The sequence below is a fragment of the Streptomyces sp. NPDC002884 genome (assembly GCF_040295245.1).
GTDB lineage: Bacteria > Actinomycetota > Actinomycetes > Streptomycetales > Streptomycetaceae > Streptomyces.
Window position 1 is genome coordinate 1 of the sequence record NZ_JBEOVB010000020.1, and the last position, 56,913, is coordinate 56,913.

Here is a 56,913-nt window from a genome sequence, read left to right on the forward strand (position 1 = left end):
GCCGCGGCGGCCTTGCCGGCCGCCAGCACGTCCTCTTCGAGCCGGACCTGTGTCTGCTTCTTCGTGGAAGTCACACTCCGCACGATAGCAGGGTGGTAGCAGGCCGTGGGGTGGACATCGGGACGGTGCGCGATCGGCGCGGCGTGGGCACGCGCCGACGGCGCACCGGCGCCGCCGCTCCGACGTCGCCCGGTCTCAGTGGTGTCGAGCAGGCCGGCGACTGCGCCCAAGGCGGTGGCGAGGCCCTGTGGGGCTCGCCGCCTTCTCGTGTGCGGTCAGCCGGTCAGAGGCTGCCACCGGTCTTCCTGGGCGGGGTCGATACCGCTCAGCCACACCAGCGCCCCACCGATCAGGCCGGGCCTGTCCCGGGTGGCCAGGGTCGGGGCTTCGAGCATGTCGGCGGCCTCTTCCAGGTAGGTGACCAGCGTGTCGAGCTCTTCGTCGGGGTGCTCGTGGTAGCGGGACCAGCGGCCCAGATACCCGGTCGCGGCGTCCAGGTAGAGGCCCGAGGTGGTGTCGGACGGACCCGAGGCGACAACGGGGATCCGGGTCGGCGTCCACACGGTGATCCGCTCGTCTTCGGGGCGGTCGGCGTCGAGGACGGCCTGGTGGCTCTGGGCGTCCGTCTTCAGCCGGTGGACGGCGGCCACGGCGTCCAGGGGCATGAGCGCCCCGTTGCCCGGGAGGCATCCCCAGCCGTTTCCCCCGTCGTCGCCCGCGGTCAGCAGCCACAGGACGCGCAGCTCGACGGGTATCCGGACACCGAGGTCCTCTTCCAGGGCGGCGAGGGCGGCGGGGCCGGCACCGGCGCGGAGCGCGGCGTAGGAGTCGGGGGCGTTGGCCTGGAGCCAGCGGGTGATGCGATGCCAGGCATCGGCGACCTCCCGTACGGTGACCGCGGCGGCGGCAGGATCAGCAGACCGCTCCTGGTCTCGGCCCTGCGTCTGGTCCTCCTCCTGATCCTCTTCCTGGTCTTCGGCTTCGTCGGGGGTCTCGGTGGAGGGAGCCGGTCGCAGGAAGCGGATCCCTATCCGGTCCGGCTCGCGGATGTAGCCGACGAGCAGATCGGGGCAGTCCTCGAACATGTCGCCGTCGACCTTCACGGTGAGGACACCAGGGAGCCCCGAAGGCCGGCCCATGTCAGGGTCGTCGGCCAGCTGACCGGCCAGGGCCTTCAGCGCGTAGGGGACGCCGCCCCCCGACCGGGCGGCGATGTCGCGTACAAGCGGGTCGATCTCGACCTTCACAGCCTTGGTGCTCCTCGCTCGTCTGATGAGAGGCGTGCGGTGCCCGTCACACGGTAGGACGCCCGCGCTCACCGTCGACCGGGAAGCCAAGGCCGAGCCGGCCGACCTGCCAGGAGACGGCCGCGGCACCAAAGGCTCGGTCCCCGGTCCCCGGTCCTCGATCCTCGGTCGCGGCGCAGACGGGCTCGAGGACACGCGCGATCTTGTTCCGGGTCCTGACGGGCGGCACGGCGGAAGGCATTCCGCAGCAGGCGGGCCCGTTCACCATGAGGTGGACGGGCCCTTTCGCGCGCTGCGCATGCTCATGCGCGGATGGCGTGTTCACGCGGCACCGCGTTACGACAGGGCGCCCTTCTTCGCGCCGGAGAACGCGGCGAACGCACCGATGGCGAGGAACAGGAAGGTCATCGCGTCGGCCGTCTCGCTCCAGCCCTCGGTCAGCAGGTCGAAGTGCTCGGTGAACAGCGAGGTCGCGGAGACGTCGAGCTCGTCGGCGCCGATCACCGCGATGCCGATGAGCTGGCCGAGGTAGACCGCGCCCAGCGACAACAGGGCGCTGACCACGGGCAGGACCGGGTTGGTGCCACCGATCTTGCCCGCCGCGAAGCCGATGAGGAAGCCGACGCCGACGGCCGCGTAGCCGATCTCGTACTCGGTCGCGCCGACGATCCCGCCGTAGACACCGGCGGTGACCAGGGCGACGACGACGGCGACGACCAGGCCCAGGGCGAGATTGTTGCGGGCCGGGGCGGCCGCGGGCGCGAACGGGGCCGGCGGAGGTACGGCGGCACCGGGCTGCTGGGCGTAGGGGTTGCCGTCGGTGGGCTGCGGGGCGCCCGGTGCTCCGACAGCGGGCTGCTGGGCGAACGGGTTGCCGTCGGACGGCGGCGGAGCTGACTGGGTCATGACAGGATCCCCCCACGGGACTGATGCGACGAGCGGTGTGGTGTGTGCACGAATGTGCGACGAGACGCCGAAGACTAGCAGGCGCGGCGACCCCCTTCACCTGGGATTACCCGGGGCATTTCGGGTGGGAGCCGGCCGGCGGGTCCGCGCCGGCCGGTGCGGGAATCCAGGGGGAAAGTCCGGGGGGGGAAGGTCCAGGGGAAGTCCGGGGGAACCATGGGGAAGCCCGCCGGGAGTCCGTGGGAGATCGGTGCGGCGGACCGAGCAGAACAGGGGCTTGCCGGTGCGCCCGCAGACGGCCCCGGCCCGTCCGGGTCATTGACGTGCCGGCGACACGGTGGCTTGATGAACCATGCGCGGCAATGGGAGCGCTCCCATGCGCGCGAACCGCACTCCCGCTCCCGCCCCACTTCGGGAAGGACACCCCGTGCGCAGCAGACGCCAGCCCCTCCTCGCCACTTTCCTGGCCGCCCTGCTCGTCCTCGCCGCCGGTCTCGGCCTGGCCGGAGCCCCGTCCGCCGCGGCCGTGACCGCGGTACGGATCATGCCGCTCGGCGACTCCATCACCGGCTCCCCGGGCTGCTGGCGCTCCCTCCTCTGGAACCAGCTGCAGAACGCCGGTTACACCGACATCGACTTCGTCGGCACGCTGAACGCCCAGAGCTGTGCCCTCACGCACGACGCCGACAACGAAGGCCACGGGGGCTTCCAGGCCACCGCCACCGCCGACCAGAACCTGCTCCCCGGATGGCTGGCGTCGACCCTGCCCGACATCGTCGTCATGCACTTCGGCACCAACGACGTCTGGAGCGGCATCGCGCCGGACACCGTCCTCGCCGCGTACACCAAGCTGGTCGGCCAGATGCGGGCCGGCAACCCGGCGATGAAGGTGCTGGTCGCCCAGCTCATCCCGATCAATCCGAGCAGCTGCGCCGAGTGCGCCGCTCGTGCGGTGGCCTTCAACCAGCGCATTCCGGCTTGGGCCCAGGGCATCACCACCGCGCAGTCGCCGGTGACGGTCGTCGACCAGTGGACGGGCTTCGACACGGCCACCGACACCTATGACGGCGTCCACCCCAACGCCGCCGGCGACGCCAAGATGGCGGCCCGCTGGTACCCGGCGCTGTCGGCCCTGCTCACCCCCGCAACCCCGGGTGATCCGGGCGACCCCGGGAACGGTGGCTGCTCGGCGGTCTTCCGGGCGGTGTCCGTGTGGCAGGGCGGCTACCAGGGTGAGGTGACGGTCACCAACACCTCGTCCACGGCAGCGATCTCCTCCTGGGCGGTGACCCTCGCCCTCGAGACGGGCAGCCGGCTCACCCAGGTCTGGAACGGCGCGCCGACCGGGACGACGGTACGCAACGCCGGGTGGAACGGCACGCTGACGGCGGGGGCGAGCACCACCTTCGGCTTCCTCGCGAGTACGTCGGCTGCGGCGGGCGCGCCTTCGGTGACGGCCACCTGTTCGGCGTCTTGAGACCGTCCGGCGGGTAGCGGGAGATCTCGAAGCAGGTCCGGCGGGCAGCGGGAGGATCTCGAAGCAGCACCGCCACGGTGGCGGTGCTGTGCGCGCCCGGTCGATCGGGCGCCGGCACATCGGCCGATCGCTCGGTGGGGCCGGGGCCCGGGCCGTGAACGCACCGCCGTGATCAGTGATTCGCCCGCCGGCATCGGCTGCGCCCCGGGCCGCCGTATCCGGCTCCACGTCACCCCCACGCGTACTGCCAACCGGGCGCGCCCACCGCCCACTTGCGATCCGGCAGGCCGTGGCCGCTCGTCGACGGACACCACTGCGGCGACCGTGGCGTGATCGACGAGCGCCGCTGAAGGCCGGCTTCCCGCCCCCGGCCACGTCGCCGAGAAGACCGCACCGGGTCGTACGGATCCCGCCCCCAGGAGGTGTGCGGGATCCGGCGTGCGTGCGGAGCCGTACGAAAATGTTTCGTAACCGAGGGATTTCTCCACCTTGTCCCTGGTGTGAATGACGTGTCAGTGTCCCGGTCCAGCAGGCAGACCGCCTCTGCGGCCATCCGAAAGCCTTTCGTGATGCTCCCCAGCTGCCTGACGCACCTACTGCGTGCAGAGAGAAAGAGACTGAGCATGCGCGGATTCCGGAACAACAGAGCTTGGCGCGTCGTCGCGTCCACCGTCACGGCCTCGGCACTCCTGGGTCTTGCCGCGTGCGGGAACTCCGGGCCGTCCACGACCTCGTCGGCGGAGGGCCTGACGATGTGGGCGCTGAACGACCAGACCATCCTCAAGGAGTCTGTGGACGCCTACAACAAGGACCACCCCGACACGAAGATCACTCTGCGGCTGTTCGCCAACGACGACTACAAGCAGAAGCTGCGGGTGGCGTTCGGCGCGAACCAGGCTCCGGACGTCTTCTTCAGCTGGGGCGGCGGGGCGCTGGACGACTACGTCAAGGCGGGCAAGGTCGCTCCCCTCACGGACAGTCAGGTGAACCTGCTGCGGTACACGCCCAGCGTGATGCAGAGTGCCACCTTCGACGGCAAGGCCTACGGCGTCCCCGCCAACGGCCTCGCTCCGGTCGTCCTCTACTACAACAAGAAGGTGCTCGCCGACGCGGGCGTCGAGCCGCCGAAGACGTACGCCGAGCTGATGACGGCTGTGAAGAAGCTGAAGGCCGAGGACGTGGTGCCGATATCCCTGGCGGCGAACTCCAAGTGGCCCACGCTCATGTACACGGAGTACCTGCTCGACCGGACCGGCGGCTCCGAGGTGTTCTCGAAGATCGCCGCCGGTGACGCCTCCGCCTGGAAGGACCCGGCCGTCACGAAGGCCAACCAGTACCTCCAGGACCTGAGCAAGGCCGGCGCCTTCGGCGACAGCGCCTCCTCCGTGAGTTACGACCAGGGTGCGTCCACGGCCCTCGTCTACACCGGCAAGGCGGCCATGGAGGTCATGGGCACCTGGGAGTACGCCAACTTCGTCAAGGCCGCGCCGGACTTCGTGAAGACCGATCTGGGCTACACCGTGTTCCCGACGCTGCCCGGCGGCACGGGTGACCCCGACAGCATCGTCGGCAACCCTTCCAACTTCCTGTCGCTGAACTCGGCGAGCACGCACAAGACCGAGGCCCTGAAGTACCTGAAGGACTACGTCCTGAACGACTCCCAGGTCGACGCCTACCTCGCGGCCGGCAGCGTCCCGCCCGTCAACGGTCTGGACTCGAAGCTGGCCGCGACGAAGTCGTCCGACAAAGCGTGGCTGCAGTTCGTCTACGACCTCGTGCAGAAGGCACCGGGCTTCCAGCTCTCCTGGGACCAGGCCCTGCCGTCGGATCAGGCGGACCCGCTGCTGACCAATGTGGACAAGTCACTCCTGCGGCAGATCACGCCCGAGCAGTTCGGCGAGAACATGAGCAAGGCGGCGCGGTGATGACAGCCGTGGTCTCCACCCCCGGCCCGGCCGCGCACAAGAGGGCGCGGCCGGGCGGGCCCCGCGGGAGGCGCCGCTGGAGCGGTGTCGTCATGGCCGCTCCCGCCCTGCTCCTGTTCGGTCTGTTCGGCCTGGTCCCCCTGGTGGGCGTGGTGGCGCTCGGCTTCGCCGACTGGGACGGTCTGGGCTCCATCGGCTGGGCGGGCTTCGGCAACTGGAGCGGCGTCCTCGGTGACGGCGCGACCTGGCAGGCGCTGTGGCTCACCGTCAAGGTGATGGTGGTCAGCTGGCTGGTCCAGACGCCGCTCGCCCTGGCACTCGGCCTCTTCCAGGCTCCCCGGGGCCGGCTGCGCGCGCTGTTCGCCGTGCTGTGGTTCCTGCCGTTGCTGCTGTCGGCGGTGGCGATCGGTCTGACCTGGCAGGCGCTGCTCGATCCGTCCTTCGGTATCGGTTCCTCGCCCGGTCTGCACTGGCTGGCGAAGCCGCTGCTCGGCTCCCCGGAGTTGGCCCTCTACACGGTGATCGCCGTGATCGCCTGGCAGTTCGTGCCGTTCCACGCGCTGCTCTACCAGGCCGGCATCCGGCAGATCCCCGTCTCGCTGTACGAGGCCGCCGCCATCGACGGGGCCGGGCCCGTCACCCGCCTGCTGCGGATCACCCTGCCGCAGCTGAAGTACACGCTGGTCACGTCCAGCACTCTCATGCTCGTCGGCTCGCTGACCTACTTCGATCTGATCTTCGTGCTGTCCGGCGGCACCGGAGGCCCCGGCACCGCCACCCGAGTCCTCCCCCTCGCCATGTACATCACCGGTTTCCAGGCCCACGACATGGGCCGGGCCAGCGCGGTCGCCACCCTCCTGGTGGTCACCGGTCTCGGCTTGTCGCTGCTGACCACGCGTCTGTCCGGCTTCACCCGCATGGACAGCCAGCAGGAGGGCATGTGAGCACCACCATGGCCAAGAGCCGCCCCGAGGCCGGCGGCCAAGGGAGGGTCCGGCGCCCGGAGGCACCGCCGCGTGCCGCCGGCCGGGCGCGTCTCACCGTCTCGGCGCTCCGCCGCACGATCACGGGCAGTGCCGCTCTCCTGTGGACCGCGCTGGTCGTCGTGCCGGTCTACTGGCTGGTCGTGACCAGCCTGCGCAGCCGGACGGACTTCACCACCGACAGTCCGCTGGCGCTGCCCGGCCGTCCGACGCTCGCGAACTACCGGACCGTCCTGGACGGCGACTTCGCGACCTATCTGCTCAACAGTGTCGTCGTGACCGTGGCGACGGTCGCGTTCACCGTGGTGGCCGCGCTCATGGCCTCGTTCGCGATCGTCCGGCACAGCGACAGTCGCTGGTCCCGGCTGGCCTTCCGGCTGTTCCTGCTCGGGCTGGCCATCCCGCTCCAGGCCGTGATCATCCCGGTGTACCTGCTGATCATCCGGATGCGGCTGTACGACAGTCTGCTCGCGATCGTGCTGCCGTCGGTGGCGTTCGCACTGCCGATCACCGTGATGATCATGGTGAGTTTCCTGCGGGACGTACCCCGTTCGTTGTTCGAGGCGATGGTCGTGGACGGAGCGAGCGACTGGCGCATGCTGTGGTCGCTGGCGGCGCCTCTGGCCCGCCCGGCTCTCGTGACGGTCGCCGTGTACGACGGCCTCCAGGTCTGGAACGGCTTCCTCTTCCCGCTGATCCTCACCCAGAGCGGTGACAAGGCGGTGCTGCCTCTGGCGCTGACGCTCTACCGGGGCCAGTTCGGGATCGACGTACCGGCGACGATGGCCGCGGTCGTGCTCTCCACGCTGCCCGTGCTGGTGGTGTTCCTGCTCGCCCGCAGGCAGCTCGTCGCCGGCCTCACCGCCGGATTCTCGAAGTAGTTCCGTTCACGTGGCGGGCCCATGGCCCCGTTCACCATCAGCGCGTTCCGCACGGCGGCCGGACCGGCCTGCTCGCCCGCCGTGCGCGTACCCGTGCACATCCTGAGGAGTCGCGACATGACGACCACCGTCCCGGGCCACAACGGCCTCCCGCACACGGGAGACGACCGCCCTTGGGCCGACATCACCCTGTCGACCTCCGCGCGGGTCGAGGCGCTGCTCGCCCGGCTCACCCTGCCGGAGAAGGTCGCGCAGCTCAGCAGCACCTGGGAGGACATCGAGGCCGACGGACCTGAAGTGGCCCCGGGCAGCAATCACTTCGGCCGTGTCGGCGATCTCGACGAGGTGGCGCGGCACGGCCTCGGGCAACTCACCCGGCCCTACGGCACGTTGCCCCGTCCCGCTCTGGAGCACGCCCGTCTGCTGGCCGACCGGCAGCGGCAGGTGGTGGCGCAGAGCAGGCTCGGCATTCCGGCCATGGCCCACGACGAATGCCTGACCGGTTTCACCGCCTACGGGGCGACGATCTATCCGACGTCCCTGGGCATGGCGGCCACCTTCGATCCCGGCCTGATCCGCCGTGTCGGCGAGGCGATCGGCGACGACATGGCCGAGGCCGGTGTCCACCAGGGCCTGGCGCCGGTCGTCGACGTGATCCGTGACTACCGTTGGGGTCGCTGCGAGGAGACCTACGGCGAAGACCCGTATCTGGTCGGTGAGCTGGCCGAGGCGTACGTCCTGGGCATGCAGAGCGCGGGGGTCGTCGCCACCCTCAAGCACTTCGCCGGATACTCCGCCTCGATGGGCGGCCGCAACCACGCACCCGTGCGGATCGGCCGCAGGGAGCTCTTCGACGTCATCCTGCCGCCGTTCGAACGGCTCGTCGCCGCAGGCGTGGGGTCCGTCATGAACTCGTACGCCGAGATCGACGGCGAGGCACCCGCCGCGAGCCGGTGGCTGCTCACCTCCGTACTCCGTGACCAGTGGGGTTTCGAGGGCACTGTCGTCTCCGACTACTGGTCGCTGCCCTTCCTGGTGAACGCCCACCGGGTGGCCCGCGACCTGCCCGCCGCCGGTGCGCTCGCCCTGCGGGCCGGTATGGACGTGGAACTGCCCGACCAGCGCGGCTTCGGCGAGGCGCTCGTCGGCGCCGTCGAGCGGGGGCAGGTCGAGGAGAGCGTTGTCGACCGGGCGGTCCGGCGGGTCCTGCGGCAGAAGATCGAACTCGGTCTCCTCGACTCCGACTGGGATCCGCGCCCGCCCGCCCTGCGCGCGGGCGTGCTCGACCTGGACAAGCCCGAGCACCGTCGACTCGCCCACGCCGTGGCGCAGTCCGGCGCCGCGCTCCTGGCGAACGACGGGACTCTCCCCCTTCGCTCAGCGGGCCGTATCGCTCTGATCGGCCCCTGCGCCGACGACGTCCGCACCATGTTCGGCTGCTACAGCTTTCCCAACCATGTCCTCGCCGACCGGGAAGACCTCGGCAACGGCGTCGAAGCGACTTCCCTGCGCTCCGCCCTGGCCGCCGAACTGCCCGACGTGCAATGGTCGTTCACCCAGGGATGTCCGATCCGCGACGAGGACCGTTCCGGGATCCCGGCCGCGGTGGAAGCCGCCGTCGCCGCTGACGTCACCGTCCTGGTCGTCGGCGACAAGGCGGGCATGTTCGGCATCGGCACCTCCGGTGAGGGGTGCGATGTCGAAGACCTGCGTCTGCCCGGCGTACAGGAGGAACTGGTCGAGGCGGTACTCGGGACGGGCAGGCCCGCGGTGCTGGTCGTCAGCAGCGGGCGGCCCTACGCCGTGGGCCCGCACGTCTCCTCCGCCGCGGCCATGGTGCAGGTCTTCCTCCCCGGCGAGGAGGGCGGTCGGGCGGTGGCCGAACTCCTGTCCGGAAAGGCGAACTTCAGCGGCAAGCTGCCGGTGCAGATTCCCGCGTCCCACGGCGGCCAGCCCTACACGTACCTCCACCCCCCGCTGGGCGACCGGCAGAGCTGGCTGTCCAACCTCGACCCGAGCCCCGCGTTCCCGTTCGGGCACGGGCTGTCGTACACGACGTTCGAGATCGACCGGCTCGCCGTCGACCGCGAGCAGGTGCCGACCGACGGGCAGTTCACGGTCTCCGTACGGGTACGGAACACCGGAGGCGTGCGGGGTGCCGAGACCGTGCAGCTGTACGCCGTCGACCCCGTCGCGCAGGTGACCCGCCCGGTCCGGTCCCTGCTCGCCTTCGCCAAGATCCACCTCGAACCCGGCGAGCAGGCCACCGCCCGCTTCCACGTCCACACCGACCGGCTCGCCTTCACCGGCCTCGGCGGCCACCGCGTCGTCGAAGCCGGCGAGATCCTGCTGTACGCGGGAGGGTCGAGCCAGGACACTCCGGCCCAGGGGACGGTCGTACTCCTCGGCGAGGAGCGGGACGCGACGGTCGTACGGCATCACGCCGTACCGGTGACCGTGCTGCGGAAGTAGCCGGGCGAAACAGAACAAGGCGGGCGGCCCGCGGTCGCCCGTCCTTGGCGTACCCGAGCGCGCTCCCGAGCCTGGGCCGGGGGACCTTCGGGACACGATCGAGCGCCTTGCGGGCCGCGCACACGGGTACCGGCGGCGGCCGCGGCCGCCTCGCGGAACACGGCAGACCGAACAGTACGCATCGGCCTTGCCCCCGGGAGCGCGGTCCCGTTAGCTTGCGGCAGAGGTTCTGACCAGGGATTCGGTGCGCTTTCGGCGCATCGGTGCCGGTAGTGGGACGGGCATCGGGTGACAGTTCAGGGCAAGGCCCATCTGGAGGCACAACGCGGGTTGCTGACGGACATCGCCGCCGAGGCGGGCGTGTCCCTCAGCACCGTGTCCAAGGTCGTGCACCAGCGCCGTGACGTCGGCGCGAAGACCCGCGCCCGGGTGGAGGAGCTGCTGGCGCGCCACGGGTACGTCCGTCCGTGGGAGCGGGATTCCGCTCGCCCCCGGCAGATCATCGCCCTCTTTCGCGACATGTCCGGGCCCTACACGCTGGAGGTCGCCCGCGGAATCGTGGACGCGGCCGGCGCGCTCGGCATCAGCGTGGTGACCGGAACGACCAGCAGGCGCCCCATATCCCAGTGGCTCGAGGACTGCGTGGCGCTCGGCGCCGCCGGGCTGATCATCGTGATCTCGATGCTGACCGAGGAAGACCAGCGCCGCATCATCGAGCAACGCCTCCCCGTCGTACTCGTCGACCCGCTCAGCGCTCCGACCCTGGACATCCCGAGCATCGGGGTGACCAACTGGAACGGCGCCAGGGACGCGATGCAGCACCTCCTCGCGCTCGGACACACCCGGATCGGCATGGTCGCGGGCCGGTCGCACTCCCTGGCCGGCGCTGCCCGCCTGCACGGCTACCGGGCCGCCCTCGATGAGGCCGGAATCGCGTACGACCCCGCGATTGTCCGCTCGACCGACTTCGACTACGACGAGGCGCTGGCCGCCAGCCGTCACATCCTCCGCTGCGAAGAGCCGCCCACGGCTGTCTTCGCGGCCAGCGACGCACAAGCCCTCGGTGTCCTGGAGGCCGCCCGCCAGGAAGGGTTCGGCGTTCCGGACGACTTGGCGGTCATGTCCTTCGACGACACCCTGGTGGCAGCCATGGCGTGTCCACCCCTGAGCGCGGTACGCCAGCCGTTCGAGGAACTGGGACACGAGGCGACCCGGGTGCTCATGCAGGTCGCCGACGGCCGGCCGCTCGCGTCCTCGCGGATCGAACTGGCGACGGAACTGGTGCTGCGGACGTCGACCTCCCCGCCCCGCCGCGTCATCACCCCATGAACGGCAACGACGCGGGGTGCGGCCGCACAGAGCGGCCGCACCCCGGTCCCGTCGGTGGAGACTAGCCTCGGCTCCACCTCTGGGTGGCGTTGCCGAGAGCGGTCCACAGCTGGACCTTCGAACCGTTGGCCGTCCCCCAGCCGGCGACGTCGATCGCGAGACCGTTGGAGTGGCCGGCGACGGATCCATCGAGCCGGAACCACCACTTCTGGCTGGCCTTTCCGTTGCAGGCCCAGAGGATCAGCCTGGCGCCCGCGGTGGTGCCGTCACCGTCCACGGCAAGGCACTTGCCGGCGACCCGGAGTTCACCCGCGGCGGTCTGCGTGACGGTCTGGTTCGCGTTCCCGGTGCAGTCCCAGATCTGGACCTGCACACCGGTCCGGCCGTTCGGCACGTCCAGGCAGCGACCGGAGTTGGCCCCCTTCAAGGTGAAGGACGCGCCGGTCGGCAAGGGGTCCTGGACGAGCTGCCAGTCCTGTGAACCGTCGTCGGTCGACGCCGCCAGGGCGACGGAGCCACCCGCGGTCGCTCCCGTCATGTACAGACCGGTGTTACGGACCGAACGGAGCTTGTAGTACCCGCCGGCCGCAGGAACCAGGGTCCACTGTTTGTCGGTGGCTCCGTCGTCGACCCACTGTGCGAGCTTCTGCCCGGCTGTCGCGCCGCCGGTCCAGACGGCGACCGAGCGGCCTCCGGTCTTGTTGAGCAGGGTCACGTTGTCGCCCTTGGCCGTCAGATGCCAGCGCTGCGAGTCGTCCACCGCGTCCCGGGGCTTCAGGACGAGGTCGGGTACGTTCCCCGTCAGATTGGCGTCCTGCGTCTTGCCGGCGTCGGGGCTGAGGACCTGGCCCGTCAGCCGGTTGACGAGGGTGTCGTAGACGCCGTCGGACCGGCCGAGGTCGACCTCGGCGTACTTCACGGGTCCGACGCTCCCGCCGCTCCAGCCGGCCTGGAGGATGAGGACGCGTCCGGTGCCCTCGACGTACTGGAGGTTGCGGCTGTAGCCGGCGGCGATCGTCGTCTGGTACTCCTTCCAGGTGCCGTTGCTCAGTCCGGACTCGTTCACCCAGACGTTGCCGCTGCCGGAGGCGTTGTAGACGATGCGTCCGTCCGGCATCGGGAGCAGGACCGGGCTGCCGCCCGTGGACAGCGTGCGCCCGCCCGAGGGCACGGGCAGAGCGGTGATCGCGGCGTCACCGGCCGAGTAGAACTTCAGCGGGTCGTCGGCGAGCCGGTAGCGGACGTTCGTGCCGCCGCCCCAGTACTCGTACGTGAGCAGCCACTTGCCGTCGGTGGTCGGAGCGATCGTCGTCATGCCCGGGCGTCCACCGCCGATCTCCGTCTTGCCGCCGTTGTCGACGGTGCCGCCCGGGACGTCGACGACCGGCTGACTCCAGGAAGCGCTGCTGCCGTCCCAGGTCTTGTGCACGAGGACCTGACCGCCCGAGTCCGGCGCCGTGGCGTTGTCCGGGTCCGGTGTGGGCGCTCCGGTGGTGGCGTCGTAGCCGAGGTAGTCGTTCTCGTCGGAGTAGTACGCGACGAGCTTGCCGCCCCGGGCGACCAGATGGGGCTCCCAGACGGGGTCGACCTGCGCGGAGGTGTTGGCAGCGGAGACGCGGCCGATGGCTCCGGCGCTGCCGCCCTGCCAGCCGCCGGTGGCGATGACGTTCTGGATGCTCCAGGTCGCGCCGTCGTCGGTGCTGGAGTACAGCGCGAGCGCCACGTCCTTGCGGTCGCCGTCCCCCGACGGCGTCCAGCTCGCGTCGGCGGCCTTCTGCTCCCGGTAGTAGGCGTCGTCCCCGGAGACGATGCTCGCCAGCAGCAGCGTGCCCGCCTTCAAGGCGCCGACGTCCTGCGGGAGAACGTACAGATACGGATTCGTCCAGTTGCTCGTGTATTTCGCGTAGTTCGAGCTGCTGGATAGGTAGGCGGGTGCCTTGACATCGGCCAGCTTCTGCCAGGTCGTGCCCTGGTCGTCGCTCTTGTAGACCGGCATCGTCTGCCCGACCGGATCGCTCTGGCTGTTCTCGAAGGCCGCCACGATCCGGCCGCTCGGAAGCTGCGCCGACTTCGGGTAGAGAACGCAGGGGTTCTTGTTGCAGGTGGCTGGATTGTCCGCCACATACAGGTTCGACGAGCTCGGCTGATAGGCCGTCGCAGTCGTCGCGGAGGCGATGGCGAATCCCATCCCGACGCCGAGAGCCGTCGCTGCCGCGACCGTTCTCCGTACCCATTGCTGTATCAATGCGTTTCCTCTGAGCATGTGGTGATCGGCCGTCAGACCGTGGAGGTGGCCGCTTCGCGACCGTAGAACGAGACCCCTTTCACGACGCCCTCTCCGCCACGCGTCTCCGTGGAAACGCTGCAGCAGAAGCCGACTTGCCCCTGCTCGACCCGTCGGCGAATTCCGGCGCTCCGCATCGGCCGCGACATTGCCGTCAGCCACTCCGACGGACCACGGGAAGGGCGGCAGGAAGGACGACGGGAAGGGCGACGGACAAACGGTGAGCTGGAAACTCGTCCGCCATGGAAGCGGATGGCAATCACTCCGGCAGGAACCGGATGGAGACAGTATTAGGACGCGAGGCCGCCGTGTCACCGGTTCGTTTCCGAAAGGATTTCGCACGCCGCACTTCATCGAATATTGACATGGCACCTCGGAACGACCCCAGGCCCGATCGGGGTGCTGCACTGCCGGGGGCGTGGGGATCGGGCTGAACAACCACCTCCGACGTGGTCCCCGGCACCCGTCCACGTCGAGTGACCCGCCCACCGCCCGACCGGCCGCACGTCCGGGCCGCCACGGGTCCACGGCTGCCCCACCCCGCGCAGCCGCGGCCGCCGGGAGCGGGCCGGCCTCCACGCCGCGGCCTGTGGGGCGCATCGCTCCGACCGAGCCCGTGGCAGCGGGCATGGGAGCGTACTTGCGCCCCCACTCCGACCTCGGCCGATCATTGGCCTGAGCTATTGTGGAGAGTGATCAATTCGGGAATGATCTCCCGCCGTGGTCATCTTCCTCGCCGTCGTATCCGGCGTGTTTCTCATCGGGCTCTGCCTCTTCTTCATCACCCCCATCTGTGTCGACCGCTGGGTCAGAAGGCGCTTTGTGGCATCCGACTACGGCCTTCCGCCCCGCGAGATGCTCGACGACCAACGCCCCGGTCCGCCCCCGTCGGCGCACCGGAGAAGAGAGAGACAGTCCGTCGCCGACGCGGCGTGGCAGGGGGACTGGGATCCCGCCGAACGGTATGTACGGGCGGCAGGCGAAGACTGGGACGAGCGCTGGGCCCGGCTGGAGTTCCTGGAACAGGTCGCACGGCGGGACGGCGCCTGGCTCGAGGCCTGGCGCGCCGCTCAGCCGGGAAACTGTGACGCGGCAACCCTCCAGGCGTACTTCGTGGTCCACCGCGCCTGGGAGATCCGGGGGAACGCCTACTCTCACAAGGTCCCGACCTGGAACATGAACCGCTTCCGCGCCATGCTCTGGGCCGCGATCGAGGAGGCCCACGGGGCCGCGCTGCTCGACCCCGCGAACCCGGGTCCCTGGGTCGTCATGGTCATGGCGGCACGCGGAGCCCAGTACGGCCCCTCACAGTTCAGGCCGCTCTGGGGCGAGCTCATGACCCGCGCGCCGCACCACTACGCGGGGCACTGGCAGGCCCTGCAGTACTGGTGCGCCAAGTGGTACGGCAGCAATGGGCAGATGCTGTGGTTCGCTCTCCAAACGGTCCGCAAGGCCCCGGCCGGCAGCCCGCTCGCAGGGATCTGCCTGTACGCACTGAGCGAGCTCACCGACCGGTCCCCCGCTGTCGCGCTGGCCATGACGCCCGTGACGAGGCGGGTGCTGAAGCAGATCGCCACCTCGTTCAACCGGGTCATGCCCGATGACGAACGCCTGCCGGGTCTGCGCCACCTGCTGGCGGACCAGATGCTCCGGTCGATGATGTACGCGCCCGCTCTGGAACAGTTCCGCCGGATCGGACAATGGTGCGGAGCCGAGCCCTGGCACAAGAAGGGGAACCCGTACATCGCCTTCGAAGCTGCTCGGGGCAGGGCCGTGAAACTGTCCCGGGCCCGTCCCGCCCTGAAATCCGAGACTTACGGGATGGCGCGCCAGTAGGTCTGCGAGCGCCCGGTTGCGAGAGGTGGGCGGCCGTGACGGCGTGTCCGTACTGCGGTCGTTTCCCGGACCGCGCCTCCTCCGGTGTCGGCGGGCGCAGCCGTTCACCCAATTCAGCCCTTCCAGCGGTCAGCAGGACTCCACGCCGACGGGTGAGACGTAGATCGCGGACAGCACCCCGTCTCCGTCCACCTCGACCGGTACGGGGGCTGTCGTATCGGTCAGTTCCAAGTCGTACGGCAGGGACGTCAGCGGAATGTCCTCGCCGAGGTAGGCCACCGAAACCGTGCCCTGGCAGTCGGCGCCCCCCGGCGGCGCGGTATCGGGGACCCTGCCGTCCTGCGGGCCGGCTTTGTGGGAGGTGACACTGATCGGCGTGTACTGGTACTCGTAGCGGGCTGGGCTGACGGCGGTCTCCTCCCTCGACTTCTCGACATCGACCCAGAAGCGGGCCAGTTTTACGGTGACCGCCTCGCACGGTCTCTGGATCGCCTCCGGAACGAAGTTCAGGCCGGAGGAGTCCAAGGACAAACCCCTGGACTGGTATTCGCCGCTGCCGCTGCGCAGCTCCCTCAGATAGTCGGTCAGCTGCCCGACGCTCATGCCAGTGGTCTTCACACACTCCGCGGGCGCGGTCGTCGTCGGGCTCTGCGTTGGCGTGGCCGGGCCAGGAGCGGCCGTGTAGTGAGCGAGCTCCGACGGAGAAGCCTCGGCGGCCGGCTTGTCCTCCGAACACCCCGACACGGTGAGCAGCGCTGCTACGGCGACCGCCGGTATGAGGAACTTGCTTGCATTTCCCATGAGTTACCCCGCTGCTTCGAGTCTTCTTCCCTTACCGCGCGGGCCCACAGTACGAGTTGGACGGACAGCTCCACCGGCGACTCGGTGATCTCCGTCTGCCGGCCGAGCACAAGACCCGCGGCTCGACTCATGCTGAAACGACCGGTAGATGCACAGCAACCTCAGCAGGACGGCGCGCAGTGCCGTGTCGCCGGCGGACCGGCCAGGACGTCGAAGCCGTACCCAAAGGCGGCGAGCCCCGCGACGGCCGTCGCCAGTCCGAGCGCGGTACGCCACCGGCCCCGTACGGCGACGAAAACAGCCAGGGCGGCGGCGGTCCCACCGAACACCAGGACCGGCAGGCCCAGCCGGATCACGTCCGGGTTGGTCTCGCCCTCGAAAGCGCCGAAAAGGCCCCTCCGGCCGTACGGGAGCCAGACCGCGAAGCCCGCCATCGCGCCCAGTACCGCTGTCAGGCACCCCGCGGCGCCGGTGACGGCCTCGCGCCGGGCCGTGTGTTCGGTTTCCATATGCGGAGACACGCCCTGCGGGGGCTGGGAAGTTCCGCCGACGCCGGACAGATCCGGTCCGTCGTTCCATCCGGCCCGAGCGCCAGCGGGTACGACATGCGTCCCGGCCTCATCAAACGGCTTGTCGCACACCCTGACGCGGCGGCCCTTGTGCCACCGACTGCGGAGGGTGTGTGACAGGCTCGACAGCTCATTGGATCAGGTCGGTGTGCGGATGCTCGGGAGAGGTCGGGCAGACGTAGATCTGCATGTTGTCGGTGCTGCCGACTTCGACCTTGGTCGGCTGCGAGGGGTCCTGGCCACAGCAATGGCCGGCGGTGTTGGCGGCGTGGGCGGCGGCCTGTTCCTCTTGAGGTGCCCAGCTGTGTCCCTCACCGCCGTCCCATTCGCCGGAGGCGATGGTCAGCAGCGGGACCATCTGCACATCACAGACCGTGCAGGATCGGGGGTTGGGGTCGGTGCGGCCCCATGGAGGCCAGCCGCCGACCTTCCATCCGGGCGCGTCTGCCAGATGGATGTCATAGAAGTCCCGCGGCCAGTCCGCGTAGGAGCTGTCCACGTCGGCGTCGGCTGCCTGCCATCTGCTCCAGTCCTCCACCATCAGCCGCATCTGCGGGCTCAGATCGAGGCTGTCGGGATACTCGGTGATCGCTTCCGGTGCCAGCACGCACGGTTCCGGCACATAGCCCTCATAGTTCACCTCGTACGGCTCGGGCGGTGTGGCGAGGATGTCGCCGACCTCCGCGGCGGACCGCCAGAACAGCGCGGTCGACGGCTTCCAATGCGGAACGTGGTCGTAGGGGCACCACAGAACCTGGAGCAGGTCGGCCTGTCCGGGCGGCCGCAGCAGGGGTATGTCGCGCAGATACAGCTGGGCCACGGGCAGCATGGGGACCGGGCAGTCCGCGGGCAACGGAGGGCCGGCGTCGAGTCGCTCCGCGAGCTTCGCGGTGTTCCGTTGCTTGACCGTCTCCTCCTCGGGCGTCATCCCACCGCGACCACCGTGATCACCGTGCCACCGGGCCCGCATGCGCCTGATGAGCCGCACTTCGGCCGGCGACTCGCGGAACCCACTGTCACGGTGCAGGTGCGAGGCTTCGCAGTGCGGCCATGGCTCCTCCACCGGCCACAGCAACGGCCCCCCGACCGAGCTCTCCTCGACCGAAGGCGACCCGGGGCGAGGGTGCAGCCGAACCGCAGGACGTGCCAACGGCGCCAGCTCGGGAAAGACCGCGGTCACGTCCACGGGCCGCGGCGGAGTAGTGCGTACGAAGGCCATGCCGGTGATCCTGTCACCAGCCACTGACAACCCCTGGCCACCTCAACCAGCTCCGGTGGCATCGGTGTTCAGCTGGTGACGAAGCTCAGTTGGTCGTAGCCCCGATCGGCAATGAGCCGGTCGGGGCGGTGCGTGGAAATTTCGCTGTTCCTCGGGCCGCCGTGTTCGTAGGGTTTCTGCATGGTGGATGTGGATGACGTGCACGAGCAGGCCGTGCGGGCGGCCGTCGACGGAGAGATGCGGCTTCTCGATCCTGAGGTGCGCGCTTCCCCGGACCGTGTCCTGGAGCTCCTGGACCCTGAGTTCACCGAGATCGGGGCTTCCGGGCGTTGGTGGGACGTGGAGTCGATCCTCACGGTGACGAGTGGCGAGAGCGTCTCCCCGGAGTCTCCGGTGAAGGTCAGTGAAGTGTCCGGAGTCGTCCTCGCCCCCGGGATCGTTCATCTGACGTACTTCGCGGACAACCAGGGCCGCCGGGTATGGCGGAGCTCCTTGTGGCGGCTGACGGATACGAGCTGGCGGCTCTACTTCCACCAGGGCACACTGGCCGGCTGAGTTCGTGCACCGCCGCCCATCAGGGCGGCGCCCGTCCGGCAACACCGTGCGGGCCGGCCGCACCGAGTTGTCCGGGCTTGTCGTGACGTACGGTCGTCAGCCCTTGAAGGCCCTGCTCCGTCCCCCGGGAGCGGCCCGGATACAGCGCTGAGGCTGCCGGAGGAGAGCCGCCCGCCCTCGTCCCCCGAGGCGGGCGGCTCACGCCGTGAGTGTGCAGAGATCAGGGTCGGCGACGGAGACGTAGGCGTCCTGGGCCGCTGGACGACGCCGACCGGGGTCGACGGCGGGATTCGAACCCGCGTTACCCGCTTGATAGGCGAAGTATCCGCAGCCTGCGCACCTGCACGACGGAAACGGTAGCGGACCGGCCCGGAGCCGGGCATCCGATTTTCACCACCACCGTCACCGGCCGACGCAGGCCCCGCTCCCCCGGCCCCGCCCGTGTCCCGCCCGTGTCCCGTCCCGCCCCGCCCCCTCCGGCAGCGGGCCGCGACCCGTGTCCCCGGCCTCCGGGTCGCGTCCGAGGACCGGCGCTTTGGCGCGTCGGGCGTCCGCGTGACAAGGTCGGACGTCACGAAGACGGCCGGTGTCGAAAGGGACTTCATGGACGGGCAGATCTGGGACGCGCTGGTCGACTCGGTGAAGAACGCGTGCGCCGCGGGCCTGGAACAGGGCGCCGCGCCCCGGCCGGTCATCATGCCGCTCGTGGGCGGCGAACTGGTCGGCATGGTCTGGGCGCGCCCGTTCACGACGAGCGAGGACGCCCTCACGGGTATCGCGCAACTGTCCACCATCGCCGCCGCGGCCGGCGCGGACGAGATCGTGCTCGCGTGGGAGACCGCCGACGTCGCCACCGCCTGCGGCCTGCCCGCCGACGGCCCGGCCCCATGCCTGAACCTGGTCCAGGCCGACCGCGGTGGACACGTGCTGCACCGGTTCCCGTACACCGAGAACGTCGTGGCCCGCGGCCCCGACGGCACGGCCTCGGTGGTCCCCGACTGGCTGCCGGCCCTCGCGCCGCAGCCCGGCGGCGACCTGGTGGCGCCCGTCCAGGCCGCCGTCACGTACTCCTTCATCCCTCTGGAGATGGACCACCCCAACCCCTTCGGCGTCACCGTCGTCCTCATGGAGGAGGACGGCTACAAGGTGCGCCTGGCCGAGACGTTCACCCGCTGAAGCCGAGAGCCACAGCTGCTCCGCGTCGACCAGCCGAGCCGTCTTGCACAGAGCTCCGGTTCACGAACGGGCAGGGACGCCGATTTCGCGCCGAGAGCCGCGGGCTGAACGGATCCATCTCGCCCGTGAGTACAGCGAGGCAGAACTCCTGCACCGGATTTCCCGGCTCTGAGCTCACTGACAAGTACAGAGAACCAACATGAGTGAAGAACTCTCGGCAGGGCACACGAGGGTTCGGAGGTTGATAACTATGGTTCCTGTTCTTCTCGTTCTTCTTCTTGCCCTGATCCTCTTCGGTGCCGGTTTCGCACTCAAGGCCCTGTGGTGGATCGCTGTCATCGTGCTGATCGTGTGGGTCCTCGGGTTCGTGATCCGCCCTGCGGCGAGCGGCGGCAAGCGGGGTCGCTGGTACCGCTGGTAAACGGACGCCGATCACGTCTGACATGGGTGCTTTCGGCAGTTGCTTTCGGTGTGAGTTTTGGATCCGGAAGACCGGGCACCCGAATTCCTGAGCAGACATCACCCTATTCAACGGGGTCAGAACGACTTCGCAGTTCCACTGCGGAGGTAGTGAATAATCTCGATGAGGGAGCCGTATTCATGAGTGACAGCATCTGGGGCTATCAGCCGACCACCGGCCACACTGCGGGAACCGACCTGATCGGATACACGGTCGAGGCGACCGACGGCAGCATCGGCAAGGTCGACAAGCACTCGGACGACGTCGACTCCGCGTACCTCGTCGTCGACACCGGCGTATGGATCTTCGGCAAGCACGTTCTCCTGCCGGCCGGGACCGTGAGGACGGTCGACCATGCCGAGCGCACGATCCATGTCGGTCTGACGAAGGAGCAGATCAAGAGCTCCCCCGAGTTCGACAAGGACAAGCACCTCGGTGACGCCGGCTACCACGAGCAGGTCGGCGGCTACTACCAGAACCATTGACCCGTCAGACCCACGACGCCACCCCAGAAGTGGGGCCGCCCGGAGCATCTCCGGGCGGCCCCACTTCTCGTGCGGTGGTCGGCGAGCTCGTCCGGCAGCGGCTCCCGGGCCCGACACCTGGTCGGGCCCGGTTGTGCGCGGCTGTGGCCGTCAGTCAGGCACGGTTCACCATGACGACGAGCAGCAGCGTGGGTCCCGCGTCTATACGACGCCCTGAGCCGTCATCGCTTCCGCCACCCGCAGGAAGCCCGCGATGTTGGCGCCCAGGACGTAGTCGTCGGGGGTGCCTCCGTACATCTCGGCGGTGGTGCGGCACTGGGCGTGGACACCCCGCATGACGGCTGCCAGACGGGTCTCGGTCTGCTCGAAGGTCCACACGTCGCGGGAGGCGTTCTGCTGCATCTCCAGCGCGGAGGTGGCCACGCCGCCCGCGTTGGCGGCCTTGCCGGGACCGAACAGGACGCCCGCCTCGCGGAAGACCTCGATCGCCTCCGGGGTGCACGGCATGTTGGCGCCCTCGGCAACGGCCAGGACTCCGTTCTTCACCAGCACCCCGGCTTCCTGTCCGCCCAGTTCGTTCTGCGTGGCGCACGGCAGCGCGATGTCGCAGGGCACCTCGAACACCGAGCCCCGGTCGGAGAACCGTGCCGTGGGCTTGACCTCCGCGTAGGCCGACAGGCGCGCCCGCCGAACCTCCTTGACCGTCTTCAGCAGCTCCAGGTCGATGCCGTCCGCATCGACCAGATACCCGGAGGAGTCCGAACAGGCCACTACGGACCCGCCCAGTGCCTGCACCTTTTCGATCGCGTAGACCGCCACGTTCCCCGAGCCGGAGACCACGACCTTGCGGCCGTCGAGTCCTTGTCCGCGGGTGGCCAGCATCTCCTGCGCGAAGTACACGGCGCCGTAGCCGGTGGCCTCGGTCCGGGCCTGCGAGCCGCCCCAGGAGATGCCCTTGCCGGTGAGCACTCCCGCCTCGAAGCGGTTGGTGATCCGCTTGTACTGGCCGAAGAGGTAGCCGATCTCGCGTCCGCCCACCCCGATGTCACCGGCGGGGACGTCGGTGTGCTCGCCCAGGTGCCGGTACAGCTCGGTCATGAACGCCTGGCAGAAGCGCATGACCTCGTGGTCGCTGCGGCCCTTGGGGTCGAAGTCCGAGCCGCCCTTGCCGCCGCCGATCGCCAGTCCGGTCAGCGCGTTCTTGAAGATCTGCTCGAAGCCCAGGAACTTCACGATGCCGAGGTTCACGCTCGGATGGAAGCGCAGACCGCCCTTGTAGGGGCCGAGCGCGCTGCTGAACTCGACCCGGAAGCCGCGGTTGACCTGTACCCGCCCCGCGTCGTCCACCCACGGCACCCGGAAGATCAGCTGCCGCTCGGGCTCGCACAGCCGCTCGGGGATCAACGCGTCGACGTACTCCGGGTGCGCCTGCAATGCCGGCGCCAGTGTGTGCAGCACCTCTCCCACCGCCTGGTGGAACTCGGTCTCACCGGCGTTGCGCCGGCAGACCTGTGCGTAGACGGCCTCGATGTGAGCACTGTGGTTCATGCGCGCCTGCTCTCCTGTGGTCCGCCAGGCACTCGTCTCGTCCGGCGTGCCTGGCCGCTGTCCTGTCAACGAATACGGACGGCAGGAGTCGCTGTGTCAGCGAAGAAGACCCCCGATATCGGGATCCGGCCTTGCCGTCGGCCGGCGGCAAGGCCGGAGCCGGGCGTCCCATCCGGACGCCGGCCGATCCGGACCGCAGTGGGTGAGCGGGTGAGCGGGTTGCAGGGAGCGGCGGTTCCGGCCCGGGGGCGGGGTCAGATCCAGGTGGGCACGTGGCCCTCCGCATAACGGGCGCCGAAGCCGCCGTGGGGCAGGATCTCGTCGATGGCGGCCAGGTCGGCCTCAGTCAGCGTGACATCGGCGGCGCCGCTGTTCTCCTCAATGCGCTGGGGGCTACGGGTGCCGGGGATCGGCACGACGTGCTCGCCGCGCGTGAGCAGCCAGGCCAGCGCCAGTTGCGAGACGGTGACGCCGTTGGACGCGGCCAGGTCCGCGAGCCGGTTGACGGCCTCGACGTTCTTCTCGAAATTGCCCGGAGCCCAACGCGGGTCGGAGTTGCGCATGTCCGTGGCGTCGTATTCTCCGGCGGGCTTGGCGGTGCCGGTGATGAAGCCGCGGCCCAGCGGGGAGTAGGCGACAAAGCCGATGCCGAGTTCGTCCAGGACCGGGAAGAGCTGCTCGACGTCCCGCTCGAACAGCGAGTACTCGGTCTGGAGGACGGAGACCGGCTGTACCGCGTGCGCGCGACGGATGGTTTCCGGTCCGGCTTCGCTCAGACCGAAGTACTTCACCTTGCCCGCGTCGATGAGTTCCTTGACGGTGCCGGCGACGTCCTCGACAGGGACGTCCGGGTCGACGCGGTGCTGGTAGAGGACGTCGATGTGGTCGGTGCCGAGGTAGCGCAGGCTGTTGTCGGTGACCTTGCGGATGTTGTCGGGACGGCTGTCGAGTCCGAACCCCTCGGACAGGTTGGACAGGTCGAAGCCGAACTTGGTGGCCAGGACCACCTCGTCCCGGAAGTCCCTGACCGCCTTGCCGACCAGGATCTCGTTGGAGCCGGTGCCCCAGCCGTAGAGCTCAGCGGTGTCGAAGAAGGTGACGCCGAGGTCGTGGGCGCGCCGAATGGCGGCGACGCCCTCCTGCTCGTCGCCGGGGCCGTAGGCCATCGTCAGGCCCATCGAGCCGTAGCCGATCGCCGAGACCTCCAGGCCCTGGCTGCCGAGTGTCCGGTGCTGCATGTCGTGCTCCTCAGATCAAACCAAAATGTTTGCTTTGACCGTACGCCCTGCGGGCAGCCCTTGCCAAACAGACCTTTTTGGTTAGGTAGGCTTACGACATGGCCTCTTCGACCAGCGCAGACTCGACCCGTGATCGCATCGTCACCGCGGCCAGGGCCGAGTTCGCCCGCTACGGGATAGCCGGCGCGCGGATCTCGCGCATCGCCAAGGCCGCGAAGACCAGCTCGGAACGCCTCTACGCGTACTTCCGCAGCAAGGAGGCCCTCTACGCATTCGTCGCCGAACAGGAGATGGCCGCGGTGGCCGAGGCCACCCGCCTGGACCCCGCCGACCTGCCCGAGTACGCCGGCCGGGTGCACGACTACTTCCTGCTCCACCCCGACCGCTTCCGGCTCATGAGCTGGGGCCGAATGGAATTCGCGGGCACGACCGCCGACCATGCCACCCGGGAGACCGTTCGCCGCAAGGTTGAGCAGCTCCGCAAGGCCCAGGAAGCCGGCCACCTGGATCCCGCCTGGGAGCCCATCGACATCCTCGTCTTCGTCAACCAGATCGCCATGGCCTGGTCCGGTCAGCTCGATCTCGTGGACGCGGCCACCGACCAGGTCCGCGACCCCTCCCCGGCAGCCCGACGCGCCGCCGTCGTCGCCGCCGTCCAGCGCCTCTTCCCCGCCGCCGCAGGCGACACCGGCGCCAGCACCCGCCGTTCACCAACCGAGGCGCCCGAGGCCTGACCGGACAAGCGGGAGCGCCTCTGGTCCGGGGCGATGGGACGCGTCCCGGGCTCTGTTCGCCGTCAGGCAAGCTGCGCTTCCTCGCTGCGGACCCACCCGCCTCCGAGACAGGCAGAAGACGATGACGAGCACCGCCCGCAAAGCTCCCTGGTTCCTTGCCCGCTCGGCGCAGGCGGCGACAGCGGTGGCCGCCGCGGCGGACGCGTTCCGTGCGGCGGCGGTCCGGGATCAGTACCTGCACCACACGGACGCGACCCTGCACAGGTCGGGCTTCGTCTCGATGATCTTCCTCTATCTGATGACTCTCGCGATCGTGCTGTTCCTCGTGTGGCTCGCCCGGTCCCGGCGCAACGCCCAGGAGCTGTCCCCTCGGGCCTCGGTCCCGGGTCGGGGCTGGACGATCGGGGCGTGGTTCATACCCGTGGTCAACTTCTTCGTCCCGCGCCGGCTCGTCCTGGACATCGGGCGCGCGAGCTCGCTGTCCTGGGACCAGAAGCGGGACACGACACTGGTGAACCTGTGGTGGGGCGCCTGGATCACGCACGCGGCGGTGCTCGCGCTGTGGGGCCGGGCGGCCTCGGGGTCGATGGCCTTCCTCGTGGTCGCGCAGGCCCTCATGATCGCGGCGGCCGTGCTGCTGGGCCTCGTCATCGAGCGCATCACGGCGTTGCAGAGCGCCGCGCTCGACACCACAGTCCAGGCCGCACCTCTCACCCAGGCATGAGGACAAGTCGGTGCCGCGGGTCGCTGATCTGGGACTTGCCGGTGCGCGTGATGACCATTATGTGATCTTTTGAAAGTTACCTCAGGGTATGGCGTGACTTCTCATGTGGGTGCAAGTAGAACCCGTTTCACTCTATAGAGAGTGAGGAGCCGCGCATGAACGACGATTCCCCACGTGGGACGCGCCTGAAAGGCGTATCCCGTCGAAGATTCATCGCTGGAACTGGTTCTCTTCTCGGGTCGGCCGCGCTCGCCGCGCAGGTGGTCCCGGCCCATGCCGCCACCACAGCCGCAGCCGCGGTGATCGAACAGGGCGCGCACGTGCCCGTCCTCGTGATCGGCACCGGATACGGCGGCTCCGTGGCCGCTCTGCGCCTGGCCCAGGCGGGTGTCGACGTCCACATGATCGAGATGGGCATGGCCTGGGACACCCCCGGGTCGGACGGCAAGATCTTCGCCAACACGACGACCCCCGACTACCGGTCCTTCTGGCTGCGCACCAGGACGAAGCAGCCGCTCAGCAACTTCCTCGGCTTTCCCATCGACAAGGACGTCCCGCGCTACACCGGGGTCCTGGACGCCGAGGAGATGGGCGGCATCATCGTCTACCAGGGCCGGGGCGTCGGCGGCGGTTCACTGGTCAACGGAGGCATGGCGGTCACGCCCAAGCGGGAGAACTTCAGCGCCGTCCTGCCGTCGGTCGACGCCGACGAGATGTACTCCGTCTACTACCCGCGCGCCAACGCGGGTCTCGGCGTCGGCACGGTCGACCCGACGTGGTTCGAGACCGCCGCCTGCTACCAGTACGCGCGGGTCGGCCGTAAGCACGCCCAGCGGTCGGGCTTCCCGTTCGTCTTCGTGCCCGACGTGTACGACTGGGACTACATGGAGCAGGAGGCTGCCGGGACCGTGCCCAAGTCCGCGCTTGCGGGCGAGATCCTCTATGGCAACAACTATGGCAAGAAGTCCCTGCAGAAGACCTATCTCGCCCAGGCGACGGCGACCGGACGGGTCTCCATCTCACCACTGCACAAGGTCACTTCGGTCGCCCCGGCAACAGCGGGCGGCTACACGGTCGTCATCGACCGGATCGACACCAGCGGCAACACCACCGCGACCAAGACCGTCACCGCGGACCGGGTCTTCTTCGCGGCCGGCAGCGTCGGCACCAGCAAGCTCCTGGTCAAGCTCAAGGCGACCGGCGCGCTCCCGGGCCTCAACAGCGAGGTGGGCAAGGGCTGGGGCGACAACGGCAATGTGATGTGCGGCCGCGCCAACCACCTGTGGGACGCCACCGGCGCCCTGCAGTCGTCCATCCCGTGCTCCGGCATCGACAACTGGGCGGCGGGCGGCGCGTTCGCCGAGGTGGCCCCCCTGCCCACCGGCATCGAGACGTACGCGTCGTTCTATTTGTCGATCACCAAGAACCCCAACCGCGCCCAGTTCTCGTGGAACGCGGCGACGGGCACGGTCGACCTCAACTGGCAGACCGCCTGGAAGCAGCCGTCCATCGACATGGCCAAGACGATCTTCGACAAGATCAACGCCAAGGAAGGGACGATCTATCGCACCGACCTCTTCGGCGCCTACAAGATCTGGGGCGACCATCTCACGTACCACCCGCTCGGTGGCGCCGTGCTCAACAAGGCGACGGACAACTACGGCCGCCTGCACGGACATCCGGGTCTGTACGTCATCGACGGCGCGCTCGTCCCGGGCAACACCAGCGTCAATCCGTTCGTCACCATCACGGCACTCGCCGAAAGAAACATCGAAGAGATCATCGCCACCGACCTGTAGCGGTGTCCCGCGCTTGTGCCGTCCGGAACGAACTGACCCCGTCCGGAAAGGGGGAGGAGAGGAGACGTAAGGAGCGAGGAGCGAGAGGGGCCCTGGAGGGGCCCGGAAAGGAACGAAACCAGGGCCGCCCGGACTCGCCGGACGGCCCCTAACCGGTTCAGTGCCCCGGCAGTACGCACATGGCGTCGAGCCCCAGCACACGGTTGAGCCGCCCGAACGCCAGCCACGAGCCGAGGCTCATGGTCAGCTCCACGATCTCGGTCTGGCTGTAGTGCGCGGTCATCCGGTCCCAGAACTCCTCGTCGAGGCCGTGGTGGTCCAGGGCGTACCGCTCCGCGTACTCGGCGGCCAGGCGGGTGCGTTCGTCGAAGGCGTCGGTCGTGCGCCACTCGGCCACCGCGTCGGCGAACTCCTCCTCGACCTTCTGATCGTCCCGCTCGGTCCGCCAGTCGAGGCAGAAGAGGCAGCCGTTGATCTGCGCGATCCGGAGCCGCGCGGCCTCGAACTCACGCAGTCCCAGGGTCGTATGGGCGTAGACGGAGAGCGAGAAGTTCGCGGCGGCGAGCCCGATGCCGGGGACCATGTCGCCCCACACGTACTCGATCGGGTTCTTGCCTTCGGGGATGTCGACGTTCATCCGGGACTCCTTCGTGTACGCCCCTCGCCTCGGCCGGCGACAGGAGGCGCGTCCTGGGGGTGTCGGAGGGATACGGAAGGGGGCGTCGACATCACTTCCCGCCGAGCCTTCCTACCGCCGGCCGCAGCGGGACGTCGAGCGCGTCGTACAGTCCGGGCTCCGCCTCCACGAGCCAGTCGATCGCGCCGACCAGTCGGCCGACCGCGGTGGCGTTCCCGCCCGCGGACCGGTTCTCGCCCTCGTCGGTCGCCTCGACGGTGACCTCGATGCGCGGGCGGCCCTCGATGATCACTCGATGCGCCCCGTCGCCGTTGGGCGGCGACGGCCACTCCGGGGCGCAGGACGGGTGGATCCGGGTGATGTGCTCGATGACGAGGCGGGGTTCCCCCTTCACGAAGCCCTGCACCTCGAACCGCACCGCGCCCTGGGTGCCCGCCTCGAACTCGCCCATGGTCCGGGTGCTCACCGTCGTGTCGAGCGCGCGGCGCTGCAAGGTCTCGCGGATCTCGTCGAGTTCGACGCCGAGGGCCCTGGCCATCAGCCGAATCTGCCCGCCCCACACCATGGTCGGGATCGACGGGGCGAGCATCAGCGGCTCGTAGTCCATCGGCTGGCCCATCCCGACGAGATACCGCACCGACTCCTCCTGCTCGTACGTGGAGTAGTCGAAGATCTCCTGGCAGCGGACGGCGTCGACGACCGTGCCCAGGCCGCTCATCAGCAGGGGCAGTACGTCATTGCCCCAGCCCGGGTCGACGCCGGACACGAACAGCGACCCTCCGCCGTCGGCTATCGCGGCGAGCACCGGGTCCCGGAACTCGGGCGGGGCGTTGCGCTGGTCGTAGAGCGGGTACAGCGCCGGAGTGACGACCACGGCACCCGCCCTGATCGCGGCGCCGATGTCGGCCAGCGCCTCGTCGGGCCGGATGTCGCCCGACGCCGCGTACACCACCGCCCGGGGGCCCGCGGTCAGCACGGCGTCGATGTCGTCGGTCGCCGAGATGCCCAGGCCCCGGTCGAGGCCGCCGAGTTCGCCCGCGTCGCGCCCGACCTTGTCGGGGTTGTGAACGAGCACGGCCGCGAGATCGAGCGCCGGATGCGCCTCGACCGCACGGATCGCCGCACGGCCGACGTTGCCGGTACCCCAGACCACCGTGGAAATCATGCGCGGAGCGTAACCTGACGAGTCGTCAGTTTCTATACCTCTGCACCGACCTCCACGGCGTGCTTTCGCGGACCGCGGAGTGACTCGAGTGAGCCCGCGCGGCGACGATTCGAGGTGGCAATCTCGGGGGCTTTGCCGGGGGGAGAGAGCGGACCTCTGGTCGTGTGCACGAGGACACCTGCCCGCGCTCCCTCGATGCGACGTCCGTCGGGGAATGCCGACCGGCTCGGCTACGCGGGACGAAGAACGGGATCGATCTCTGCCAGGATCTCGTGCAGCTGACGGGCCCCCAGGACGACGCGACGGTCGGCGTCCCGCGACATCTCCGCGCACAGCCTCAGGGCCTCGTCCAGGTCGTGGGGAAAGATGCTGAACACATCGACGACCGCGGTGTGGATCCAGTCCCCGTGATTCGAGTTGGCGACGGCCAGTGCGGAAGCGACGATCGCCAGCCCGGCTCTGTCCTTGCGCCGAAGCAGACCCTCAGCGGTCCACCGGGTGACGAAGGTGTCACCCGTGTCGAGCACAAGCTCCAGCAGCGGCCCGAGGGCCTCCGGCATCTCGGCGAACCCCGCCAGGCCATGACCGGCATCCGCCCGGTCACGCCAGTCACGGCTTCGCCCGAGTGCGGTCAGCGCCAAGACAGCCGCACGCCGCAGGTCGTTGTCCACTTACTCGCCCACCCCTCCCACGATTCCGGTCGAAATATCATCGAGTCGCCGGCCTGGCGGATGCCCCGACGAGATGTCTCCTTGGCACAGAACCGATCGGCCGGGTCAGGGGTCGGTCCCGACCCTACTCCTGGGTGACCAGTACGACCTTGCCGAGGTTGCGGCGGGACTCGATGATCTCGTGGGCTCGCACGGCCTGGTCGAGCGGGATCTCCGCGTGCACGAGGACGCGCAGCTTACCGGTCCGGTGGAGTTCCCAGAGTTCGTCGCGCCAGCGCGCATACTCCTCAGGCCTGCCGCGAGCGATGGCCGCCATCTGGAAGCCTACGACCGAGGCACTCCGCACGAGCAGGTCGTACGCGTCGATCGTGCCGCCACCCGAGCTGAAGGCGACCAGACGACCGCCAGGGGCAAGGGCACGCACCGCCGGCCCGAGGAGCTCGCCGCCGACCCCGTCCAGGACGATATCCACCGGATCACCCCAGGACTCCTCCCCGTAGAGCACGACCTCGTCGGCGCCCAGGGAGCGGACGAACTCCGCCTTGTCCGCGCTGCTGACGGCTGCTACCACGCGGGAGGCTCCGCCTGCCTTCGCGTACTGGAGGGCGAGGGTGCCGACCGCACTGGCCGCCGCGGTGACCAGGACAGCGTCACCGGAGGCGGGACGGCCGGCTTCGTAGGCGCCACGCGCTACCAGGCCGCTGCGGACCAGGGCCACGGCGTCGACCGCCGTCGCTCCGTCGGGTATGCGGGAGGCCATCGTCTGATGGACGACGGCCAGATCGGCATAGGCGTGGGAGAAGCAGAGGCCGGTGACGCGGTCGCCCGCGGCGAATCCGGTGGCGCCGTCGCCGACGGCGGCGACAGTGCCGGCCACCTCGCCACCGAGCGGAGAGGGCTCGGTACCGTCGCGCACCTTGCGTACTGCGGGCAGCGTGACCCCGACGGCCTCGGTGCGTACGAGCAGCTCGCCCGGGCCGGGCTCGGGGACCGGGGCTTCCTCGGTGAAGAGGACCTCGGGGCCGCCGTTGACGTCATAGCGGACACGACGCATACACGCACCTCCAGGCACGACAAGGAAAGTCATTGGGATTTCCAATGACCTGTCACTGTAGGCGAAAGGTCGTTGGGACCTCCAATGATTTCCGGGTAGCCTGCGCTCATGGCCCGTACCGAACCTCCCCGCGCCTTGGAGCACATCCAGTCCTTGCCGAGCTGGCTCGCCGGCCGGGTAGCGGCACGCGGCCGGAGCTTGGTCGCCGAGGCGATCGCCGAAGAGGGGCTGAAGTTGCCACACCATGCGGTGCTCGCCGCGGTTTCCGAATACGGGCCGGTTGCCCAGGCGGATCTGGTGCGCCGGCTGAGCATTGATGCCAAGGACGTGGTCCTCCTGCTCAATCACCTGGAGGAGGCCGGGCTGGCCGTACGGGAACCCGATTCGGGAGACCGGCGCAAGAACGCGGTAACGGTCACGCCGACCGGCATACACACCCTGGAACGCTGCGCGAAACTGGCCGAGCAGGCCAACGCCGAGCTACTGGCGCCGCTCGACACCGCCGAGCGTCAGCAGCTGATCGCGCTACTGACCCGGGTGTACGAGGCGTAGCCCCGCTTCGCCCGATGACCCGGACGCACCCAGGACATCACCGCGGCACGCCGCGACCGCGTCCTCATCGCCGACGGGCTGCGGGGCGGCCCCGTACGACCGCCCCGCCGCCGGCCCGCCTGCCGACGTCAGACGTCGGACGTCGGGGGTCGGACGTCAGACGTTGATGATCCGCCACCGCTCCTCGTCCGCGTTCTTCCACGGCCGGGTGACGACCTGGTAGTCCTGGGACGGCAGCTCGTAGGCGTCGAGGTACCGGCTGTTGCTGGCCTCCTGGATCGTGTAGGTGCCGTTGGTGGACGGCAGGATGATCCAGGCCTGGGTCGGGTCGTTCTCGGCGGTGCGGGTGACGACCCGGTAGTCGTCGCCGGACCCCTGGTAGGCGTCGAGATAGCGGCCGTTGCTCATCTGCTGGATCGTCGAGAGGCCGTTGCTCAGGTCGGTCAGCAACCACTGCTGGGTGCTGTTGTTCTGGAACGGCCGGGTGACCACCCGGTAGTCGAGACTCTCGATCTCGTGTGCGTCCAGGAACCGGTTCGTGTCCGCCTGGGTGATGGTGACGACGCGCTGGGCCACGATCGTCGGCGCGGCGGCGGGCGCGGCCTGGGCCACGCCGGCCGGCGCCAGCAGCGCGGTGGCGGCCAGCGCCGACGTCAGAGCGGCGCCCCCCAGGACTCTTCGCCCGCGACGGCGGCGGACCGCACTCTTCGATTCCTTCGTTCCGGTCTCTTCCGTCCTTGTCTCTTCCATCCCCGTGTCTCCCGAAAGTCGTGGCTGTTGTGTCCACGAACGAGAGTGCCGCGCGCGTCGGCGCACGGCTTGAGTAGCCGTTACTCAGCCCTGCGGGCGCACGGAGAGCGGCTCCTGCCCCAGCGTCCGGGCCAGCTCGCGGCGGGTCGTGACGCCGAGCTTGGCGTAGGCGCGGTGGAGGTGGTTGTCGACCGTGCGCACCGAGAGGGTGAGGACGCGGGCGATGTCGACGCTCGCGTTGCCGACCGCCGCGAGCAGCGCGACCTCACGCTCGCGGGCGGTGAGCGGCGCGACGGCCCGGGCCGTCGTGAGCAGCGGGGTGCGCGCGCCTTCGCAGCGCGCCGCCGCCGTGGCGGCCCTGCGCGCGGCGGCCGCGGCCCGGCGGGGTTCACGGTCCCGGTGCCAGGCGGCAGCGGCGGCGGCCGCCGCCTCGGCGGTGAGCAGGTCGGCGCCGACGGCCTCACACGCGTCGGCGGCCCGCAGCAGCCGTTCGGGGCGGTTGGCGGCGAGCGCCTGCGCCAGTTGTGCCCGGGCCGGGAGAAGTTCACCGTCGCAGGCGTGTGCCAGCTCGGTGAGCCGGCCCGTGACCTGGCGGGCCCCGCCGAGCCGGGCCACGTCGGTCAGCAGCAGCGCCTCTCCGGTGACATGGCCGGTGGCCCGGGCGGCGCGGGCGCCGGCGATGAGCACCGAGCGGGCCTGGCCCAGCTGTCCCTTGGCCGCCAGCAGCCATGCCTGGCCGAGACGTTCCTCGCCGGCCGACAGCAGGCCCGGCTCGGGCGTGGGCAGCTCGCGGTGTTCCGCCAGCGCCACCTCGGCCGCCTCCAGCTCGCCCTGTACGGCCGCGCAGGCTGCGAGACCGGCCAGGACCAGGCGCAGGGCCATGGCGTGGTCGAAGGTGCGGGCCAGCGCCGCGGCCTCGGCCCACCAGCGGCGCGCGGTCGCCGGCCGGCCCGCCAGCCACTCCGTACGGCCGAGCAGGACCGCCAGCCACACCCGCACCACCGAGTCGACGGCGACGAGTTCGGCGTAGGCCGATTCGCCCGCCCGGCGGGCCTCGGCCGGGCGGCCCGCCTCGGTGAGCGCGAGGACGAGCGGGATGCGCTGGAAGGCGGGATGGGAGGCCAGGGCGTTCTCGTCGACCCGGCGGTGCCCGGCATGGGCGCGCTCCGCCCAGATGACGGCCTCGTGGGTGCGGCCCACCAGGGCCAGCCCGGCGGGCTTCATCCAGGCGCCGCGCAGCCAGGCGTCCACGTCGGAGGCCTCGCTCACATCCGTCTCCAGGTCCTCCAGCAGGGTCAGCCCCTGGGCGGGCAGACCGGCCGCGATCCGTATGAAGCCCTCGTTGATCTGGAGTTTGCGGCGGTCCACGGGATGCGTGATCCTCGCCAGGGCCGCGTCGTTGGCCGCGAGCGCCTCGGCGACGGGGACGTTGCTCCACAACAGGTTCGTCGTACGGACCAGGGCGACCGCCAGCGTCTCGCGCTCGCCGTCGGCGAGTTCGTCCGCGCGGGCGAGCACCTTCTCGGCCTCGGCCCAGCGGCCCATCTCGAAGAAGGCGTCGCCGAGCATCGAGCGGGTCGCGATGGTGTGACGGTCCTCGGGTACGGCCTGCAGGAGCGCGACGGCCCGGGCGTAGTCGTGGGCGTGGCGGGCGAGCACCGCGGCCTGGGTGAGCAGGGCGGGGTCGGCGGTGCCGGTGGCGGCCAGCCGCCAGATGGCGATCCGCAGCGGGTCACCGCGGCGGCGGGCGCCTCGGGCCTCGGTGCGGACCGCCTGTTCCAGCAGCAGGGCCCGGCGGCGCAGCACGGGCAGTCCCGCGCGCAGGACCTCGCCGTACAGCGGGTGGGCCAGGGACACGGAGGTGCGCCTGCGGTCCTGGGTGACGCGGATCAGCCCGGCCTCCTCCAGGTCCGCCACGGTGCGCGGCGCGGCGACGGCCTCGGCGTCGGCGAGCGGCAGCGGTTCGCACAGCGCCAGCAGCTCCAGGACGGGCCGGCCGGCGAGGTCGGCGCCCGCCAGCCGCGTGCCGATCACCTCGGCCAGCCGCGCGGTGCCGGGCAGCCGGCCCTCGCGCAGCTGCCAGATCTCCCCGTCCTCGGTGAGGTCTCCGGCGGCCAGCGCGCCGAGGACCAGCTCGCGCAGGTACAGCACGTTGCCGCCGCTCGCGGCCGACAGCTCGTGCACCGTGTGCCGGGCGACGGGTCTGCCGAGTGCGGCCGCCAGCAGTTCTCCGATCCGCGCGGAATCCAGCACGGCCAGGTCGACCCGGCGCACCGAGTCCCCGCCCGTGAGGGCCGCGACGGCCTCGCCGTACGGCTCGCCGGTGCGGACCGTGCCGACCAGATGGACGGCGCCGGCATCCATCAGCTGCCGCAACAGCACCGCCGAGGCCGAGTCCAGCCAATGCAGGTCGTCGACGAGCAGCACCCGCTGCCGACCTCCCTGGTCCGCGGCGAGTTGTGCGGCGACCGCGGCGAACCCCGCGACCGGGTCGCGGAGATCCACTCCCGCGGGCAGCAGATGCGCGATCGCCCCCAGCGGGACGGCTCCGGCCGCGGCGGTCGCGGTGGCCCGGCCCACCCGGGACCCGCCTGCCGCGGCACGCTCCAGACACTCCTCGGCCAGCCGGGACTTGCCGACCCCCGCCGCCCCGAACACCAGGAAGCCCCGGCACGTGCGGTCCTTCGACGCCGCGGCGAACTCGTCCAGTTCCCGCTCGCGTCCCACCAACGGCCAACGTCCGACCCGATACCGCACCACGGCTCCCCCCGGAACGACATGACACGCGCAACACCCCGTCCAGGAAGCGTAGGAAGCCGACGTCCGTACGGCCAACCGGCGCTCCGGGCGGACCCGCGTTCCCCGGTCGGTCCCGTCGCCTCCTCGTCGGCGCGGCGCCCCACGGGGGTCTCGGCGGCTGCGCGAGCCGCGCCCGCACACGGTCGGAGCTTCGGTGGCGAGATCTCGGCAGCCGCGGCGCCCGCGATCAGCCGGTGCTCACGGGTCCGTGATGTCGAGGGTCACCTCGGACAGCGGGCAGCTCACGCATGTCAGCACGTAGCCGTCGGCTTTCTGCCGTGGCGTGAGGCAGTTCGGCTCGTTCTGCGCCACCTCTCCGCTGCGGAGCTTCACCATGCAGTCGCCGCAGTTCCCGACCGTGCAGGAGTACGGCATCGGCAGCCCCGCGGCGAGGCCCGCGTCGAGCAGTGTCCGGCCGGGCTCGACCGTCGCGGTGCCGACGGGGTGCCCGTCCTCCTCGACGGTCATCTCCTGCGGCGCCGTCGCCGTGGGCCCTGTGTTCGCCGCGCACCGCGATGCGGTCCCCGGCACGGAGGCCGCGGTGCACGTGGGTGGAGAACAGGCCGCCCTCGACATGCTTGACGGTGACCTCGAGCTGGTTCGATCCGGGTGCCGACGAGGCCGAGTAGGCCCGTCGCACCGTGCGGCCGTCGATGTCGGCGACGAGGGTGAAGAACTGGCCGGGCCGGAAGTCGAACGGTCCGGGGTTCTCGGCGGCTTCCTCCAGCAGGAGGGTGACCGCGCTCGGTGTCTCCCTGCGCACCTCGACGACGCGCACCTCCCGCAGAAGATGCTCCGTCCCGCCGTCGGCGGCCGGACGCCGGCGCAGGAAGCCACGGCGGCGACCGCCCGCGCCGGGCTCGACGTCCTCGTAGCCCTCTTTGCGCAGCCCGGAACGGTAGGCACGGTTCATCACGAGCCGCAGCAACCGGGGCATCCCCGGGATCGCCCCGACCGCCTTCAGCAGGAACGCGGGCGGCCCGCCCTCGGCCTCGGCCGAACCGGCGGCGAGGTGTTCGCCCGCCAGTGCCAACAGGTCCGGCATCGTGCCGCGTTCGAGGTGCGCGCCCGGGGTCCACAGGCGCGAGCGCGCCAGGGCGTCGTTGCCGGACACCTCGGCGTGCTCGACGTCGATGAGCAGCGCCAGGTGCGGGGGCATCCCGCGCAGCGCCATCGTCTCCAGCAGCGCGGGATCGTCGGTGATCGCGCCGCGGCCGCGGACGTGCAGTACACCGCCGCGCCCCGGCAGGAGTGCGGCGAAGGAGAGCCGGTCGTCCTGCAGCAGGTTGTGGAGCGTGTCGGCGCGTTTGTTGCCCTTCCGGTCCGGGACGACCAGCGTGCGGCCGTCCAGGATCCGCGCCACCGCCTCCCGGTCCCCGCGCGGACTCGTGTCGCTCCCGCCGGACGAGTCCCACGTGGACAGCGCGAGGAAGGGTGCCGCCGCCAGGAACCCGGCGACGCCGGGTCGGCACAGGGGCCCGTCACCCGCGATCTCGGCGGCCGGTACGGCCGGGCCGGGCGGCTGCCACAGGCGGGACCGGAGGACGGCCTGTGCGCAGTGCACGTACGCCTCGTGGATGTCGACCGTTGTCCGTGCCCCCTGGTGCGCGGCCACCGAACCGTTGAGGCGCAGGAGCTCCCCGACGCCCGGCAGGAGGAAGAAGAACGAGACCGGACCGTGCGGGTGGCCGGCGCCGGGCAGGGTGAACGAGATCCGCGTGGGCGAGTGGACGTGTGCGAACCCGGGCCTGCCGCCGATGAAGGTCGTCCTGCTGGTGCCGTCGGTGTCCCGGTAGCCGAAGGCCGCGATCGGACACCGGGCGAGAACGGTCCGGCAGCCCTCGTCGAGGGCGCTGATCTGTTTGAGCATGATCACGGGTGCCGGGCGGCCGATGGTCGTCTCGACCTCGTCCACCGTCGTCAGACGGCGCAGGGTGCTCGAGCGGTCTACTTGCTGCACGATGATTCCTCTCAGCCGGGGGCGGACCGGCCCTGGCGCCAGTAGCCGATGAACGAGATGTCCCGCCTGGGCACGCCACGGTCGTTGACCAGATGCCGCCGCACCCCCGTGGCCAGCCGGGACTCACCCGCGACCCATGTGTGGAAGCGCCCGGCCGGGAGCGACGCGTCGCGCACCGCGTCCAGCACCAGCGCGCCGGGCCGCAGGCCCTCGTCGTCGCGGCTGAACCAGTGGATGCGGACGCCGGCGGGTGTCTCGACGGACCGGAAGTCGGCCGCGGTCGCCACCTCCAGGAAGACCTCCGTGGCCGGCGTGGGAGGCGTTGTGTCGAGGATCGACAGGATGGCGGGCAGCGCGGTCTCGTCGCCGACCAGCAGTCGCCCCTCCGCGTGCTCCGGCAGCCGGTACGTGGTACCGATGTCGAAGATCCCCGCCGGGTCGCCCGGCTCGGCCCGGCGCACCCAGGACGCCATGGGCGAGTCACCGTGCAGGGCGAACTCGATGTCGAGCTCGTCGTCCGCGGGCCGCACGCGCCGGATCGTCAGGTTGCGCACCCACGGGCGGACCGACTTCGGCAGCAGCATCAGCTGGGCGACCCAGGCCTCGTTCGAGACGGTCGGCATCCGCAACGCGGTCTGTCCCTCCCGGGGGAAGAAGAGGCGAACCGCCTGGTCGTTGCCGGCGACGACCAGGTCCCGTACGCCCGGACCGCCGAGGGTGATGCTCGCGAAGCCCGGTGTGAGGACCTCACGGCGACGCACCTCCAGCGTGATCATCGTGCGCGACCCGGGTAGGTACACCTTGGGGATCACGGCCCGCCACCGACCCTGGGCGCCATCTTGTTTCCGCAGTTCATGCCACTATTCTGAGCAATAGCTCAGCTCTTTGGCTACTCGCTTTCCGCGCCTCGAGGAGGCCCCCAGATGCCGTCGGCCGACCGCCGTCTTCAGCCACGTCGCAAGCCCAGCCAGGTGCGCGCCGAGCTCACCCGCGAGCGCATCCTCACCGCCGCTGCTCACGTTTTCGCCGAGCACGGCTACGCCGCCGGCACCACCAACCGCATCGCGGAACGCGCCCGCATCTCCATCGGCTCGCTGTACCAGTACTTCCCGAACAAGGACGCCATCCTCGCCGAGCTGCTGGTGCGTCACATCGACCGCGGCACGTGGACGCAGGCCGACCAGCTCGACCTGTCCCCCGGGAGCCTCCGGGCGATGGTGCGGGCACTGGTCCGCGACGCGATCGACAACCACCGCGACGATCCGCAGCTGCTGCGGATCATGATCGAGGAAGCGCCGCTCTCGCAGGAGCTGCTCGACACCATCGACCGGCACGGAAGGAATCGCGTCGGTCAGGTGCGCGACCTCCTCTCCCGACACCCGGACGTCCGTGTACGAGATCTCGACACCGCGGCCGAGCTGATCGTGTTCACCGTCGAGCTCAACACGCACAAACTCATGGCCGACCCGCGGACCATCCCGGTCGAGACCTTCGAGAGCGAACTCGTCGACATGATCACTCGCTATCTCAGCGGAGATCCCGGCGATCGGTAGCCGCTCCAGCCGCTCGGGCACGCGGCCGGTTTGCGCAGCGGGCTCCCTCCGGCTGCGGACGGCAATCACCGGGCCGTGGACGGGCGGGGTGAACAACCGCCGACTGCCGGCGGCCTCCCCGTGGAGCGGGGAGGCCGTCGGCGGGGCCGGGTTCTCAGCGGTTGGTCCACAGGTTCCAGAGGAAGAAGGAACCCTGGGCGCACTGGTAGCGGTCCCAGTGCCCGCGCTCGATGCCCTGCTGACCGGCCGTCTGGCAGCCGCCCAGGGTGACGTACTTGCCGCGGTGGACGTCGAGGCCGTCGGCCGCACGGACGGCGCTCGCCTGCTGGGTCGCCGCGGTGGGAACCGCGACGGCGGGCGCCGCCGTGCTCAGGCCGAGCCCGGTCGCGGCGAGGACGGCGAGGGCGGAAAGCGCGATACGTACACGCATGGTGAAGGTCCTTTCGGTGGGGTGCGAAGTCGGCTCGTGCGGCATCCGGCGACACGGCCATGAACACCGGCACGCTCACCCTCGGGGGTGATCCGTGGAGCCGGTACGCCGAGTTTGCACGGGTTGATGACCCTTCACGCCCAAGTCCCGCTTGCTTCACCGATGTCGGGATAAATACACTCCTGACCTGCTGGGACGCGTCCGTCCCGGGACATGAAGCAGTCGGTGGGACACGTTGCGGCGCCCCTGCAGGGAGATCCTTTTCGATGACCGGCCAACGACCGGAGCAGGTCGCGGCAGCACGGAGACTGGGCGAGGCGCTGCGGAGCCTGCAACAACGCTCGGGTCACACGCTTCGCGCCCTGGAGACCCAGGTCCGCATCAGCGACTCGTCCCTCTCCCGCTACTTCCGGGGTCAGAGCGTGCCTCCGTGGCCCGTCGTCCGGGATCTGTGCCGGTCGATGGGGGCCGACCCCGGCGAATACCGGGCCCTGTGGGAAGCGGCCGGTCGCACCGGTGCCGACGAAGCGGCCGACGCCGACACACCCGGCGCACCCCCGGCCCCCGCCCTTCCCTGGCGGCGCCGTCTCCGCACACACCTGTCCGGCCGCTGGGCCCTGGCCACGGCCGGCGTCGCCGTCGGCCTCGCGATCGGGCTCCTCCTGACACTGCTCACCGTGCGGCACTCCCCCGCCACGCCCCCTGCCCAGGGCGGCGCCGCCGGGCCGAAGGACACCAGCACCGGCTACGGCAATGCCGGCGTACTCGTCCACAACGCCGAGGAGGAGTGCCAGAAACCCCGCACGCACCAGTGCGCGCTGTCCCTCGCCTATGACCCCTACCGCCCTTACGTGACGGCCAACTCGGCGGACCGCGTCTGGCATCACGACCTGCTGCACGCCCGTTGCAGGATCGCCGACGGCGTCACCGTCACCGACGAGAAGAAGAAGCACACCAGCATCTGGATCCAGGTCACGCGGAAAGGGCAACACCTCTGGCTCCCCGGGATCCGTGTCGACCCCGACAGCCTCAACCAGCTGAGCACCGTACTGCCCAGGTGCCCGTCGTAGGGATCGCCGGCTCTCGATGACGCCGACGACGCGCCACGTGCACACGAGCCGGCCGTACCGTTCCCGAGAGCTGATAGCAGGGAGGTTGGATGAGCGGGAACGCTCGGCCGGAACCAGGGTTCTCGCCCGAGAGGCTGGCCTTCTTCACAGACGCGATCTTCGCGATCGCCATGACGCTGCTGGCTGTCGAACTGGAGCGCCCGGACGAGCAGGAACTGGCCTCGGCTCGCGCGCTCGGGCGTTTCCTGGTGGACCAGCGGGGCTCCTACCTGGCGTTCGCGCTGGCGTTCGTCCTTCTCTGGTCGGTGTGGCGCCGCCACCACAAGCTGATGGACCAGGTAGGCGAGCTGTCGAAGGCCTTCGCGGCCTGGCACGCGCCGTTCCTGCTGCTGGTCGCGTTCCTTCCGTTCCCGACAGCGGTCATGGGGGCTTCGATCACCAATCCGCTGGCGGAGACACTGTTCGCCGGCACGATGGCGGCCATGGTCTTCTGCGAGGCCGTCATCAAGGAGATCTCCAGCAGCGGCGGTCTGCTCACCGGCGACCCCGCGGCAACCCGTCGGCACGCCGACGGTTCCTGGGGAGTCGGCCTCTGGTTCGTCCTCAGCGCCGGCGCCGCCTGGCTGTTTCCGTACGCCTTCGTCCTGTGGTTCCTCGCCCCACTGGCCGCGACGTACGGCGGAGCTCTGATCTCCCGCCTGCGCGCCTCCCACCAGAACCGCCCGGACCCGCGCGACGGGGACGCGCCACGAACCTGACTGGCCGCATGTCTGTCTGCCGCTCTGTCGTTCCGCCTGTCCTCCTGTCCGCCTGTCCGCCTGTCCGCCTGTCCGCCTGTCCGCCTGTCCAGGAGGATGAGTGGGCTGCCCGAGCCACTCCTACTACGCTGACTGCCTTCAGGGCGGGGACGGGGAGGGCTCATTGGCGCGGCAGATCCCACTCGGGGAGGACTTCCGACGGTTGTGGGGCGCCTACGGGGTCAGTGCTGCGGGCAGCGCCGTCGCGATGGGGGCTTTGCCCCTGGTCGCCGTCCTGGTGCTGCATTCCTCGACGTTCCAGGTCTCCCTGCTCACCGCCCTGTCCGCCGTGGCCAGTGCGGTGATCGCTCTGCCGCTCGGCGTCCGTATCGAGCACCGGTACAAGCGGCCCGTCATGATCACCGCCGATCTGACCCGCTGCGCGATGCTGGTGAGCGTGCCGGTCGCGGCGGCCTTCGACGGTCTCACCTTCGCCCACCTGTGTGCCGTCGGCATCCTCCAGACGGCCGCGTCCGTCGCGTTCGACGCGGCGAGCGGCGCACATCTCAAGGCGCTCGTCAGCCCCGAGCACCGCCTTCGCGCCAACAGCCTGTTCGAGACCACCAACTGGATCAGCGTCAGCGCGGGACCGCCCGTCGGCGGGCTTCTGATCGGAGTCCTGGGCTCCACGACCACGCTCGCGGTCGACGCCGTGTCCTTCCTCGGATCCGCCCTCGGCATCCGCCGCATCCGGCGGCCCGAACCCGCGCCGCCTGCGCCCTCCGCCCCTCACCTGGGCCGCGACATCGCCGCCGGCTGGCAGTACATCCTGCGGCATCCAGGACTGCGTCCCCTGTTCTACAACTCCCTGCTCTTCGGCGGCTCCATCATGATGACGTCACCGCTGATGGCCGTCCTCATGCTGCGTGACCTCGGCCTCGCGCCCTGGCAGTACGGACTCGCGCTGGGGCTGCCCTGCCTGGGCGGCGTGCTGGGTTCACGCCTGACCCCGTCGCTCACCCGGCGGTTCGGGCAGCGCCGGATTCTGCTGCTGTCCGGTGTCGCCCGCACCCTCTGGACGGTCCTGTTGCCGCTGGCGCCTTCCGGTGCCCTCGGTGTGTTCATCATCGTGGCCGCCGACTTCGGTCTGCTCTTCGCCGCCGGCGTCTTCAACCCGTCGTTCACCACCTACCGCATGGAGGCCACACAGGACGCTTTCATGTCCCGTGTCGGCACCTCCTGGTCGGTCAGCTCGAAAACGTGCCAGGCAGTCTTCATGATCGCCGGTGGCCTCCTCGCCGAGGCGGCGGGCGTCCGCGGCGCGCTGCTCATCGCCGGCGTGCTCTGTATGGCGAGCGCGCTCCTCCTGCCCTGGCGGAAGGTCCGTCCCTCCACCAAAGGCGTTCCGGCCCCCGCTGGGGAACCGGCCCCAGCACCGGCGCCGTCCCAGGCCGACTCCCCGTGACGAGCGGTGTCGGACATGGATCGGGGGTGCCCTGGGCCCTCGCCGTGGCTTGCGTCGCGGGTTCCGGCAGGTCTGCTGTCAGTGGGGCGTGTCAGAGTCTGAGCATGCTCGAGATCGTGGTGAAGACGGAGAACGGGGAGCGGCACGTTCGTGTGTCCGCGCAGGAGTTGGCCGGGCTGGTCCGGCGCATCGGCGGCGATGGTGACCGGTTTCTGGTGGTCCATCGGATACCCGACCTGCCCGACGTCTTCGCCCAGGTCTGGCACGAGGCCGGCGGGAACTACACGCTGGAGCACCGCGACGGTGCCGCCGACCGGCACTTCCAGGTGATGGTCGACAGCTCCGAGGCCGTGATCGCGGAGATGAGCGGCTGGGCCCGGCAGGAGCCCGGTCGGAGCACTGATCTGGCCTGGTCGCGATGGGACATGGGCCTCACCGGCGAGGTACCGTCGCTCGACCTGGCCGAAGGCGAGCGCGAGGAGTTGGAGAAGCGCGTCCGTGAGGTGCTGGTCGGCGGCTATGCGGACCGTGCCGAACTGGCGGAGCTCGCCGAGGAGTACCTGGTCACCTCGGACCGCCGACCCGTATCCCGCGAGCAGGCGGAGGCGCTGGCCGACCGGATGTGGCTGGAGCGCGTCGCGGAGCAGGCCGAATGGAAGGGCGAGACGGCCCCGGAACGGCTCACCCGCGCGTTCACCGCCCTGCAGGAGGCCGGTGTCACCGCCCGCGAGAACTTCACCTGCTGCGGCAGCTGCGGCCGGTCCGAGATCGGCGGCGAAGGCGGAGCGGACGCCCGCGGCTTCGTGTACTTCCACTCCCAGTGCACGGACTCCGCCGCGGCCGGGCACGGGCTGATGCTCCTCTACGGAGGCTTCGACGGCTCACCCGAGACCACCGCAGCCATCGGCCACGAGGTCGTGTCCGCCCTGGAAGCAGCAGGTCTCCCGGCCGAATGGGACCGTGACCCCGCCCGGGCCATCACCGTCACCCCTCTGGAGTGGCGCCGCCGTCTGGTCGGCTAAAGAGAGTCCGCCGCGCCGTGACCGCAGGGTAGGCGGCGGCCATCGACGGACCGACCCCGTTCGCCGGAGCTCGGTGGCCTTACGGGGCTTCGCACGTTACAGTCCGGCCGCCTGGACCAATGACGCCCGTTCGCCCTCGCCCAGATGAAGGCCGGCCAGCAGTTCGTCGTCAGCCAGCAGACGTCGCACCGAAGCCGCCTCGGCGACGAACGCCGCCCGGCAGAGGGCTCGTTCAGGGTGGTCTTCCTCGGGGCCGCCGACCGCCAGGTCCCATGCGTTGTCGGGGTCGGTGGGTGCGGACAGGGCTGCGGCCACGAGCACGAGCCCGAACAACTCGTTCCGGCGTGGGACCGATGGATCGGCGGTCAGTCTCAGCAGGTACGGGACGACGGCCGGCATCGTGGCACTGATGGACATCGGCCCGGACATCACAAGCCAGTCCAGCGCCCGTTCGGCCAACTCGGCCGCGTCGGAATCGAGCAGTCCGCGCAGGACGACCGAGGCATCGACCGGGCAGCCAGGAATGGACGACCACTCCACGTCCTCGCACCCTTGAAGTGCCGGATGCGGAGAAGCCTCTTGCCCCAGGTGCGGATGGGCCGCCGTCAGGGCTGCTGTCGCGGCCACCGCCGCGGCCTCGTGATCCACTGTGCACACCGGCATGCCCCCCGTCCGCCCGCCGGCGCCGTACCGGCGAACATCGACCGCATCGACGCCACGAGTCTACGCAGGCTCCACCTTCACGCCCCGAGGACCCAGCCCTGACTGACCGGCGGTCCTACGCTGTGGCCGACCGGCCGAAGGGCACGCCCCGTGCCAGCTCGTTAGCCTATTCGCCGACCTGCGGCGATTCCTCCACCCCTTCGGTTCCGGCTCGCCTGACCTGCGTGAATGCCCGTACTGAAGGAATCGATTCGCCTGTCCGAGCGAGGTGCGTGTCGATCCGTCATGTTGCGGAGGTGACGCAGCGTCGGTTGCCTCGACAGTGGTGCACAATTCAGGCATCGCGCAACATACCGGACACTGCTCCGCTGGAGGGGTTCTTGTGGGCAATACACGTGTTGGCATCGCTATCGGCCTGATGGCCGGTTTCCTCGCTCTTCAGACTCCAGTCGCCGCCGCCGGTGACTCAGGTCTCGACATCCACTCGCGGCAAACCACCCACGGCTCCACGGTCACCGTCAGCACCACCGCATGTGGTGCGGACGTGACCTACGGCAAGGGCGAGTCCGAGGTGGCAGGGGCGTTCCACCTCTTCGAAGGCGAGAGCAAGGGTGTGCTCACCGGCGAGTTCACCGTGCCGGAAGGATCTTCGCCCGGCACCGACACCGTCACCGTCAAATGCCCGCCGCGGACCAGGATCACGGACTCGTACGAGATCCCGTCACGTCGGCCCGACGGCGCCGTCGAGGCCGGTTTCGGGCACACGGAGCAGACGTCGACGCAGCTCGCTCTGGGCGCGGCGCTGGTCGCCGCGGCCGCCGCCGGAGGCCTGGTGAGGATGCGTCACCGCTCGCGCTCGAACCAGAACTGACGCCCGTCCGCCCACCGGCTCTCTCACCCCCGGCGGCTCCCGGAGCTTCTCCAGTCCCGGGAGCCGCCGGAAAACGATCGCCTCCCCCTCCCTCGTTGTAAGCAGAGAACCGACCGCGATGGCTCCCAGGCACACAGCCGACACTTCGTCTCCCTCTTCGTCTTCCTCTTCGTCTTCCTCGTTCATCCCTTCGGTCAGGCTTCTCGCCTGGACTCTCGTGGTGGGTGCCGTGCTGGTGACCGGCGCGGTACACGACGAGCAGCCACCACAGCCTTCGGCAGGCCAGGCCTTCTCCCCTCCGCCGAGCGCCACGGCCCACCGCACCGCCGCCCCGACGGACCCCGCCGTGCCCCCGCTCTCGCCCGCGGAACCGCTCTGGCTGCGGATCCCCGCCATCAACGTGAGCGCCCCCGTCACCAAGCTGCACCTCGACTCTTCGGGGGCGCTCGAGCCCCCGCCCGCCGACCGCCCCCACCTCGCCGGCTGGTACAGCGAGGGCACGGCGCCGGGATCCGCCGGGACAGCCGTCACCGCGGGCCATGTGGACCTGCCCGGCGGCAACCCGGGGGTCTTCTACATGCTCGGTGTCCTGACCAAGGGCGACACGATCGAGATCGACCGGGCAGATCAGCGCACAGCCGTATTCACCGTCGACGCCCTCGAGATCTACGAGAAGGACCGCTTCCCGAGCGACAAGGTGTACGGCAGCTCCGAGCGGGCCGAGCTACGGGTGATCACCTGCGGCGGGGGTTACGCCAGAAACACCGGATACCAGGGCAACGTCGTGGTCTACGCGACACTCACCGCCGTGCGGTGAGGTGATCGTCGGTGAGGCGCGGGCGGCTCACGCCGGGAGCACGCGGACGGACCACCCGGCCTGCCTCTGTCGGTACGACTCCCCCGGCTCGGTCATCCAGACCCCCGGCGTGCCCGTGCCACGTGGAGCACGCCGGGGCCGTTCTACGTGTAAGCGCACTCACCGCCCGTCGCGCAGCAGCGCGCAGACGAAGTCCTCCTGGACGGCGCGCAGCCGCTTGAGCCGCGCGGGATCGCTGGTCGCGCTGATCTGGCTCGTGATCGAGAACGTCAGTGAGCGCCGGCCGTCGGGAGTGGCGGCCACCAGCTGCGTGTAGCCCGGGAAGTTCCCGGTGTGGCCCAGCACGACCCCGCACCGTGTCGTGTAGCGGAAAATGCCGAGTCCCGCGGTGTTGCGTCCCGGGCCGGCCGGTTCGGACGAACCCGCGATCCACCTGCGCTGTTCCCGCACGACGCCCTTGCCGTAGAGCGCGCCGGAGGCGTAGCCGCGGATGAAGCGGGTCATGTCGGCCGGAGTGGAGATGATGCCCCCGGATGCCCATGCGCCGGAGGCGCCGACGAGCTCGCTGATGTCCTCGGGAGACGCGGGGTCGCTCACGTCGTACCCGTGCAGGTAGGGCTCGGGCATGCGGTAGCCCTGCGGGAGGCTGGTGTCGCGCAGCTCCAGCGGCCGGTAGACCAGCCGCCGCAGGAGTTGTTCGTACGGGGTACCGGTGACCGCTTCCGCCATCAGGGCGACGGCGATGTTGTCGGAGTTGGAGTACTCGTACCGGCTGCCCGGGGCGAACCGCAGGGGCTGGTCGGCCACGTAGTCGAGCAGGTGGCGGGAGTCGAAGCGGTGGCGCGGGTCGGCCGCGAGCACCGCCATGAACGCGGGGGCCTTCGAGTAGTCCGGCAGGCCGCTGGTGTGGTGCAGCAGCTGCCGCAGCGTCACCTGGCCCCAGGCGTCCGGGAGCTGCGGGAGACGCTCGCGCAAGGTGTCGTCCAGACCCAGTGCGCCGCGGTCGACGAGGGACAGTGCCACCGCTCCGCTGAAGGCCTTGGCCGTGCTCGCGATGCGCATGTGGTCCTTCACGTGCGGCGGGCGACCCGTTGCCAGGTCGGCGACGCCGGCCCGCAGCACGCGGGTCTGCCGGCCGTTGCGCAGCACGGCGATGACACCGGGCGGACCGCCCGGCTCACTCACCAACCGCTCGATCTGACGCTGCAGCGTACGGTCCTCCGCCGGCCCGGCGGCGGTGCCGGCCGCGTTGCCCGCGGTGGACGGCACCAGCACCGCCAGAGAGGCGGCCGCGACGACGAGAACAGACCCCAGACGTGGTCGCGGGGCGGCTCGGAAAGGCCGAGCGGGACGAAGAGGCATCGAGGCTCCTGGAGATGGGCGACGGCAGTGCAGGTCAAGCCTCACCGGCCGCGGACGCCGGTGCCGCTTCCTGTTGCTGCAAACAGCCCAGTCAGCCGTGGGTGGCAGGGGTCGCCGCCTCCGTTGTGCGTCTTCCCTTTCTGATCCATGTGCCGCCACGCCCGGACCGCTGGAACCCTGCCCTCCCCGCTCGACTGCGGAAGGCGGCCGCCGCCCGTTCGAGCTGACTCAGCAGGTGGAACTGGTGGAGATCCTTATTCCGGTGACGCTGTAAGCGTTCGCGAACACGGTCTCGGAATTCGGAATCAGGCAGATCGAGTTCCCGTCCTGGAGCCGTAGATACGCCACGTCGTCGTTCCGGGTGTTGACGACGTGGTAGTGCGGCCGGGACCTGACCGTCTGGTAGGAACTGGTGACATCGCGGTACTTCGTGATCGGTGTGCCCGCGTTGTAGGCGTGCTCGTCCACGTAGAAGCAGACATAGGGGTACGGGCAGCCGTGGGTGGGGGATTCCGCGTGGGCTGCCGATGCGCCGGTCACGGACATGGCTGCGACGGCCGCACTCGCGCCCGCGAGGCCTGCCGCCTTTCGGATGACGGACTTCATCACTTCTCCAAGAGTCGAGGGGATCGTCCGACACGGCAGCCGTAGATCGTGATCCGTCGCGGATGCCGCTGGTCAGCCGTGGTCGGTGCGACACCAGGAGCATCGGCCGTCACCGGAGTCCGGCGCAACGACTGCCGCCCCTTCGGCGACGGTGGAACCATCCCAACCCGTCTGACGTGCAGGGACATGAGTCCCTGGGACAGGGATCACGGGCGGACGACGGAGGAACGGTGTCGATGCGGGACAATGTCGAGGAGTTCGCGGCGATGCTGCGCCTGCTCAAGGACCGTACGGGCCGGAGCTACGGCTCCCTGGCCCGCCGCCTCCACATGAACACCTCCACGCTGCACCGGTACTGCGCGGGCGAGGCGGTGCCGCAGGACTTCGCGCCTGTGGAGCGGCTCGCGGCCTTCTGCGAGGCGACACCCGAGGAGCGGCTCGAGCTGCACCGGCTGTGGTTGTCGGCGGTGGCGGATCGGCAGCGGGTGCGGGCGGCCGGTTCTGCGGCGGAGGCCGAGGCGGCGGAGACGGCGGAGGAGGCGGCGATTCCGCCTCTGGCTCCGGACTCGGACTCGGTCGGGGACGGGGACGGGGACGGGGAGCTCCCCGAGGAAGCCGGTTCCACGGAGCAGCGCAGGGATCCCGACCCGGACCGGTCCGTCCCCTCCCCTGCTCCCCGCCCCTGGTACCGCAGCCGACGGGTCCTCGTGTCCACCGCCGTCACCTGCGCACTGCTCGCCACGCTGCGCGGCACGTCCGCCCTGTCGGACGACCGCTCCTCCGAAGCGGACGCGTCCCGCCCCGGGGACCCGCGGACGACGGCCCTCGGCGCACCTCACCGTTCGGCGATACCGTCGGCCGCCGCCACCGCCACCGCTGCCCCTTCCCGGGGCTCCGCGTCGCCCAGCGCCCGGCAGAGAACCCCCGCCCCGTCCTCCACCGGCGGCGGTCCCGCCTCGGCGGCGAAGCCGACCACCGGCCTGCCCCTCACCTGGAGCACCGACTCCCTGGTCTGGGACAAGGGCTGCGACCACGACTACGTCCTCCACAAGCCGCCGGCGCAGGTGCCCCCGCCGCCGGTGGAGCAGGACGCCGGCGCGTGGGCGGCGACGCAGGGGGCGGTGCACGGACGGCAGACGAGGGTGCAGATCTCTGTGCAGGGGCGGTCGTCCACGGCCGTGGTCCTGGAGGCGCTCCACGTCCGCATCGTCAGCCGCGACACCCCGGCCGCCGGGAGCGCCTACGCCATGGGCCAGGGCTGCGGCGGCGACCTCACGCCCCGCCGCTTCACCATGAACCTCGACGCCGACCGCCCCATCGCCCGCCCGAAGGACGGCGCCGACAGCGGACACACCCTCCCGGCCGTGCACTTCCCGTACCGCGTCTCAGCCGAGGACCCGGAGGTGCTGCTGGTCGACGCGACGACACAGACCTACGACGCCCGCTGGTACCTCGAACTCGACTGGTCCTCCCAGGGCCGCACCGGCACGATCCGCATCGACGACCACGGCCGCCCGTTCCACACCACCAGCATCAAGGGCATGCCACGCTACTGGTACGGCACGAACGCCGCGGGCGAGCGTGCCTGGGTCCCGTACGACAGCTAGGGACTTTCCCGGACCCGGGCTCACCACCCCGCCCCCGCGCCGCACTCCGACTCGCGTTCACAGAGACGGGCTATAAGCTCCCCTCGCTCTCGTGCCCGGGTCATGAGGGGCTTGTGAACGGGGGGAGTTCCGATGAGCGACGGGATCGAGCGGGAGTACCGCAGACGGCGGGGAATACCGCCCGCGTTCCTCACCATGCTCATCGCGGCGGCACTGGTCACCGCCAACGCACTGCACGCGATGGCGACGCTCGGGCCGTCGGGCTGGGACGTGCTGGCCGTCGGGGCCTGGCTGACCGTCGCCGGCCGGGTGGCGCTGGAGCAGTGGCGGGCGCGTACGTTCGTCACCGCCGACGGGGTCACCGTCCGAGGGCCGATACGCACGCGCAGCTGGGCCTGGTCCGACATCTACGGCATCCGGGTCGAGGACAACAGGGGGAGCACTCCTCGGTGGTCGGGGTATCTCTATGCCATCGACGGGCACCGGGTCCGTCTCCCCCACCTCGACGAGTATCAGCTGGCCGACCCGATCGCCGAGGTCGCCGACCTGTGCGCCACCGCCCTGCGGCTCGGACTGACGTCCCTGGAGACGCGACCGGACGCGGAGGAGCGCATCGCCCGACGGACGCGGCGGCGCAGGGCGTGGCAGCGGGCGGCCGTCGCGAGCCTGGTCGTCGCGGCCGTCATGTTCGTCTACGACATCTGGTTGGTCTTCGACGACCGACCGACGCACACGCTCCTGCTGGTCGGGGGCGTCCCGCTGCTCTGTCTCCCCGTCTTCTTCCTCGTCCTGGACCGCATCGGCGAGAGTCAGAACCGCCGCTTCACCGACCCAGCGACTCGAACCTCCACCGGCGCACCGCTCGACTGACCAATTCCTCTTCAAGTCGCGATGGTTGGCGGGACGCTCGCCCGGTGATGCGACCGGCGTCCACCGCTTCGCCGCCGCACCACCCCGGGTCGGGCAGAAGGCCTCCGGCCTACCGTGATGGTCCCGTACCGCCGATGGCCACCACACGGTCGACCGGATGATCGGGTGTCAGACCGCCAGCCGGCGGATCGCGACTACGGCCGCGTCGTCGTTGAGGTGTCCCTGGACGTGGGCGATCAGGTCGTCCCGGAGAAGGCGCAGCAGTTCTTCCGGGTCGTCCTTGGTCCAGTCGGGCGCCCGTTCGGTGAAGGGGTAGAAGTCTCCGCCGGCGTTGCGTGCTTCGATGACGCCGTCCGTGTAGAGGAGCAGCAGGTCACCGACCTCGAACGGGAACGTCTGGACGTCGTAGGCGGAGATGCCGAAGAGGCCGCCGAATCCGATCGGGAGATGGCTCGCCTCGGGCAGGAGCGGAGTGATCTGGTTCCCCCGCAGGAGGAGCGGCGGCGGGTGGCCGCAGGTGATGAGGTGGACGACCGGATCGTGGTCGGGGATGTCGAGCAACAGGGCGGTGGCGAAGTCCTCGTCGGTGTCCTGTTCCGCCTGTGATCGCCACTGGCTGGTGTCCCAGCGGAACGCGGCGTCCAGGTGGACGGCGAGGCGCGGGAGCGTGGCCTGTCGATGTGCGGCCGCGCGGAAGGCGCCGAGCAGCAGGGCGGCGTTGTTGATCGCGGCCAGGCCGTTGCCGCGCACATCGCCCATGAGGAGCCGGGTGCTGTGGTGGACCGTCCGTGCGGCCGCGTACAGGTCTCCGCCCAGCTCGGCCTCTTCTTCGGCGGGAAGGTAGAGACTGGCGATCCGCAGCGGGCCGGTGCGGGCGGGCAGTGGCCGCAGCAGCACACTCTGCGCCGCCTCGGCCACCGACCGCACCCGCTGCAACTGCCGCTCACGCCGGTCCCGCACCACACAGACGGTGACACAGACGATGGAGACGACGATCAGCGCAGTGATCTGGGCCTGGATGTTGGCGGTGGGAAGGACCCCTCTGAGCACGCCGATCAGCACCTGGGCGGCCACCGCGAGAGCCCCCATCAGCGCCGTGACGCGGGCGCCGGCGAACGCGACCGTGATCGCGGGCGCCGCGACCAGCAGTGGACCGAGGTGGATGTGCGGCGGCGCGAGAATATCCACCACGCAGACCGTGACGATCAGCCCCACGGGGATCACGACCAGCGCGGGGGCATGACCCGGCCGCCAGGAACGCCGCAAGTCCAGCCATGATCGAAGGCCCATGCCCCAAGCCTTCCACTTACCTCCGCGTACAGGGATACGCCGCTCCGGGCACCCGCACCCGGGCACCCGAGGCCGGGGCTGTGCCCAGCGACAGTTGTTCGCCGGACGTCAAGGGCAGGCAGGTCGCCGACAGCGGCTGCCCCTGCGGTCCGCCCGCACTGCCACCGGGGGTCCGCCTCACCGGTGCCGTTCGGTTGTGCGGCAACTTCTGTCCCGAGCCTTGACCCTGTCGGGCGGGGAGGTGCAGTCTCCAGTAATGCGCATTAGGTAATACGCATTAACAGGAGAGGTACCACTGTGGAACCCAGGAAGCGGCCCGGACGGGCACCCGCGCCGGCCGGACGTACGGCACGGCCACGGCAGGCCGAGGTGGCCCGGCTCGCGGGAGTGTCCCAGGCGACCGTGTCCCTGGTGCTCTCGCCGAAGCCCGACGGCAAGGGACCCATCATCTCCGAGGAGACCCGGCGACGGGTCCTGGAGGCAGCCCGCAGCCTGGGCTATGTGCCCGACCCGGCCGCCCGCCGGCTGGCCGCGGCCCGCAACAACCTCCTCGGCGTCTTCAGCTTCACCGCCACGTTCCCCACCGATGTGCAGCACTCCTACTACCCCTTCCTGGTAGGCGTGGAGCGCGAGGCGGCGGCGCTCGGCTACGACCTGGTGCTGTTCACCGGGTCGAGCACCGGCGGCGCCGGGGCCTCGGGTCCCGACGCCCTGAGCCGGGTCCGGCTCGCCGACGGCTGTCTGTTCATCGGCCGGCACACGCCCCGGACGGAGCTCAAGCGACTGGTCGAGGACGGCTTCCCCGTCGTGCACCTGGGCCGCCGTGAGGAGTTGGAGGGTGTGGCATGGGTGGGCGCGGACTATGTCGAAGCCACCCGTGACGTCGTGGGCCGTCTGGCCGGGTTGGGGCACCGGCGGATCGTCCTCGTCCGGGAGGACGACGACGCGCCCGCCTCGGCGGACCGTCAGCGCGGCTTCCTGGAGGGGCTGGAGGCGGCAGGTCTGCCCTCCGGGCCCGCGACCGTCTTCCGGTCCGCCGATCCGCAGCGGGAGCTCACGCCCGAACGGCTGCGCGCCTGGGCCGACGAAGGGGTGACGGCCTTCGTCGCGGAGGAGACCGACACCGGGGCGGCCTGGCGAGGTCTGCTCGCCGCCGTGCGCGAGGCGGGCCTCGACTGCCCCGCGGAGGTGTCCCTCGCTCTGCTCGGCAGCCCGCCCTCCGATCTGGCGAGCGAGCCCGTACCGACCGGATTCGACATCCCCCGGCCGCAGTTGGGCGCCGCTGCCGTGCGGTTGCTGGCAGCGCTCGTCGCGGGAGAGGAGGCGCGGGAGCCACTCGTCGGCTGTGTCTTCCGTCCGGGCCCGACGACCGGTCCGCCGCCGGCCCGTACCTGAGCAGCGCCCCTACCGGCCTCGCGTCCAGTGAACCTGATCCGGCGGCAAGGAGAAGCGTGATACCCGAAGCGGACATCCTCGTCGTGGGCGGTGGCCTCGGTGGCGTGGCCGCCGCTCTCGCGGCCTGCCGGGCAGGACGCAGCGTCGTGCTCACCGAGGAGACGGACTGGATCGGCGGCCAGCTCACCAGCCAGGCGGTACCACCCGACGAGCACCCGTGGGTGGAGCGGTTCGGCACGACCGGCTCCTACCGGCGGCTGCGCGAGGAGATCCGGCGGTACTACCGCCACTGGTACCCGCTGCGGGCCGAGGCCCTGGCGCTCACCGACCTCAACCCGGGAGCGGGCCGTGTCAGCAAGCTCTGTCACGAACCGAGGGTCGCCCTCGCCGTCCTGGAGGGCATGCTCGCGCCCCACCGGGCGGCAGGCCGGCTGACGGTACTCACCGAGCACCGGCCGGTCTCCGCCGAGTACGACAACGATGTCGTACGGTCGGTGACCTTGCAGGACCTGCGCGACGGAACACGTCACACCCTCACGGCGCGCTATGTCCTGGACGCCACCGAGACGGGCGAACTCCTGCATCTGGCGGGCGTCGAGCACGCGAACGGGGCCGAGGCACGCGCCGAGTTCGACGAGCCGCACGCCCCGGACGCGGCCCGGCCCGACAACCAGCAGGGCATCACGGTCTGCTTCGCGCTCTCCCACCACGAGGGCCAGGACCACACGATCGACCGCCCGCAGGACTTCGACCTCTGGCGCACCTACCGGCCCTCGTTCTGGCCCGGCCCGCTGCTCGGCTTCGAGGCTCCCGATCCCCGCACGCTGGAGCCGCTGCCGCGGACCTTCGTACCGAATCCGGATCTGGACCCGCTCGGTGTCTCCGCCGACCAGAGCGCGGATGCCGGCGACAGAGAGCTGTGGGGCTTTCGCCGTGTCCTCGCGCGCAAGCTGCACGCGCCGGGCGCCTTCGATTCCGACATCACACTCGTCAACTGGCCGCTCAACGACTACTGGCTCAAGCCGTACATCGGCCAGGAGGCCGAAGCGCTGCGCGAGGCACGGCAGTTGTCGCTGTCACTGCTGTACTGGCTGCAGACCGAGGCGCCGCGCCCCGACGGCGGCACCGGCTTCCCGGGCCTGCGGATCCGCCCGGACGTGACCGGCACGGCGGACGGCCTGGCCAAGGCGGCGTACGTCCGCGAGTCCCGCCGTATCAAGGCCGTCACCACCGTCACCGAGCACGACGTGGCGATCGACCTGGTCGGCCCGTACGGCGGCACCCGGCACCGGGACTCCGTCGGCGTGGGCGGGTACCGCATCGACCTGCACCCCTCGACCGGCGGCGACAACTACATCGACATCGGGTCCGTGCCGTTCGAGATCCCGCTCGGCGCGCTCGTGCCGCGCCGGGTGCGCAACCTGCTGCCCGCCGGCAAGAACATCGGCACCACCCACATCACCAACGGCTGTTACCGGCTCCACCCGGTGGAGTGGAACGTCGGCGAGGTCGCCGGTGCGCTGGCCGCCCACTGCCTGGCCGAGGACGTCGAGCCGCACCAGGTCCAGGCCGAGGACAAGCGGTTCGAGGACTTCGCGCGGCTGCTCGACCGCGACGGAGTGCAACGCCACTGGCCGGACGTACGCGGCTACTGAACACCCCCGCACGGACGGGAAGTTCCGGGCGCGGCGGCTCCATCCGCGCCGCCCGGCGACAGCCCGCGCGAACCGATCCAGCACAAGGAGGTGCCCGGACATGAACACACCCCGCATCCGCGTCGGCATCGACGTGGGCGGAACCTTCACCGACGCCGTGGCCGTGGACGCCACGACCCTCGAACTCCTGGGACAGGTCAAGGTCCCCACCAGCCACCACCACGAGGACGGCGTCGCGCACGGCATCGTCGAGGCGCTCGACCGGCTCCTGGAACAGACCGGCCGCGCCCCGACCGACGTCGCCTTCCTGGCGCACGGCACGACCCAGGCCACCAACGCCCTGCTGGAGGGCGACGTGGCGACCGTCGGACTGATCGGCATCGGGGCCGGCCCCTCGGCGGTGTTCACCCGCCGCCTCGCCTCGTTCGGCAAGCTCGAACTCGCCCCCGGCAAAAGGCTCCCGCTGGCCTACGCACATGTCGCCGACCCCGACGACACGGCGGCCGTCCGGCGTGCCGTCGAGCGGCTGACGGGCGAAGGCGCTCAAGTCCTGGTCGCCAGCCAGCCGTTCAGCGTCGACCGGCCCGAGGGCGAGCAGGCGGTCCTGGACGCGGGACGGCCGTACGGACTTCCGATGACGGCCGCGCACGAGATCACCTCGCTGTACGGACTGCACAAGCGCACCCGCACGGCCGTGGTCAACGCGGCGATCCTGCCCCGCATGCTGGCCACCGCCGACCTCGTCGACGCCTCCATCACCAAGGCGGGCGTGACCGCTCCCCTGATGGTGATGCGCTGCGACGGCGGTGTGATGGCTCTCGACGAGATGCGTCGCCGACCGCTTCTGACGGTGCTGTCGGGACCGGCCGCCGGAGTCGCGGGCGCCCTGATGCAGGAGCGGGTGAGCGAGGGCGTGTTCCTGGAGACCGGGGGCACGTCGACCGACATCAGCGTCGTACGCCGCGGCAGGGTCGCCGTCCGGCACGCCACCGTCCTCGGCAGGACCTCGTGTCTGAGCGCCCTCGACGTGCGCACGGTCGGTGTCGGCGGCGGGTCCATGGTGCGGATCGGCGAAGGCCGGGTGACGGGCGTGGGGCCGCGCAGCGCCCATATAGCGGGGCTGCCGTACGCCTGCTTCGCCTCCCCCGACCAGTTGCGCGACGCCCGGGTGGACACCGTCCGGCCCATGGAAGGCGACCCCGCCGACTACGCCGTGATCGACGCGGCGGGCGGGCGGTTCGCCGTCACCACGACCTGTGCCGCCAATGCCCTCGGCCGCGTCCCCGAGGGCGACTTCGCCCACTGCGACCCGGAGACCGCACGCGCCGCGATCGCCCCGCTGGCCGCCGTGCTCGGTACCGACGTGGCGACCGCGGCCGCGCGGATCCTCGACGCGGGCATCGCCCAGGTGAAGACGGTGGTGGACGCCATGATCCGCGACTACCGCCTCGACAGGGACACCGCGGTACTGGTCGGCGGAGGCGGCGGTGCCGCGTCCGTCACCCCGCACCTCGCGCACACCAGCGGCATGGAGGGGCGGATCGCCCGCCACAACGAGGTCATCAGCCCCATCGGAGTGGCCCTCGCGCTCGTACGGGAACAGGTCGAGCGGATCGTGCCCGGCGCTTCGCAGGAGCAGATCCTCGCCGTCCGCGCCGAGGCGGAGCGGGCGGTCGTCGCCCAGGGCGCCGCCGCCGAGGGCGTCGAGGTCGAAGTCACCGTCGACCCGCAGACCAGCACCGTGCGGGCGGTCGCCACCGGCGCCACCGAACTGCGCACCCACGACCGGTCCCATCGCGCCGACGACACCGAGCGGCTGCGTGCCGCGGCGGCCAGTCTCAAGGCCGACCCCGCGGCGGTCCACGTCCTGGCGGGCACCGCCGCCCACACCGTCTACGGCACGCGGACGCACCGCCGTCTGCGGCCGACCCGGCGGCCCGTACGGATCGTCGACATGGACGGCGTCGTACGCCACCACGCCGCCGACGCCCGCGTGGAGACCACCACCGTGGCCGGCGCCCCCGAGGTGCTCGCCCGGCTGGTGGGCGAGTCCACCTCGTACGGCGACGGCGGAGTGCGCGCTCCCGCCCTGCGGCTGCTGCTCGGCTCCCGCATCGCCGACCTGTCCGGAGTCCTCGATCCGCAGCCTCTGCTGGCGCTGGCCCGCAGCGAGTTGCGGACCCGCGCGGCCGACGAGCCCGTGGTCGCCGTCCTGGAAGTGCGGTCATGACGGCCCCCGAACCCACTTTTGTGGAGCGGGAGTCGACGGATCCCGCGGCCGTCGACGACGTCGAGTGGGCCGTCCGGCTGCTGGCCGCCACGCCCACCCACGAGGGCCGCGACCGCGAGCTGCTGCGCCAATGGGCCCGTAGAGCCGACGAGTTCGGGTCCCGGCTCGCCCCCGTCCCGTCCACCGCGCGCGTGATCGAGCGGGACGACGGCCTGGAGCGGATGCTGCTCGCCCGCTACACATCACGGCCCCCGACGGTCGAGCTCTACACCGACACCCTCGCGCTCGCCGAGGAGGTGGTCGACGCCCGTGGCTGGCGTGCCTGGTACCCGCCGGGCTCGGTGCGCGCGGCCGCGCTCGCCCACGAGGCCGTGCACGCCTACCTCCACGACGGCCCGGCGAAGGCCGCGCTCAAGCAGGCACTCGACCACACCGTGCTGCGCCTCGGTCGCCGTCGCGTGGCCGGCCATGTCGCCGGGGCCGAAGAGGTCGCCGCCCACGCCTACGCCAGAACCGTCTGCGGGCTCGGCCGAAGCCCGCTGCTCCTCACCGCCGCGCTCCGCTCGGCGCTCATCCGGCCCGGAAGAGAGAACTGACCCATGGGTGTCGTCATCCTCCTCGTCATGGCCGCCGGCGTCGGCCTGATGCTCACCCGCAGACTCCCCACCGCCTTCGCGCTGGTGCTGCTCGCCGTCGTGATCGCCTTCCTCGCCGGGGCACCCCTCACCGGCGAGAACAGCGTGCTGGACACCGTTCTCCAGGAAGGCGCGCCGACCCTGGCCGCCACCATGATCGCGATCATTCTGGGCTCCTGGCTGGGCAAGCTCCTCGACGAGACCGGTATCGCGGGCACGCTGGTCCGCAGAATCGTCGAGTTCGGCGGTGACCGCCCGACCGTGGTGGCCCTCGGCGTCCTCGCGGTGTCCGCGCTCGTCGGAACGGTCACCGGCTCGGCACCCGCAGCCATGCTCGCCGGCATCATCGGCATCCCCGCCATGATCGCGGTCGGCGTGCCCAAGGTGACCGCCGCGGGC

50 protein-coding genes and 2 pseudogenes (1 of these 52 only partly in view) are annotated in these 56,913 nt (G+C 70.5%); 29 read left to right on the forward strand and 23 right to left on the reverse strand.

From position 1 onward, the window contains the following. The 3 genes and pseudogenes from ABT070_RS30745 to ABT070_RS30755 form a co-directional block, all read right to left on the reverse strand. Positions 1-230 (reverse strand): annotated as a pseudogene (locus ABT070_RS30745) (hypothetical protein); the annotation flags it as partial. Between the two features lie 45 nt (positions 231-275). Continuing rightward, positions 276-1,247 (reverse strand): SMI1/KNR4 family protein, encoded by a 972-nt coding sequence (locus ABT070_RS30750; protein ID WP_351765307.1) that lies wholly within the window; start codon positions 1,245-1,247, stop codon positions 276-278. Between the two features lie 336 nt (positions 1,248-1,583). Continuing rightward, a complete protein-coding gene (locus ABT070_RS30755; protein ID WP_351765309.1) occupies positions 1,584-2,153 on the reverse strand; it encodes a hypothetical protein in 570 nt (189 codons plus the stop codon). Between the two features lie 427 nt (positions 2,154-2,580). Between ABT070_RS30755 and ABT070_RS30760 the strand changes: the two genes are divergently transcribed. The 6 genes from ABT070_RS30760 (at position 2,581) to ABT070_RS30785 (ending at position 11,220) form a co-directional block, all read left to right on the forward strand. Then, complete coding sequence (locus ABT070_RS30760; protein WP_351765311.1) at positions 2,581-3,630, forward strand: GDSL-type esterase/lipase family protein; 1,050 nt, start codon at positions 2,581-2,583, stop codon at positions 3,628-3,630. A gap of 623 nt (positions 3,631-4,253) precedes the next feature. After that, positions 4,254-5,555, forward strand: a complete 1,302-nt coding sequence (locus ABT070_RS30765) for an extracellular solute-binding protein (protein ID WP_351765313.1) — start codon at positions 4,254-4,256, stop codon at positions 5,553-5,555. Between the two features lie 92 nt (positions 5,556-5,647). Then, entirely contained in the window at positions 5,648-6,499 is an 852-nt protein-coding gene (locus tag ABT070_RS30770) for a carbohydrate ABC transporter permease (protein WP_351765482.1), read from the forward strand. Beyond that, positions 6,496-7,419: a carbohydrate ABC transporter permease gene (locus ABT070_RS30775; protein WP_351765315.1), complete on the forward strand. Its 924-nt coding sequence runs from the start codon at positions 6,496-6,498 to the stop codon at positions 7,417-7,419. The genes ABT070_RS30770 and ABT070_RS30775 overlap by 4 nt, the downstream gene beginning before the upstream one ends. Positions 7,420-7,536: 117 nt before the next feature. Then, positions 7,537-9,891, forward strand: coding sequence for a glycoside hydrolase family 3 N-terminal domain-containing protein (locus ABT070_RS30780; RefSeq protein WP_351765317.1), 2,355 nt, complete (start codon positions 7,537-7,539; stop codon positions 9,889-9,891). Between the two features lie 288 nt (positions 9,892-10,179). After that, on the forward strand, positions 10,180-11,220 hold the full coding sequence (locus tag ABT070_RS30785) for a LacI family DNA-binding transcriptional regulator (RefSeq protein WP_351765319.1): 1,041 nt from the start codon (positions 10,180-10,182) through the stop codon (positions 11,218-11,220). A 61-nt stretch (positions 11,221-11,281) separates the two neighbouring features. On the opposite strand, the gene ABT070_RS30790 is transcribed toward ABT070_RS30785, so the two are convergent. Beyond that, complete coding sequence (locus ABT070_RS30790; RefSeq protein ID WP_351765483.1) at positions 11,282-13,408, reverse strand: RICIN domain-containing protein; 2,127 nt, start codon at positions 13,406-13,408, stop codon at positions 11,282-11,284. Positions 13,409-14,326: 918 nt separating this feature from the next. Here ABT070_RS30790 and ABT070_RS30795 point away from each other — a divergent pair. Then, a complete protein-coding gene (locus tag ABT070_RS30795) occupies positions 14,327-15,340 on the forward strand; it encodes a hypothetical protein (protein WP_351765321.1) in 1,014 nt (337 codons plus the stop codon). A gap of 129 nt (positions 15,341-15,469) precedes the next feature. On the opposite strand, the gene ABT070_RS30800 is transcribed toward ABT070_RS30795, so the two are convergent. The 3 genes from ABT070_RS30800 to ABT070_RS30810 form a co-directional block, all read right to left on the reverse strand. Next, on the reverse strand, positions 15,470-15,943 hold the full coding sequence (locus ABT070_RS30800) for a hypothetical protein (RefSeq protein WP_351765323.1): 474 nt from the start codon (positions 15,941-15,943) through the stop codon (positions 15,470-15,472). A 359-nt stretch (positions 15,944-16,302) separates the two neighbouring features. Further along, positions 16,303-16,650 carry a hypothetical protein gene (locus ABT070_RS30805; protein ID WP_351765325.1) on the reverse strand — a complete coding sequence of 116 codons (348 nt, stop codon included), beginning with the start codon at positions 16,648-16,650 and terminating at the stop codon, positions 16,303-16,305. 190 nt (positions 16,651-16,840) lie between these two features. Then, positions 16,841-17,929 carry a hypothetical protein gene (locus ABT070_RS30810; RefSeq protein WP_351765327.1) on the reverse strand — a complete coding sequence of 363 codons (1,089 nt, stop codon included), beginning with the start codon at positions 17,927-17,929 and terminating at the stop codon, positions 16,841-16,843. A 180-nt stretch (positions 17,930-18,109) separates the two neighbouring features. Here ABT070_RS30810 and ABT070_RS30815 point away from each other — a divergent pair, with 180 nt between their 5' ends. From ABT070_RS30815 to ABT070_RS30830, 4 genes are all read left to right on the forward strand, one after another. Then, the gene (locus ABT070_RS30815) at positions 18,110-18,484 is read left to right on the forward strand and encodes a nuclear transport factor 2 family protein (RefSeq protein WP_351765329.1); all 375 of its coding nucleotides are present in this window, start codon (positions 18,110-18,112) and stop codon (positions 18,482-18,484) included. A 555-nt stretch (positions 18,485-19,039) separates the two neighbouring features. Next, positions 19,040-19,660, forward strand: coding sequence for a hypothetical protein (locus ABT070_RS30820; RefSeq protein ID WP_351765331.1), 621 nt, complete (start codon positions 19,040-19,042; stop codon positions 19,658-19,660). Between the two features lie 250 nt (positions 19,661-19,910). Further along, a complete protein-coding gene (locus ABT070_RS30825) occupies positions 19,911-20,081 on the forward strand; it encodes a hypothetical protein (RefSeq protein ID WP_054240969.1) in 171 nt (56 codons plus the stop codon). Positions 20,082-20,260: 179 nt separating this feature from the next. Further along, entirely contained in the window at positions 20,261-20,605 is a 345-nt protein-coding gene (locus ABT070_RS30830) for a ribosome maturation factor RimM (RefSeq protein ID WP_351765333.1), read from the forward strand. 201 nt (positions 20,606-20,806) lie between these two features. Here ABT070_RS30830 and gdhA read toward each other — a convergent pair whose 3' ends face one another. Continuing rightward, on the reverse strand, positions 20,807-22,153 hold the full coding sequence (gene gdhA / locus ABT070_RS30835) for an NADP-specific glutamate dehydrogenase (protein WP_351765335.1): 1,347 nt from the start codon (positions 22,151-22,153) through the stop codon (positions 20,807-20,809). 254 nt (positions 22,154-22,407) lie between these two features. After that, complete coding sequence (locus tag ABT070_RS30840; protein ID WP_351765337.1) at positions 22,408-23,391, reverse strand: aldo/keto reductase; 984 nt, start codon at positions 23,389-23,391, stop codon at positions 22,408-22,410. 98 nt (positions 23,392-23,489) lie between these two features. Between ABT070_RS30840 and ABT070_RS30845 the strand changes: the two genes are divergently transcribed. The 3 genes from ABT070_RS30845 (at position 23,490) to ABT070_RS30855 (ending at position 26,648) form a co-directional block, all read left to right on the forward strand. Continuing rightward, positions 23,490-24,125 carry a TetR/AcrR family transcriptional regulator gene (locus tag ABT070_RS30845; RefSeq protein ID WP_351765339.1) on the forward strand — a complete coding sequence of 212 codons (636 nt, stop codon included), beginning with the start codon at positions 23,490-23,492 and terminating at the stop codon, positions 24,123-24,125. Positions 24,126-24,246: 121 nt separating this feature from the next. Continuing rightward, on the forward strand, positions 24,247-24,849 hold the full coding sequence (locus ABT070_RS30850; protein ID WP_351765341.1) for a DUF4328 domain-containing protein: 603 nt from the start codon (positions 24,247-24,249) through the stop codon (positions 24,847-24,849). Positions 24,850-25,004: 155 nt separating this feature from the next. Further along, complete coding sequence (locus ABT070_RS30855) at positions 25,005-26,648, forward strand: GMC oxidoreductase (RefSeq protein ID WP_351765343.1); 1,644 nt, start codon at positions 25,005-25,007, stop codon at positions 26,646-26,648. Between the two features lie 157 nt (positions 26,649-26,805). On the opposite strand, the gene ABT070_RS30860 is transcribed toward ABT070_RS30855, so the two are convergent. The 4 genes from ABT070_RS30860 to ABT070_RS30875 all read right to left on the reverse strand — a co-directional run bounded on the left by ABT070_RS30860 (position 26,806) and on the right by ABT070_RS30875 (position 30,175). Further along, entirely contained in the window at positions 26,806-27,285 is a 480-nt protein-coding gene (locus ABT070_RS30860) for a carboxymuconolactone decarboxylase family protein (protein WP_351765345.1), read from the reverse strand. Positions 27,286-27,376: 91 nt separating this feature from the next. Continuing rightward, positions 27,377-28,450, reverse strand: a complete 1,074-nt coding sequence (locus tag ABT070_RS30865) for an NAD(P)H-dependent amine dehydrogenase family protein (protein ID WP_351765347.1) — start codon at positions 28,448-28,450, stop codon at positions 27,377-27,379. 230 nt (positions 28,451-28,680) lie between these two features. After that, positions 28,681-29,121: a hypothetical protein gene (locus ABT070_RS30870; protein ID WP_351765349.1), complete on the reverse strand. Its 441-nt coding sequence runs from the start codon at positions 29,119-29,121 to the stop codon at positions 28,681-28,683. A 124-nt stretch (positions 29,122-29,245) separates the two neighbouring features. Further along, positions 29,246-30,175: a quinone oxidoreductase family protein gene (locus tag ABT070_RS30875; RefSeq protein ID WP_351765351.1), complete on the reverse strand. Its 930-nt coding sequence runs from the start codon at positions 30,173-30,175 to the stop codon at positions 29,246-29,248. A 108-nt stretch (positions 30,176-30,283) separates the two neighbouring features. Between ABT070_RS30875 and ABT070_RS30880 the strand changes: the two genes are divergently transcribed. Further along, positions 30,284-30,727 (forward strand): MarR family winged helix-turn-helix transcriptional regulator, encoded by a 444-nt coding sequence (locus tag ABT070_RS30880; protein ID WP_351765353.1) that lies wholly within the window; start codon positions 30,284-30,286, stop codon positions 30,725-30,727. A 156-nt stretch (positions 30,728-30,883) separates the two neighbouring features. Here the strand turns inward: ABT070_RS30880 and ABT070_RS30885 are convergent, their stop codons facing one another. The 5 genes and pseudogenes from ABT070_RS30885 to ABT070_RS30905 all read right to left on the reverse strand — a co-directional run bounded on the left by ABT070_RS30885 (position 30,884) and on the right by ABT070_RS30905 (position 37,012). Beyond that, on the reverse strand, positions 30,884-31,477 hold the full coding sequence (locus ABT070_RS30885) for an RICIN domain-containing protein (RefSeq protein WP_351765355.1): 594 nt from the start codon (positions 31,475-31,477) through the stop codon (positions 30,884-30,886). 84 nt (positions 31,478-31,561) lie between these two features. Continuing rightward, a complete protein-coding gene (locus ABT070_RS30890) occupies positions 31,562-34,204 on the reverse strand; it encodes a LuxR C-terminal-related transcriptional regulator (RefSeq protein WP_351765357.1) in 2,643 nt (880 codons plus the stop codon). A 270-nt stretch (positions 34,205-34,474) separates the two neighbouring features. Continuing rightward, positions 34,475-34,852 (reverse strand): 2Fe-2S iron-sulfur cluster-binding protein, encoded by a 378-nt coding sequence (locus tag ABT070_RS30895; protein ID WP_351765484.1) that lies wholly within the window; start codon positions 34,850-34,852, stop codon positions 34,475-34,477. After that, positions 34,836-36,146 (reverse strand): annotated as a pseudogene (locus tag ABT070_RS30900) (pyridoxamine 5'-phosphate oxidase family protein); the annotation flags it as partial. The pseudogene ABT070_RS30900 and the gene ABT070_RS30895, both read right to left, overlap by 17 nt. A 101-nt stretch (positions 36,147-36,247) precedes the next feature. Beyond that, entirely contained in the window at positions 36,248-37,012 is a 765-nt protein-coding gene (locus ABT070_RS30905; RefSeq protein WP_351765359.1) for a siderophore-interacting protein, read from the reverse strand. A 147-nt stretch (positions 37,013-37,159) separates the two neighbouring features. On the opposite strand from ABT070_RS30905, the gene ABT070_RS30910 reads away from it, so the two are divergent. Next, positions 37,160-37,789 (forward strand): TetR/AcrR family transcriptional regulator, encoded by a 630-nt coding sequence (locus ABT070_RS30910; RefSeq protein WP_351765361.1) that lies wholly within the window; start codon positions 37,160-37,162, stop codon positions 37,787-37,789. Between the two features lie 154 nt (positions 37,790-37,943). On the opposite strand, the gene ABT070_RS30915 is transcribed toward ABT070_RS30910, so the two are convergent. After that, positions 37,944-38,219: a hypothetical protein gene (locus tag ABT070_RS30915; RefSeq protein ID WP_351765363.1), complete on the reverse strand. Its 276-nt coding sequence runs from the start codon at positions 38,217-38,219 to the stop codon at positions 37,944-37,946. 266 nt (positions 38,220-38,485) lie between these two features. Between ABT070_RS30915 and ABT070_RS30920 the strand changes: the two genes are divergently transcribed. From ABT070_RS30920 to ABT070_RS30935, 4 genes are all read left to right on the forward strand, one after another. Beyond that, a complete protein-coding gene (locus tag ABT070_RS30920) occupies positions 38,486-39,289 on the forward strand; it encodes a helix-turn-helix domain-containing protein (RefSeq protein WP_351765365.1) in 804 nt (267 codons plus the stop codon). Between the two features lie 89 nt (positions 39,290-39,378). Continuing rightward, positions 39,379-40,047, forward strand: a complete 669-nt coding sequence (locus ABT070_RS30925) for a TMEM175 family protein (RefSeq protein WP_351765367.1) — start codon at positions 39,379-39,381, stop codon at positions 40,045-40,047. 202 nt (positions 40,048-40,249) lie between these two features. Next, entirely contained in the window at positions 40,250-41,491 is a 1,242-nt protein-coding gene (locus tag ABT070_RS30930) for an MFS transporter (protein ID WP_451102041.1), read from the forward strand. A gap of 104 nt (positions 41,492-41,595) precedes the next feature. Continuing rightward, positions 41,596-42,513 carry a DUF6891 domain-containing protein gene (locus tag ABT070_RS30935; RefSeq protein WP_351765371.1) on the forward strand — a complete coding sequence of 306 codons (918 nt, stop codon included), beginning with the start codon at positions 41,596-41,598 and terminating at the stop codon, positions 42,511-42,513. A gap of 96 nt (positions 42,514-42,609) precedes the next feature. Here the strand turns inward: ABT070_RS30935 and ABT070_RS30940 are convergent, their stop codons facing one another. Next, positions 42,610-43,161, reverse strand: coding sequence for a hypothetical protein (locus ABT070_RS30940; protein WP_351765373.1), 552 nt, complete (start codon positions 43,159-43,161; stop codon positions 42,610-42,612). A 559-nt stretch (positions 43,162-43,720) separates the two neighbouring features. On the opposite strand from ABT070_RS30940, the gene ABT070_RS30945 reads away from it, so the two are divergent. Further along, a complete protein-coding gene (locus ABT070_RS30945) occupies positions 43,721-44,047 on the forward strand; it encodes a GVDTG sorting domain-containing protein (protein WP_351765375.1) in 327 nt (108 codons plus the stop codon). 118 nt (positions 44,048-44,165) lie between these two features. After that, positions 44,166-44,864, forward strand: coding sequence for a class F sortase (locus tag ABT070_RS30950; RefSeq protein ID WP_502990188.1), 699 nt, complete (start codon positions 44,166-44,168; stop codon positions 44,862-44,864). 159 nt (positions 44,865-45,023) lie between these two features. On the opposite strand, the gene ABT070_RS30955 is transcribed toward ABT070_RS30950, so the two are convergent. Together ABT070_RS30955 and ABT070_RS30960 are read right to left on the reverse strand one after the other, a co-directional pair. Beyond that, the gene (locus ABT070_RS30955; protein WP_351765379.1) at positions 45,024-46,226 is read right to left on the reverse strand and encodes a serine hydrolase domain-containing protein; all 1,203 of its coding nucleotides are present in this window, start codon (positions 46,224-46,226) and stop codon (positions 45,024-45,026) included. A gap of 228 nt (positions 46,227-46,454) precedes the next feature. Next, on the reverse strand, positions 46,455-46,832 hold the full coding sequence (locus ABT070_RS30960) for a hypothetical protein (RefSeq protein ID WP_351765381.1): 378 nt from the start codon (positions 46,830-46,832) through the stop codon (positions 46,455-46,457). A gap of 236 nt (positions 46,833-47,068) precedes the next feature. Here ABT070_RS30960 and ABT070_RS30965 point away from each other — a divergent pair, with 236 nt between their 5' ends. Continuing rightward, positions 47,069-48,439 (forward strand): helix-turn-helix domain-containing protein, encoded by a 1,371-nt coding sequence (locus ABT070_RS30965; protein WP_351765383.1) that lies wholly within the window; start codon positions 47,069-47,071, stop codon positions 48,437-48,439. 132 nt (positions 48,440-48,571) lie between these two features. Beyond that, positions 48,572-49,309, forward strand: a complete 738-nt coding sequence (locus ABT070_RS30970; RefSeq protein ID WP_351765385.1) for a PH domain-containing protein — start codon at positions 48,572-48,574, stop codon at positions 49,307-49,309. A gap of 168 nt (positions 49,310-49,477) precedes the next feature. Here the strand turns inward: ABT070_RS30970 and ABT070_RS30975 are convergent, their stop codons facing one another. Beyond that, on the reverse strand, positions 49,478-50,599 hold the full coding sequence (locus ABT070_RS30975) for a PP2C family protein-serine/threonine phosphatase (RefSeq protein ID WP_351765387.1): 1,122 nt from the start codon (positions 50,597-50,599) through the stop codon (positions 49,478-49,480). 369 nt (positions 50,600-50,968) lie between these two features. Between ABT070_RS30975 and ABT070_RS30980 the strand changes: the two genes are divergently transcribed. From ABT070_RS30980 to ABT070_RS31000, 5 genes are all read left to right on the forward strand, one after another. Continuing rightward, complete coding sequence (locus ABT070_RS30980) at positions 50,969-51,994, forward strand: LacI family DNA-binding transcriptional regulator (protein WP_451102043.1); 1,026 nt, start codon at positions 50,969-50,971, stop codon at positions 51,992-51,994. A 56-nt stretch (positions 51,995-52,050) separates the two neighbouring features. Beyond that, complete coding sequence (locus ABT070_RS30985) at positions 52,051-53,649, forward strand: FAD-dependent oxidoreductase (RefSeq protein ID WP_351765389.1); 1,599 nt, start codon at positions 52,051-52,053, stop codon at positions 53,647-53,649. 100 nt (positions 53,650-53,749) lie between these two features. Further along, positions 53,750-55,879 carry a hydantoinase/oxoprolinase family protein gene (locus ABT070_RS30990; protein WP_351765390.1) on the forward strand — a complete coding sequence of 710 codons (2,130 nt, stop codon included), beginning with the start codon at positions 53,750-53,752 and terminating at the stop codon, positions 55,877-55,879. Then, positions 55,876-56,475 carry a hypothetical protein gene (locus ABT070_RS30995; RefSeq protein WP_351765391.1) on the forward strand — a complete coding sequence of 200 codons (600 nt, stop codon included), beginning with the start codon at positions 55,876-55,878 and terminating at the stop codon, positions 56,473-56,475. The genes ABT070_RS30990 and ABT070_RS30995 overlap by 4 nt, the downstream gene beginning before the upstream one ends. Positions 56,476-56,478: 3 nt before the next feature. Beyond that, positions 56,479-56,913, forward strand: the 5' end (the start) of a protein-coding gene (locus ABT070_RS31000) for a TRAP transporter large permease (protein ID WP_351765392.1). The gene runs 855 nt beyond the window's last position; 435 of the gene's 1,290 nt are visible here — the first part of the coding sequence; it begins with the start codon at positions 56,479-56,481; the stop codon falls past the right edge of the window.

What these genes read in the sequence shown, in the direction of transcription:
- ABT070_RS30815 (WP_351765329.1), top strand. Translation starts at nt 18,110, where the DNA reads ATGGTGGATGTGGATGACGTGCACGAGCAGGCCGTGCGGGCGGCCGTC.
- ABT070_RS30855 (WP_351765343.1), top strand. Translation starts at nt 25,005, where the DNA reads ATGAACGACGATTCCCCACGTGGGACGCGCCTGAAAGGCGTATCCCGT.
- gdhA (WP_351765335.1), bottom strand. Translation starts at nt 22,153, where the DNA reads ATGAACCACAGTGCTCACATCGAGGCCGTCTACGCACAGGTCTGCCGG.
- ABT070_RS30805 (WP_351765325.1), bottom strand. Translation starts at nt 16,650, where the DNA reads ATGGAAACCGAACACACGGCCCGGCGCGAGGCCGTCACCGGCGCCGCG.
- ABT070_RS30925 (WP_351765367.1), top strand. Translation starts at nt 39,379, where the DNA reads ATGAGCGGGAACGCTCGGCCGGAACCAGGGTTCTCGCCCGAGAGGCTG.
- ABT070_RS30885 (WP_351765355.1), bottom strand. Translation starts at nt 31,477, where the DNA reads ATGGAAGAGACAAGGACGGAAGAGACCGGAACGAAGGAATCGAAGAGT.
- ABT070_RS30935 (WP_351765371.1), top strand. Translation starts at nt 41,596, where the DNA reads ATGCTCGAGATCGTGGTGAAGACGGAGAACGGGGAGCGGCACGTTCGT.
- ABT070_RS30960 (WP_351765381.1), bottom strand. Translation starts at nt 46,832, where the DNA reads ATGAAGTCCGTCATCCGAAAGGCGGCAGGCCTCGCGGGCGCGAGTGCG.
- ABT070_RS30765 (WP_351765313.1), top strand. Translation starts at nt 4,254, where the DNA reads ATGCGCGGATTCCGGAACAACAGAGCTTGGCGCGTCGTCGCGTCCACC.
- ABT070_RS30770 (WP_351765482.1), top strand. Translation starts at nt 5,648, where the DNA reads ATGGCCGCTCCCGCCCTGCTCCTGTTCGGTCTGTTCGGCCTGGTCCCC.
- ABT070_RS30825 (WP_054240969.1), top strand. Translation starts at nt 19,911, where the DNA reads ATGGTTCCTGTTCTTCTCGTTCTTCTTCTTGCCCTGATCCTCTTCGGT.
- ABT070_RS30905 (WP_351765359.1), bottom strand. Translation starts at nt 37,012, where the DNA reads ATGATCACGCTGGAGGTGCGTCGCCGTGAGGTCCTCACACCGGGCTTC.
- ABT070_RS30970 (WP_351765385.1), top strand. Translation starts at nt 48,572, where the DNA reads ATGAGCGACGGGATCGAGCGGGAGTACCGCAGACGGCGGGGAATACCG.
- ABT070_RS30755 (WP_351765309.1), bottom strand. Translation starts at nt 2,153, where the DNA reads ATGACCCAGTCAGCTCCGCCGCCGTCCGACGGCAACCCGTTCGCCCAG.
- ABT070_RS30790 (WP_351765483.1), bottom strand. Translation starts at nt 13,408, where the DNA reads ATGGGATTCGCCATCGCCTCCGCGACGACTGCGACGGCCTATCAGCCG.
- ABT070_RS30840 (WP_351765337.1), bottom strand. Translation starts at nt 23,391, where the DNA reads ATGCAGCACCGGACACTCGGCAGCCAGGGCCTGGAGGTCTCGGCGATC.
- ABT070_RS30895 (WP_351765484.1), bottom strand. Translation starts at nt 34,852, where the DNA reads ATGTCGAGGGCGGCCTGTTCTCCACCCACGTGCACCGCGGCCTCCGTG.
- ABT070_RS30780 (WP_351765317.1), top strand. Translation starts at nt 7,537, where the DNA reads ATGACGACCACCGTCCCGGGCCACAACGGCCTCCCGCACACGGGAGAC.
- ABT070_RS30955 (WP_351765379.1), bottom strand. Translation starts at nt 46,226, where the DNA reads ATGCCTCTTCGTCCCGCTCGGCCTTTCCGAGCCGCCCCGCGACCACGT.
- ABT070_RS30965 (WP_351765383.1), top strand. Translation starts at nt 47,069, where the DNA reads ATGCGGGACAATGTCGAGGAGTTCGCGGCGATGCTGCGCCTGCTCAAG.
- ABT070_RS30975 (WP_351765387.1), bottom strand. Translation starts at nt 50,599, where the DNA reads ATGGGCCTTCGATCATGGCTGGACTTGCGGCGTTCCTGGCGGCCGGGT.
- ABT070_RS30810 (WP_351765327.1), bottom strand. Translation starts at nt 17,929, where the DNA reads ATGGCCTTCGTACGCACTACTCCGCCGCGGCCCGTGGACGTGACCGCG.
- ABT070_RS30990 (WP_351765390.1), top strand. Translation starts at nt 53,750, where the DNA reads ATGAACACACCCCGCATCCGCGTCGGCATCGACGTGGGCGGAACCTTC.
- ABT070_RS30845 (WP_351765339.1), top strand. Translation starts at nt 23,490, where the DNA reads ATGGCCTCTTCGACCAGCGCAGACTCGACCCGTGATCGCATCGTCACC.
- ABT070_RS30915 (WP_351765363.1), bottom strand. Translation starts at nt 38,219, where the DNA reads ATGCGTGTACGTATCGCGCTTTCCGCCCTCGCCGTCCTCGCCGCGACC.
- ABT070_RS30880 (WP_351765353.1), top strand. Translation starts at nt 30,284, where the DNA reads ATGGCCCGTACCGAACCTCCCCGCGCCTTGGAGCACATCCAGTCCTTG.
- ABT070_RS30995 (WP_351765391.1), top strand. Translation starts at nt 55,876, where the DNA reads ATGACGGCCCCCGAACCCACTTTTGTGGAGCGGGAGTCGACGGATCCC.
- ABT070_RS30910 (WP_351765361.1), top strand. Translation starts at nt 37,160, where the DNA reads ATGCCGTCGGCCGACCGCCGTCTTCAGCCACGTCGCAAGCCCAGCCAG.
- ABT070_RS30860 (WP_351765345.1), bottom strand. Translation starts at nt 27,285, where the DNA reads ATGAACGTCGACATCCCCGAAGGCAAGAACCCGATCGAGTACGTGTGG.
- ABT070_RS30865 (WP_351765347.1), bottom strand. Translation starts at nt 28,450, where the DNA reads ATGATTTCCACGGTGGTCTGGGGTACCGGCAACGTCGGCCGTGCGGCG.
- ABT070_RS30830 (WP_351765333.1), top strand. Translation starts at nt 20,261, where the DNA reads ATGAGTGACAGCATCTGGGGCTATCAGCCGACCACCGGCCACACTGCG.
- ABT070_RS30920 (WP_351765365.1), top strand. Translation starts at nt 38,486, where the DNA reads ATGACCGGCCAACGACCGGAGCAGGTCGCGGCAGCACGGAGACTGGGC.
- ABT070_RS30800 (WP_351765323.1), bottom strand. Translation starts at nt 15,943, where the DNA reads ATGAGCGTCGGGCAGCTGACCGACTATCTGAGGGAGCTGCGCAGCGGC.
- ABT070_RS30875 (WP_351765351.1), bottom strand. Translation starts at nt 30,175, where the DNA reads ATGCGTCGTGTCCGCTATGACGTCAACGGCGGCCCCGAGGTCCTCTTC.
- ABT070_RS30950 (WP_502990188.1), top strand. Translation starts at nt 44,166, where the DNA reads ATGGCTCCCAGGCACACAGCCGACACTTCGTCTCCCTCTTCGTCTTCC.
- ABT070_RS30850 (WP_351765341.1), top strand. Translation starts at nt 24,247, where the DNA reads ATGACGAGCACCGCCCGCAAAGCTCCCTGGTTCCTTGCCCGCTCGGCG.